Annotated in this window: 54 protein-coding genes and 2 tRNA genes (1 of these 56 only partly in view); 33 read left to right on the top strand and 23 right to left on the bottom strand. The window is 33.8% G+C overall.

Annotated elements, in window-relative coordinates; translation table 11 throughout:
- Nucleotides 1-120: 120 nt before the first annotated feature.
- The 5 genes from P6733_RS15170 to P6733_RS15150 all read right to left on the bottom strand — a co-directional run bounded on the left by P6733_RS15170 (nt 121) and on the right by P6733_RS15150 (nt 5,165).
- Entirely contained in the window at nt 121-846 is a 726-nt protein-coding gene (locus P6733_RS15170) for a pirin family protein (protein WP_306353778.1), read from the bottom strand.
- A gap of 179 nt (nt 847-1,025) precedes the next feature.
- Nucleotides 1,026-1,604: a Crp/Fnr family transcriptional regulator gene (locus P6733_RS15165; RefSeq protein WP_306353777.1), complete on the bottom strand. Its 579-nt coding sequence runs from the start codon at nt 1,602-1,604 to the stop codon at nt 1,026-1,028.
- A gap of 11 nt (nt 1,605-1,615) precedes the next feature.
- Nucleotides 1,616-2,779, bottom strand: a complete 1,164-nt coding sequence (purT, locus tag P6733_RS15160; RefSeq protein ID WP_306353776.1) for a formate-dependent phosphoribosylglycinamide formyltransferase — start codon at nt 2,777-2,779, stop codon at nt 1,616-1,618.
- 71 nt (nt 2,780-2,850) lie between these two features.
- On the bottom strand, nt 2,851-4,035 hold the full coding sequence (locus tag P6733_RS15155; RefSeq protein ID WP_306353775.1) for a pyridoxal phosphate-dependent aminotransferase: 1,185 nt from the start codon (nt 4,033-4,035) through the stop codon (nt 2,851-2,853).
- 35 nt (nt 4,036-4,070) lie between these two features.
- On the bottom strand, nt 4,071-5,165 hold the full coding sequence (locus P6733_RS15150) for a fatty acid desaturase family protein (protein ID WP_306353774.1): 1,095 nt from the start codon (nt 5,163-5,165) through the stop codon (nt 4,071-4,073).
- A 119-nt stretch (nt 5,166-5,284) separates the two neighbouring features.
- On the opposite strand from P6733_RS15150, the gene rsmG reads away from it, so the two are divergent.
- Nucleotides 5,285-5,914 (top strand): 16S rRNA (guanine(527)-N(7))-methyltransferase RsmG, encoded by a 630-nt coding sequence (rsmG, locus tag P6733_RS15145; protein WP_306353773.1) that lies wholly within the window; start codon nt 5,285-5,287, stop codon nt 5,912-5,914.
- Between the two features lie 53 nt (nt 5,915-5,967).
- Here the strand turns inward: rsmG and pruA are convergent, their stop codons facing one another.
- The 3 genes from pruA to P6733_RS15130 form a co-directional block, all read right to left on the bottom strand.
- The gene (gene pruA / locus P6733_RS15140) at nt 5,968-7,593 is read right to left on the bottom strand and encodes an L-glutamate gamma-semialdehyde dehydrogenase (protein ID WP_306353772.1); all 1,626 of its coding nucleotides are present in this window, start codon (nt 7,591-7,593) and stop codon (nt 5,968-5,970) included.
- A 213-nt stretch (nt 7,594-7,806) separates the two neighbouring features.
- Entirely contained in the window at nt 7,807-8,193 is a 387-nt protein-coding gene (gene apaG, locus P6733_RS15135; protein WP_306353771.1) for a Co2+/Mg2+ efflux protein ApaG, read from the bottom strand.
- A gap of 111 nt (nt 8,194-8,304) precedes the next feature.
- On the bottom strand, nt 8,305-9,507 hold the full coding sequence (locus tag P6733_RS15130; RefSeq protein ID WP_306353818.1) for a type IX secretion system plug protein: 1,203 nt from the start codon (nt 9,505-9,507) through the stop codon (nt 8,305-8,307).
- A 330-nt stretch (nt 9,508-9,837) separates the two neighbouring features.
- On the opposite strand from P6733_RS15130, the gene P6733_RS15125 reads away from it, so the two are divergent.
- On the top strand, nt 9,838-12,648 hold the full coding sequence (locus tag P6733_RS15125) for a M16 family metallopeptidase (RefSeq protein WP_306353770.1): 2,811 nt from the start codon (nt 9,838-9,840) through the stop codon (nt 12,646-12,648).
- Between the two features lie 57 nt (nt 12,649-12,705).
- Here P6733_RS15125 and P6733_RS15120 read toward each other — a convergent pair whose 3' ends face one another.
- A complete protein-coding gene (locus P6733_RS15120) occupies nt 12,706-13,473 on the bottom strand; it encodes a class I SAM-dependent methyltransferase (RefSeq protein WP_306353769.1) in 768 nt (255 codons plus the stop codon).
- Nucleotides 13,473-14,294 (bottom strand): type I methionyl aminopeptidase, encoded by an 822-nt coding sequence (gene map / locus P6733_RS15115; RefSeq protein WP_306353768.1) that lies wholly within the window; start codon nt 14,292-14,294, stop codon nt 13,473-13,475. Before map ends, P6733_RS15120 begins: the two co-directional genes overlap by 1 nt.
- A gap of 126 nt (nt 14,295-14,420) precedes the next feature.
- On the opposite strand from map, the gene P6733_RS15110 reads away from it, so the two are divergent.
- Nucleotides 14,421-15,695, top strand: coding sequence for an acetyl-CoA hydrolase/transferase family protein (locus P6733_RS15110; RefSeq protein WP_306353767.1), 1,275 nt, complete (start codon nt 14,421-14,423; stop codon nt 15,693-15,695).
- Nucleotides 15,696-15,752: 57 nt separating this feature from the next.
- Here P6733_RS15110 and gpmI read toward each other — a convergent pair whose 3' ends face one another.
- Complete coding sequence (gpmI, locus tag P6733_RS15105; RefSeq protein WP_306353766.1) at nt 15,753-17,270, bottom strand: 2,3-bisphosphoglycerate-independent phosphoglycerate mutase; 1,518 nt, start codon at nt 17,268-17,270, stop codon at nt 15,753-15,755.
- A gap of 304 nt (nt 17,271-17,574) precedes the next feature.
- On the opposite strand from gpmI, the gene P6733_RS15100 reads away from it, so the two are divergent.
- Nucleotides 17,575-18,285, top strand: a complete 711-nt coding sequence (locus tag P6733_RS15100; protein WP_306353765.1) for a murein L,D-transpeptidase catalytic domain family protein — start codon at nt 17,575-17,577, stop codon at nt 18,283-18,285.
- Here the strand turns inward: P6733_RS15100 and P6733_RS15095 are convergent.
- Together P6733_RS15095 and P6733_RS15090 are read right to left on the bottom strand one after the other, a co-directional pair.
- On the bottom strand, nt 18,282-19,874 hold the full coding sequence (locus P6733_RS15095; protein WP_306353764.1) for a L,D-transpeptidase family protein: 1,593 nt from the start codon (nt 19,872-19,874) through the stop codon (nt 18,282-18,284). The genes P6733_RS15100 and P6733_RS15095 overlap by 4 nt on opposite strands.
- 51 nt (nt 19,875-19,925) lie before the next feature.
- Complete coding sequence (locus P6733_RS15090) at nt 19,926-20,366, bottom strand: GNAT family N-acetyltransferase (RefSeq protein WP_306353763.1); 441 nt, start codon at nt 20,364-20,366, stop codon at nt 19,926-19,928.
- A 216-nt stretch (nt 20,367-20,582) separates the two neighbouring features.
- Here P6733_RS15090 and P6733_RS15085 point away from each other — a divergent pair.
- Both P6733_RS15085 and P6733_RS15080 read left to right on the top strand, forming a co-directional pair.
- Nucleotides 20,583-20,655, top strand: a tRNA-Gly gene (locus tag P6733_RS15085).
- A gap of 143 nt (nt 20,656-20,798) precedes the next feature.
- Nucleotides 20,799-20,871: transfer RNA gene (locus P6733_RS15080), tRNA-Gly, on the top strand.
- Between the two features lie 97 nt (nt 20,872-20,968).
- Here the strand turns inward: P6733_RS15080 and pepE are convergent.
- A complete protein-coding gene (gene pepE / locus P6733_RS15075; protein ID WP_306353762.1) occupies nt 20,969-21,682 on the bottom strand; it encodes a dipeptidase PepE in 714 nt (237 codons plus the stop codon).
- A gap of 259 nt (nt 21,683-21,941) precedes the next feature.
- On the opposite strand from pepE, the gene P6733_RS15070 reads away from it, so the two are divergent.
- From P6733_RS15070 to P6733_RS15045, 6 genes are all read left to right on the top strand, one after another.
- On the top strand, nt 21,942-22,721 hold the full coding sequence (locus tag P6733_RS15070; RefSeq protein ID WP_306353761.1) for a hypothetical protein: 780 nt from the start codon (nt 21,942-21,944) through the stop codon (nt 22,719-22,721).
- Entirely contained in the window at nt 22,708-23,427 is a 720-nt protein-coding gene (locus P6733_RS15065; RefSeq protein ID WP_306353760.1) for a peptidase associated/transthyretin-like domain-containing protein, read from the top strand. Before P6733_RS15070 ends, P6733_RS15065 begins: the two co-directional genes overlap by 14 nt.
- 30 nt (nt 23,428-23,457) lie before the next feature.
- Nucleotides 23,458-23,961, top strand: a complete 504-nt coding sequence (locus P6733_RS15060) for a DUF6702 family protein (RefSeq protein ID WP_306353759.1) — start codon at nt 23,458-23,460, stop codon at nt 23,959-23,961.
- Between the two features lie 56 nt (nt 23,962-24,017).
- Nucleotides 24,018-26,315 carry a M1 family metallopeptidase gene (locus P6733_RS15055; RefSeq protein WP_306353758.1) on the top strand — a complete coding sequence of 766 codons (2,298 nt, stop codon included), beginning with the start codon at nt 24,018-24,020 and terminating at the stop codon, nt 26,313-26,315.
- 132 nt (nt 26,316-26,447) lie between these two features.
- The gene (locus tag P6733_RS15050) at nt 26,448-26,720 is read left to right on the top strand and encodes a Sec-independent protein translocase subunit TatA/TatB (protein ID WP_306353757.1); all 273 of its coding nucleotides are present in this window, start codon (nt 26,448-26,450) and stop codon (nt 26,718-26,720) included.
- 1 nt (nt 26,721) lies between these two features.
- On the top strand, nt 26,722-27,297 hold the full coding sequence (locus P6733_RS15045; protein ID WP_306353756.1) for a phosphatase PAP2 family protein: 576 nt from the start codon (nt 26,722-26,724) through the stop codon (nt 27,295-27,297).
- On the opposite strand, the gene P6733_RS15040 is transcribed toward P6733_RS15045, so the two are convergent.
- Nucleotides 27,294-27,935, bottom strand: a complete 642-nt coding sequence (locus P6733_RS15040; protein WP_306353755.1) for an O-methyltransferase — start codon at nt 27,933-27,935, stop codon at nt 27,294-27,296. The genes P6733_RS15045 and P6733_RS15040 overlap by 4 nt on opposite strands.
- A gap of 139 nt (nt 27,936-28,074) precedes the next feature.
- Here P6733_RS15040 and rlmN point away from each other — a divergent pair, with 139 nt between their 5' ends.
- The 6 genes from rlmN (at nt 28,075) to dnaG (ending at nt 34,905) form a co-directional block, all read left to right on the top strand.
- Complete coding sequence (gene rlmN, locus P6733_RS15035; protein WP_306353754.1) at nt 28,075-29,127, top strand: dual-specificity RNA methyltransferase RlmN; 1,053 nt, start codon at nt 28,075-28,077, stop codon at nt 29,125-29,127.
- Nucleotides 29,128-29,239: 112 nt separating this feature from the next.
- On the top strand, nt 29,240-30,217 hold the full coding sequence (locus tag P6733_RS15030) for a polyprenyl synthetase family protein (protein WP_306353753.1): 978 nt from the start codon (nt 29,240-29,242) through the stop codon (nt 30,215-30,217).
- A gap of 157 nt (nt 30,218-30,374) precedes the next feature.
- Nucleotides 30,375-30,935, top strand: a complete 561-nt coding sequence (locus P6733_RS15025; RefSeq protein WP_306353752.1) for an RNA polymerase sigma factor — start codon at nt 30,375-30,377, stop codon at nt 30,933-30,935.
- Nucleotides 30,922-31,626 carry a hypothetical protein gene (locus P6733_RS15020; protein WP_306353751.1) on the top strand — a complete coding sequence of 235 codons (705 nt, stop codon included), beginning with the start codon at nt 30,922-30,924 and terminating at the stop codon, nt 31,624-31,626. Before P6733_RS15025 ends, P6733_RS15020 begins: the two co-directional genes overlap by 14 nt.
- 41 nt (nt 31,627-31,667) lie before the next feature.
- Entirely contained in the window at nt 31,668-32,732 is a 1,065-nt protein-coding gene (locus P6733_RS15015) for a porin family protein (protein ID WP_306353750.1), read from the top strand.
- Between the two features lie 193 nt (nt 32,733-32,925).
- A complete protein-coding gene (gene dnaG / locus P6733_RS15010) occupies nt 32,926-34,905 on the top strand; it encodes a DNA primase (RefSeq protein ID WP_306353817.1) in 1,980 nt (659 codons plus the stop codon).
- Here dnaG and P6733_RS15005 read toward each other — a convergent pair.
- Together P6733_RS15005 and nadE are read right to left on the bottom strand one after the other, a co-directional pair.
- Nucleotides 34,902-35,531, bottom strand: coding sequence for a response regulator transcription factor (locus P6733_RS15005; protein ID WP_306353749.1), 630 nt, complete (start codon nt 35,529-35,531; stop codon nt 34,902-34,904). The two genes, dnaG and P6733_RS15005, sit on opposite strands and share 4 nt — an antisense overlap.
- A gap of 96 nt (nt 35,532-35,627) precedes the next feature.
- Complete coding sequence (gene nadE, locus P6733_RS15000) at nt 35,628-36,434, bottom strand: NAD(+) synthase (protein ID WP_306353748.1); 807 nt, start codon at nt 36,432-36,434, stop codon at nt 35,628-35,630.
- A 127-nt stretch (nt 36,435-36,561) separates the two neighbouring features.
- Here nadE and gldB point away from each other — a divergent pair, with 127 nt between their 5' ends.
- From gldB to P6733_RS14985, 3 genes are all read left to right on the top strand, one after another.
- Nucleotides 36,562-37,518, top strand: coding sequence for a gliding motility lipoprotein GldB (gene gldB / locus P6733_RS14995; protein ID WP_306353747.1), 957 nt, complete (start codon nt 36,562-36,564; stop codon nt 37,516-37,518).
- A complete protein-coding gene (gene gldC, locus P6733_RS14990; protein WP_306353746.1) occupies nt 37,518-37,853 on the top strand; it encodes a gliding motility protein GldC in 336 nt (111 codons plus the stop codon). The genes gldB and gldC overlap by 1 nt, the downstream gene beginning before the upstream one ends.
- A 149-nt stretch (nt 37,854-38,002) precedes the next feature.
- Nucleotides 38,003-38,956, top strand: a complete 954-nt coding sequence (locus tag P6733_RS14985) for a bifunctional helix-turn-helix transcriptional regulator/GNAT family N-acetyltransferase (protein WP_306353745.1) — start codon at nt 38,003-38,005, stop codon at nt 38,954-38,956.
- 42 nt (nt 38,957-38,998) lie between these two features.
- On the opposite strand, the gene P6733_RS14980 is transcribed toward P6733_RS14985, so the two are convergent.
- The 6 genes from P6733_RS14980 to P6733_RS14955 form a co-directional block, all read right to left on the bottom strand.
- Nucleotides 38,999-40,159, bottom strand: coding sequence for an ABC transporter permease (locus P6733_RS14980; RefSeq protein WP_306353744.1), 1,161 nt, complete (start codon nt 40,157-40,159; stop codon nt 38,999-39,001).
- A gap of 2 nt (nt 40,160-40,161) precedes the next feature.
- Nucleotides 40,162-41,112 carry an HlyD family secretion protein gene (locus tag P6733_RS14975; protein WP_306353743.1) on the bottom strand — a complete coding sequence of 317 codons (951 nt, stop codon included), beginning with the start codon at nt 41,110-41,112 and terminating at the stop codon, nt 40,162-40,164.
- Between the two features lie 4 nt (nt 41,113-41,116).
- Nucleotides 41,117-42,508 (bottom strand): TolC family protein, encoded by a 1,392-nt coding sequence (locus P6733_RS14970; protein ID WP_306353742.1) that lies wholly within the window; start codon nt 42,506-42,508, stop codon nt 41,117-41,119.
- 20 nt (nt 42,509-42,528) lie between these two features.
- The gene (locus tag P6733_RS14965; RefSeq protein ID WP_306353741.1) at nt 42,529-42,966 is read right to left on the bottom strand and encodes a MarR family winged helix-turn-helix transcriptional regulator; all 438 of its coding nucleotides are present in this window, start codon (nt 42,964-42,966) and stop codon (nt 42,529-42,531) included.
- Between the two features lie 166 nt (nt 42,967-43,132).
- Nucleotides 43,133-43,759 carry a ribosome biogenesis GTP-binding protein YihA/YsxC gene (gene yihA, locus P6733_RS14960; RefSeq protein ID WP_306353740.1) on the bottom strand — a complete coding sequence of 209 codons (627 nt, stop codon included), beginning with the start codon at nt 43,757-43,759 and terminating at the stop codon, nt 43,133-43,135.
- A 54-nt stretch (nt 43,760-43,813) separates the two neighbouring features.
- Nucleotides 43,814-44,578: an alpha/beta fold hydrolase gene (locus tag P6733_RS14955; protein WP_306353816.1), complete on the bottom strand. Its 765-nt coding sequence runs from the start codon at nt 44,576-44,578 to the stop codon at nt 43,814-43,816.
- Nucleotides 44,579-45,018: 440 nt separating this feature from the next.
- On the opposite strand from P6733_RS14955, the gene mraZ reads away from it, so the two are divergent.
- The 12 genes in view from mraZ to ftsA are tightly spaced (at most 18 nt apart) and all read left to right on the top strand, a layout consistent with a single transcriptional unit that may run on beyond the window.
- On the top strand, nt 45,019-45,492 hold the full coding sequence (mraZ, locus tag P6733_RS14950) for a division/cell wall cluster transcriptional repressor MraZ (protein WP_306353739.1): 474 nt from the start codon (nt 45,019-45,021) through the stop codon (nt 45,490-45,492).
- Nucleotides 45,467-46,375 (top strand): 16S rRNA (cytosine(1402)-N(4))-methyltransferase RsmH, encoded by a 909-nt coding sequence (gene rsmH, locus P6733_RS14945; RefSeq protein WP_306353738.1) that lies wholly within the window; start codon nt 45,467-45,469, stop codon nt 46,373-46,375. The genes mraZ and rsmH overlap by 26 nt, the downstream gene beginning before the upstream one ends.
- A 4-nt stretch (nt 46,376-46,379) precedes the next feature.
- Nucleotides 46,380-46,721 (top strand): FtsL-like putative cell division protein, encoded by a 342-nt coding sequence (locus tag P6733_RS14940; protein WP_306353737.1) that lies wholly within the window; start codon nt 46,380-46,382, stop codon nt 46,719-46,721.
- On the top strand, nt 46,712-48,715 hold the full coding sequence (locus P6733_RS14935) for a penicillin-binding protein (RefSeq protein WP_306353736.1): 2,004 nt from the start codon (nt 46,712-46,714) through the stop codon (nt 48,713-48,715). Before P6733_RS14940 ends, P6733_RS14935 begins: the two co-directional genes overlap by 10 nt.
- Nucleotides 48,712-50,178 carry a UDP-N-acetylmuramoyl-L-alanyl-D-glutamate--2,6-diaminopimelate ligase gene (locus tag P6733_RS14930; protein WP_306353735.1) on the top strand — a complete coding sequence of 489 codons (1,467 nt, stop codon included), beginning with the start codon at nt 48,712-48,714 and terminating at the stop codon, nt 50,176-50,178. The genes P6733_RS14935 and P6733_RS14930 overlap by 4 nt, the downstream gene beginning before the upstream one ends.
- A 6-nt stretch (nt 50,179-50,184) precedes the next feature.
- Entirely contained in the window at nt 50,185-51,414 is a 1,230-nt protein-coding gene (mraY, locus tag P6733_RS14925) for a phospho-N-acetylmuramoyl-pentapeptide-transferase (protein WP_306353734.1), read from the top strand.
- A 1-nt stretch (nt 51,415) separates the two neighbouring features.
- Nucleotides 51,416-52,747: a UDP-N-acetylmuramoyl-L-alanine--D-glutamate ligase gene (gene murD / locus P6733_RS14920; protein ID WP_306353733.1), complete on the top strand. Its 1,332-nt coding sequence runs from the start codon at nt 51,416-51,418 to the stop codon at nt 52,745-52,747.
- A gap of 18 nt (nt 52,748-52,765) precedes the next feature.
- Entirely contained in the window at nt 52,766-54,049 is a 1,284-nt protein-coding gene (locus tag P6733_RS14915) for an FtsW/RodA/SpoVE family cell cycle protein (protein WP_306353732.1), read from the top strand.
- A complete protein-coding gene (gene murG, locus P6733_RS14910; RefSeq protein WP_306353731.1) occupies nt 54,039-55,133 on the top strand; it encodes an undecaprenyldiphospho-muramoylpentapeptide beta-N-acetylglucosaminyltransferase in 1,095 nt (364 codons plus the stop codon). The genes P6733_RS14915 and murG overlap by 11 nt, the downstream gene beginning before the upstream one ends.
- A gap of 2 nt (nt 55,134-55,135) precedes the next feature.
- Entirely contained in the window at nt 55,136-56,494 is a 1,359-nt protein-coding gene (gene murC / locus P6733_RS14905) for a UDP-N-acetylmuramate--L-alanine ligase (RefSeq protein WP_306353730.1), read from the top strand.
- A complete protein-coding gene (locus tag P6733_RS14900) occupies nt 56,472-57,197 on the top strand; it encodes a cell division protein FtsQ/DivIB (protein ID WP_306353729.1) in 726 nt (241 codons plus the stop codon). Before murC ends, P6733_RS14900 begins: the two co-directional genes overlap by 23 nt.
- Nucleotides 57,198-57,200: 3 nt before the next feature.
- Nucleotides 57,201-57,671 carry the start of a cell division protein FtsA gene (ftsA, locus tag P6733_RS14895; protein ID WP_306353728.1) on the top strand. Its footprint extends 900 nt past the window's final position, so the window shows 471 of its 1,371 coding nt (coding positions 1-471); its start codon is at nt 57,201-57,203; its stop codon lies off the right edge, out of view.

Here is a 57,671-nt window from a genome sequence, read left to right as displayed (position 1 = left end):
TTTTTTAGGAGAATCAACTTTTCATCGATTCAGATGAAAGTTAATTTTTTCTGGATATAAAAAAATGCCCAAGATAATCCTTGAGCATTTTGATGAAAAATAATTTTTAAAGCTAGCTTTTTAAGATTGCTGTAATAACATGGGTACTTCCATTAATAAAAATTCAGCATCCGATTGTGCCGTGATGTCCAAAGTTTCAAAATCCCAAATTCCAAAACCATCACGAGTATTCAATAGTTGGTCACCTACTTGGATGTCTCCTTTCAATACAAAAACATAAAGACCATTTCCTTTTTTATTAATTGTATAAGTCTCTTTGTGATTTGCAGTGAATGAACTTAAATGAAACCAAGCATCTTGATGAATCCATACACCACTTCCTTCTGGATTTGGAGATACAATTTGTTGTAATTTATTATGACGATCCTCACTGTTTAATGTAATTTGATCATATCGAGGAGTTACATTTCGTTTATTAGGGATTACCCATATTTGAAGAAATTTTACTTCTTCGTCTTTGTTTTTATTGTATTCACTATGCTTTACGCCAGTACCAGCACTCATGATTTGAATATCTCCTTTTCTGATAACAGTGGTGTTTCCCATACTGTCTTGGTGTTCTAAATCTCCTTCCAATGGAATACTAATGATTTCCATATTTTCATGAGGATGTGTGCCAAATCCCATACCTTGTGATACTGTATCATCGTTTAATACACGTAACACACCAAAATTCATTCGTTCAGGATTATGATAATTAGCGAAACTAAAAGTGTGAAAACTTTTTAACCAACCATGATTTGCTAGGCCACGGGTATCTGCTTTGTGTAAAACTGAATTTTCCATAATTTGATTTTTTATTATTATACTGTAATAATCGGTTACTAACTTAATTATGATACAAATTTACAACTCTTAAGAAAGAAGAACACTTGACCTAGATTAAGAAATGAATAGCTCTTAAAATGAAAATACCGGATTGAATTTTTTACAATTACAATCAGGTAGTATGGGATAGAAATAAATTATTTGTTTTTAAGCATTTTGGTTCGCATTCGACTAAAAAACTCTGGTGTGACACCAATGTAGGATGCAATTTGTTTTTGAGGAAGATTGAGAATAAGTTCGGGGTATTTTGTACAGAATTTATCATATCGTGCTTCCGCTGTAAGACTAAGATTGTCCATGATTCTTTGCTGATTACTCACTAAAGCATTCTCTGTAATGATTCGAAAGAAACGTTCAAATTGAGGAATATCAATGTATAGTTGTTCCTGTTTGATCTTGGAAAGCAACAATACATCTGCGTCATCATTTACTTCAATAGTTAAGGTGCCTGGTTGCTGAGATAGTAAACTATACATGTCGGCAATCCACCAATTATTACAAGCAAAACTCATTACATGTTCAGAACAATTGGTGTCTATGGTATAACTGCGTAATATTCCTTTAGAAACAAAATAGGAGTATTCACAAATGTCCCCACTATGGAGTACTATCGTTTTTGCTTTATAGTTTTTTTGCTCTAATAAAGAAAGAAAATGTTTTTCTTCTGTGGAGCTTAATTGAATATATCGCGCTATATTTTGTAATATCAATTCCAAACGATTCGGTATTATGCTTTCACTTCTACTAATGCAGCAGCAACTTTTGCTTTTTCTATTAATGTTTCAATAGGAGTTTCTAAAGTGTCATTAACTAATGCAACCCCCATTCTGCGATACGGTCTTGAAGTTGGTTTTCCAAAGATTCTGAAATCAGTTTTTGGTAAAGCAGCAATTTTTTCTAGACCCATATAGCTAGGAGAAATACTGTCAAATTGTGCAGCAATAACAGCGCTAGCGCCAGTTTTTTCTAATGTTATTTCATGAATAGGCAAGCTTAATATTGCTCTCAAATGCAATTCAAATTCATTGAAATTTTGAGTATTGGCCAATGTGACCATACCTGTATCATGTGGGCGAGGGGATAATTCGGAAAAATAAACACCTTCGTCTGTAAGGAAAAATTCTACTCCAAAAAGCCCTGCACCACCTAAAGCTTCAGTAACTTTTTCTGCCATGTCCTGTGCTTCAAATAATGGAGCATCAGATATTTTTGCAGGTTGCCAACTTTCTTGGTAATCACCTCTTTCTTGACGATGACCAATCGGGGCACAAAATAGCGTAGGATTATTGTTTTGAGTAACGGTTAATAACGTGATTTCTGAATTGAACTTTACAAAAGCTTCAACAATAACTTCAACAACATCACCGCGAGAGCCTTCAACAGCATACTGCCAAGCTTTCTCAATATCCGATTCTGTTTTAATTGTTGATTGACCTTTACCCGAAGAAGACATTAATGGTTTAACAACACAAGGTATACCTACTTCCAATACACCTTTACGAAGTTCTTCGGACGATGTTGCATATCGATAATTTGCCGTACGAAGTCCAAGGTCTTTTGCTGCAAGATCACGAATGGCTTTTCTGTTCATGGTGAAATTTGCTGCCTTTGCAGAAGGAACAACCGTGAATCCCTGTTTTTCATAATCATAAAAACGTTCTGTACGAATAGCTTCTATTTCAGGTACAATAAAGTCAGGTTGATGTTTGGCTACAATTGCATCCAACGCATCTCCGTCGAGCATATTGATGACTTCAAATCCATTTGCAACTTGCATAGCTGGGGCATTTTCATAATTATCAACTGCAATTACAGTTTGCCCGATGCGTTGTGCAGCAATCACAAATTCTTTACCTAATTCTCCTGATCCTAAAAGTAATATTTTTGACATGATAGAGTAATATAATAAGGGTCTATAGTTTTTTTAGCAATAAAAAAGCCCCATAAAAATGGGGCAGGATATTATGATACAGCTTCTTTAATACGTCTGAGCGCTTCAGTTAATAAAGTCTCACTTGTTGCATACGAAAAGCGAATACAGTTAGGGTTTCCAAAAGCATCCCCTGTTACTGTAGCAACATTAGCTTCAGAAAGTAGATACATAGAAAAATCATCTGCATTATTAATTTTGGTTCCTTTTAATGTTTTTCCAAAGAAAGAAGAAACATCTGGGAATACATAGAAAGCTCCTTCGGGAACATTAATCTTCATTCCAGGAATATCTTTGATTAGGCCTACAACTAAATCCCTTCTTTTGTGGAATTCAGTAACCATGAATTTAATTTTGTCTGGAGAAGCATCTAAGGCTGCAATAGTAGCACGTTGCGCAATACTATTTGCTCCACTCGTAATTTGGCCTTGCATTTTAGTACAAGCTTTTGCAATAAATTCTGGAGCACCGATATAACCAATTCTCCATCCTGTCATTGCGAATGCCTTTGATACGCCATTTACCGTGATTGTACGCTCATACATTCCAGGAATAGTTGCAATACTGCAAAAGTTCCCTGTGAAATTGATGTGCTCGTAGATTTCATCTGAAACGATAAATATGTTTGGGTATTTTTCCAATACTTTAGCAATCGCTGTTAACTCAGTAACATTATATACAGAACCACTTGGATTACAAGGAGAGCTGAACATAATCATTTTTGTTTTTGGTGTAATAGCTGCTTCTAGTTGTTCTGGAGTGATTTTGAAATCACTTTCGATAGAAGTAGGAACTTCTACTGGAACACCTTCAGACATTTTAATGATCTCAGCGTAACTTACCCAAAACGGTGCAGGTAATATACATTCGTCTCCTGGATTGATTAATACTTGCGCTACATTGAACAAAGATTGTTTTGCTCCTGTAGATACTACAATTTGTGATGGAGTATAATCAAGATTATTGTCTCTTTTGAATTTTCGGCATACTGCTTCTTTCAAATCAACATAACCATCAACGGGTGTGTATGTGCTGTAATTGTCGTGAATCGCTTGGATTGCAGCTTCTTTAATAAAGTCAGGAGTGTTAAAATCAGGTTCACCTAAACTTAAACTGATGATGTCTTTTCCTTGTAATTTTAATTCTCTAGCTTTTGCGGCCATTGCCAAAGTTTGAGAAGTAGATAATTTATTAATTCTATCTGAAAGCTGATTCATTTTATAGGTCTTATTGTGATTAGTTGTTTGTGTTGTTAGATTGTCATTGCAGGTTTCATTCCTAATTCTTTCAAATGCTTGAAATGTGCAATAATTGCTTCTCTCGTTGTCTTGAATTCGTGGTATGGTAAATCATGCTCTTGAGCAGTCTGCTTTACAATTTTTGAAATTTTACCATAGTGAACATGGCTAATGTTTGGGAAAATATGGTGTTCAATTTGATGATTTAAACCACCTGTAAACCAATTAATAATCCAATTTTTACGAGCAAAATTTGCAGTAGTGTACAATTGATGAATTGCCCATGTATTTTCCATTTCTCCTAATTCATTTGGAGAAGGATTATCTGTCTCATCAACAACGTGAGCCAATTGGAATACAATACTTAGGATTAAACCAGCAGTATAATGCATTACAGAAAAACCAATTAATACTTTCCACCAAGTAATTCCTAGAACGATAGGAACGACGATCCAAATGGAGATGTATATGATTTTAGTGATAACCAATACAGTCCAAAGACGTACTGGATTTGGGAATTCTCCATAAGATAATTTTCGTTTTACATAGCTTCTCATCTGTTTGAAATCGGTTGTAATCGCCCAGTTGAAAGTTAATAAACCATATAAGAAAAGAGAGTAATAATGTTGAAATCTATGGAAGCTATGCCATTCTGCATTTTTAGTAAAACGGATAATTCGACCTGCTTCTAAATCTTCGTCATGACCCGGGATATTCGTATAAGTGTGGTGTAGAACATTGTGTTGTACTTGCCAGTTGTATACATTTCCAGCTAATATATAAATGCTGGATCCCATGATTTTGTTTAGCCAAGGCTTAGAAGAATAAGAACCGTGATTACCATCATGCATTACATTCATACCGACACCTGCCATACCAATACCAATAACTATAGTTAATAGTAATTGAATCCATGCGGACATGTCTAAAGTTAAGAGTAAAAAGTAAGGGGTAAGGAAAATTGAAAACATAATAATCGTTTTCAAATGTAATTTCCAGTTTCCTGTTTTTTTTATGTTATTATCCTTAAAGTAGTCATTTACACGCTTGTTCAGTGTTTTAAAAAACTTTAAAGAATCATGTCTTGAAAAAGTTGGAGCGTTACTCATATTATAATCATTCTAAATAAATAATAGTTTCAAAGGTAATTATTATAATGTTTTTTGTATGTAAAAAACAGTTAAAAATTTCAGCATGAAAATCATTACTTTTGTGAAAAATTTTTAGAATGGAAGAAATTATCAAATATTTCCCTGATTTAACTGATGTTCAGAAAGAGCAGTTTCAAATGTTGGAAAGTTTATACCAAGATTGGAATTCGAAAATAAATGTAATTTCTCGTAAAGATATTGACGAATTATATACGAAACATGTTTTGCATTCTCTTGGGATTGCTAAAATACAGGGTTTTAAGGCGGGAACAAAAATTTTAGATGTTGGTACAGGAGGAGGCTTTCCGGGAATTCCATTAGCGATTCTATTTCCTGAAACACATTTTTATTTAATTGATGTTATTGCAAAGAAAATAAAAGTTGTTCAGGCAGTGGCTGATGCTTTAGGATTGAAAAATGTAAAAGCAGAACAAATTCGCGCAGAATTAGTAAAAGGTGAATTTGATTTTGTGGTGAGTAGAGCAGTAACTAATATGCCAGATTTTGTGCTTTGGATAAAGAACAAAATTAAAAAACAACAAAAGCACGAATTGAAAAATGGAATCCTTTATTTAAAAGGGGGAGATTTGACAGAAGAACTTCAGGATTTTCCAAAGGCCACACAATATGAATTGGCTTCAATTTTTGAAAATGAATTTTTTGAAACAAAAAAAGTAGTTCATTTACCGATAAAATTTAAAGTATAAAAAAAGCCCATTTCAATTGAAATGGGCTTTTTTTATTTATATATCAAATTAGATTATCCTAAAAATGGATATCTGTAATTTGTAGGAGTTACGAATGTCTCTTTGATTGTTCTAGGAGAAACCCAACGCAATAAGTTCAAGATAGAACCAGCTTTGTCATTTGTTCCAGATCCTCTAGCACCACCAAATGGTTGTTGACCTACAACAGCTCCAGTTGGTTTGTCATTGATATAGAAGTTACCAGCACTATTTACTAATATTTTAGTAGCTTGTTCGATAGCATAACGATCTTGACTGAAAACAGCACCCGTTAACGCGTACTCTGAAGTTTCATCTACTAAGTGTAGTGTTTCTTCCCATTTAGCATCTTCATAAACATAAATAGTCAATACAGGACCGAATAACTCAGTACTCATTGTTTCATATTTTGGGTTGGTTGTTACAATAACTGTAGGCTCAATAAAGTATCCTTTTGTTTTGTCGTAATTACCACCTACAATGATTTCAGCATCAGAATCTTTTTTCGCCTGATCGATGAATTTTGCTAATTTATCAAATGAACTCTCACTAATAACAGCAGATACGAAGTTTGATGTATCTTCTGGAGAACCCATTTTCATGCTTTTCAAATCTCCAACCAATTGTTCTTTAATAGCTGGCCAGATAGAACTTGGTAAATAAGCTCTAGATGCCGCAGAACATTTTTGTCCTTGATATTCAAAAGCACCTCTTGATAATGCTGTAGCAACTTGTGCTGGGTGTGAAGAAGGGTGAGCAATCACGAAATCTTTTCCACCAGTTTCTCCAACGATTCTTGGGTATGTTTTGTATTTATGAATGTTACTTCCAATTTTTGCCCAGATATCATTGAAAACACCTGTTGATCCTGTAAAATGGATTCCAGCAAAATGTGGGTTTTCTAAAAGAGTATCACTAATCATGCTTGAATTTCCGTAAACCACGTTGATTACACCGTCTGGTAATCCCGCTTCTTTGAAAACTTCAACGATTACAGCAGCAGAATAAATCTGAGTAGCACTAGGTTTCCATACTACTACATTCCCCATTAATGCTGGAGAAGCAGGAAGGTTACCAGCAATAGCTGTAAAGTTAAAAGGAGTAATTGCATAAACAAAACCTTCTAGAGGTCTGTGTTCCATGCGATTCCATATTCCTTCAGAAGAAATTGGTTGTTCATGATAAATTTGAGTCATGAATTGTACGTTGAAACGTAAAAAGTCAATGAATTCGCAAGCAGAATCAATTTCTGCTTGGTGAACAGTTTTTGCTTGAGCAATCATTGTTGCAGCATTGATTTTTGCACGGTATGGTCCCGCTAATAATTCTGCAGCTTTTAAGAAAATTGAAGCTCTGTGTTCCCAAGATAAATTAGCCCATTTTTTACGTGCTTCCAAAGCCGTTTCGATCGCTTGTTCAATATGGATTTTATCTGCCTGATGATATTTACCAACAACGTGTTGGTGATCAAAAGGAGGGTTTATATTTTTTGTATTACCGGTTCTAATTTCTTTACCTCCAATGTATAATGGAATATCCACTGTTGAATTGTACATTTTTTTGAAAGTAGCAAGTACTTCTTCTCTTTCTGGTGAACCAGGAGCGTATGATTTTACAGTTTCATTGATCGCTTTAGGTACATTAAAAATTCCTTTTGGCATGGCAACTAAGATTTTTATGAATAATTAATTATTTGCAACACAAAGATACGAAATGATATTTTTAAAATATCAAAATACTAGAAATTGGGAATTATTAACAATATCTTATTCTGAAGCTTTTAGGAGATTCAATTTATTCTTCCAAAAAGGAGTAAAATAGAATGATTATCCTCGATGAAATTTAAAGAGTAAGAAGGAAATGTAATTTTTAAATTAGTTTAAAGCAAAAGGTGTGCTTAAACGAAATGTAGGAATGATAACGCGAAACATTTTGGTAGAGGTGAAATTCACCATGCTAAAATATCCTCTCATCGCACCAAACGGAGAAGAAAGTAAACAACCAGAACTATAGGTGTGCTTTTCTCCTGGTTTTAAAACAGGTTTTTTTCCTATTACACCTTCGCCATCTACAATTTCAATGTCATTAAGGGAATCGTAAATTTCCCAGTGGCGTGAAGTTAATTGGACAGAATCTTTACTTTGATTTTCAATAGTAACCTCATAACTAAAGGCAAAATGAATTTTGTAGTTCTTGAAGTATGTACCTTCAAAACTAGTCAAAACTGAAATTTTTATACCTCTTGTAATCTGAGAAACCATAGGGTTGTAAATATTTTCTGAAAGATTCTTTAAAAATGTTGTGTAAAGATAAAAAAAATATTAGATCTCTAGAAAAGCAAGGGATTAAGTTTAGTTAAATTATCTTTAAAATTAATTCGTAATGTTCTGTGAACTTGCTACTCCTTTACCAATTACACGATCATATCGTTCTCCATTTTCACGGTAATATACAACAACGAAATATTCGTTTTCAGTTTGATAATAATTACCATCAATAGCATTTTCATCGTCTACTTTTTTACCGTCAGAAATTACATATTTGAAATTCGTGAAACCTTGTTTAATCATAATTGCTTTTTCATAAAGCCCTTTTTCTTGATTATACTTCATTTTGTTTTCATCAGTCAATAAATAATTATTGAACATTCCAGAAACATAAATATCTTTTTTACCAAAGTATTCAGGAGCACTTAAACTAAAATATACCCAAGCATAATCAGCTTCGACTTCGTTATTTGCAGCATTCATATTACGCAATACAAAGTTACCGTTAATATCAGGGTAGTACGTATAGATTTTGTTAGCACGTGCTTCGTTAGTGTATAAGTGACTGTTGTAAATGTCTTTTGCATCTACATATAAAACAGTATTATTCACCGTTCGAATTTCTTTATTATCAAAATTTAAAAATTCATTTCCACCCCAAAATTGAGTTTCAGTATTGTATTTATAAATCAAATCATTCCCAATGGTGTATTGTGGTTTGATATTGTAAATGGCATTGTTCCATTGACCATTTTGCATCAATAATACTTTTACATTTTGCAAAGGACTTTGGAATAATAAATTAGGTGATTTTATAGCAAAATCTAAATTCTGTTTCTGTTCGATAGTACTTAAGTCACGAGATCTTTTCATCTGCAAAGGCACGCTTACTAAATCATCATACAAGACAAATTTTCTTGAAAAAACAATGTTTTGATCTTCATTAAGGATATTGATGATATAGTTTCCAGTCACTCTTAGATTCGTCTGAACGTTTGGAATCGATAATCGATAGTGTGAATAAATTTGTAAGGTATTGAATGAATTCTCATAATCACGGATTCTTTGATTATCAAAGCCCTCTAAGTATTCGCTCTTCGCTAATTGTGAAGGCGTCCAGTCGTAATTACAATGTGTGATAGTATAATAATAGTTGGACTCATCACCAAACAAATCGTCAAATTGAAGTTGAAAAGTATCTCCTTTTCGGAATATAGGAATCATGTTTTGTTGGTTTTGAACAAAACTGACTGTTTTTATGTTATAGGGAGGCGCTACTTCATTTTGTACCTGTGCAAAACTGATCATTACATTCGTAAGAAGTAACCAACAAAGAAAATAATTAAACTTTTTCAAAACCATCTTTCGAGCGTCTAAATTATACGTATAAAATGTAAATATAGTAATTCTCACCGATTGCATGGGTTTAAAAACTTGAATTAGAAGAAGTTTTCTCCGAAAAGGACCAAAGAATGGTATTTTTATAATAATCGAGTATTAATGTGTAATTGTTTAATATTGTGTGAGATAAAGTTAATATATTCATGTGATTTAGTTAAAATTAGTATAATTGAATTTCTTGAATAGCATTATGTAACTAGTTTTACCTGCAACTATAACTAAATAACATATAATTTTATGAAGCAATTGAACGTATTGTTATTCCTCCTGATGACCGTTCCAGGATTTATTTTTGCGCAGGAATTTAAATCGGATTCGCCAATTCCATTTGATGCAACCGTTAAAAAAGGAAAATTAAAAAATGGATTAACATATTACATTAAGAAAAACTCAAAACCAGAAAATAAGGTTGATTTAAGATTAGTAGTGAATGCAGGTTCTATTTTGGAAGACGATGATCAACGCGGATTAGCGCATTTTATGGAACATATGTGTTTTAATGGAACCAAACGTTTTCCTAAAAATCAATTAGTAGATTATCTTCAAAGTATTGGAGTGAAATTTGGACAGCATTTAAATGCCTATACCAGTTTTGATGAAACAGCATATTTCCTACCAATACCATCTGACGACCCGGAAAAGTTAGAGAAAGGATTTCAGATTATAGAAGATTGGGCTTTTAATACCGTTTTGACACCAGAGGAAATTGATAAAGAAAGAGGAGTAGTCTTAGAAGAATATCGTTTAGGATTAGGTGCTGATAAAAGAATGTTAGGAAAGTATATTTCTAAAATGTTATATAAATCGCATTATGCAGATCGTTTGCCAATTGGTAAAAAAGAGATTTTAGAAAAGTTCAAGCATGAAGCATTAATTCGATTCTATAAAGATTGGTATAGACCTAATCTGATGAGTGTAATTGTGGTTGGTGATATAGATCCAGTAGCGATGGAGAAGAAAATTATAGAACATTTTTCAGGCTATAAAAATCCAAAAAATGAACGACCAAGAAAGACTTACGATGTGCCGAATCACAAAGAAACTTTTGTAGCTGTAGAATCAGATAAAGAAGCTTCTTTTACGAGAGTAAATCTTGTTTATAAAGATTACGATGCTCCAAAAACCACTGTGACTGTAAATGATTATAGAAATGATCTTTTAAAAGGATTATTCTCAAGCATGTTGAATAATAGATTAGATGAATTAGTAAATACTGCTAATCCGCCATTTAACTATGCTTATGCATACTATGGAAGTACATGGGCAAGAACCAAAGATGCTTATCAAGCATCTGCAATGACACAAGAAGATAAATCTTTACAAGGATTGAAAGTTGTTGTTGAAGAAAATGAGAGGGTACGTAAATTTGGATTTACTCAAAATGAATTAGAGCGAGCAAAAGCAGAGTATTTAGCTAGTTATGAAAAAACATACAATGATCGTGATAAAACAAATTCTGTCAATTTTGTGGGAGAGTACCAAGGTAATTTCTTGAAAAATGAACCTGTTCCTGGTATTGCTTGGGAATATGAAACGATAAAAAACTTATTTCCTACAATAAAGGTGGAGGAAGTGAATAAATTGATTACTAATTACATCAAGGAGGATAATCGAGTTGTGGTTATTACTGGACCAGAAAAAGAAGGACTGAAAAAAGTAACTGAAAAAGAAGTTTTGGAAGTTTTGAAAGTGAATTCAGCGGCATTAACAGCGTACCAAGATTCAGAAATGGTACAAAGTTTATTGCGTAAAGAAGTGAAGCCAGGTAAAGTTATAAAGAAGGAAACAAATGATAAAATCGGTACAACGACATTGACACTTTCAAATGGTGCGAAGGTTGTTTACAAAAAAACAGATTTTAAGAATGATGAAGTTTTGATGGATGCTGTAAGCTTTGGCGGAACAAACTTGTATTCTAATGAAGAAATGAACAAGACACAATGGGCAAACAATGGTTTGACAGAGGCAGGTGTTTCAGGACTAAAAATAAACGATATCAATAAATTCATGACGGGTAAAATAGCAAAAGCTTCTCCTTATATATCTGCAATTACAGAAGGAGTCCGTGGTAGTTCAACACCAAAAGATTTAGAATATTTGTTTCAAATGACCCATGCTTATTTTACAGATTTAAATCAAGATGATGAGGCATTTGCAGGTTATAAACAAAAACAGACCGCTGTGTTTAAAAATCTATTGTCAACACCAAGTTATTACTTTCAAGATCAATTCTACAGATATATCTATGCTGAGAATCCAAGGTTCACAGGGATCTTTCCAGACGAAAAAGCATTGGAAGTTGCGGATTATGATTTAGCCTATAAGAAGTATAAAGAACGTTTTGCTAATGCAGGAGATTTTGTTTTCTATTTTGTAGGGAATATTGACGATGCAGCCATGGAGAAATATTCAGAACAATATCTTGCTTCGTTACCCTCAACTATGGAAAGAGAGAAGATGATAGATTTGGGATACCGTTATATCAAAGGAGATCATAAAAAAGTAGTCAATAAAGGAACAGACCCTAAAAGTTCTGTGACAATTATGTATCAGGGAGATTGTAAATATGATCCAAAAGAAGATATGGCTATGCAAGCTTTAGGGGAAGTGCTGTCTATTAAGTTAGTAGAGGAATTAAGAGAAAATGAAAGTGGAGTTTATGGTGTTGGAGCGAGAGGATCTTTGAATAAAGTACCTTATGGATCGTACAGTTTTTCGATTAGTTTTCCATGCGGACCAGAAAATGCAGAAAAATTAACTGCTTCGGCATTGCGCGAATTGCAAAAAATAGTGGACAATGGGCCAGATCAAAAAGATGTAGTGAAATATAAAGAAGGGGAAATTTTAGATTATAAGAAGGATTTGAAAGAAAACAGATTCTGGTTAGGATCATTAAAGTCGGCCTATGTTGATGGAACAGATGTAAACGATGTTGTAGGGTATGAGCAGAAAGTAAATGCTGTAACGGCAAAAGAAATTCAAGCTGTTGCTAAAAAGTATTTAACAAAGGATAAAATTATCGGAATGCTGATGCCAGAAATGAACTAAGAGCTAAGAGTATTGACATACAATGAAAAACCCCTGTGAGTAATTCTTACAGGGGTTTTATTTTTTATAACAAATAGGAATGATTTCTCCTTTTGCCAAACAATAACGTTCGACTAATTCAGGTCCTATTTTGGTAGTATAATCTTCTTCTACAACGGTGAATCCAATGGATCTAAGTTTGTTAAAATAATCACGACCATACACGCGAACATGATCATATTGACCAAATATTTCAGCGCGTTTTTTGGGATCAGTAATACTATTATCTTCAAAAGTTGTAGCGCGATTCAAATCCTGTGGAATCTGGAAAATTCCCATACCTCCAGGTTTCAGAATGCGGTATAATTCTTCCATTGCTTTAGTATCATCCGGAATATGCTCCAAGACATGATTACAAAGAATAAGGTCAAAACTATTGTCTTGAAATGGTAGATTACAAATATCTGCTTTTACATCCGCCAAAGGAGAATATAAATCAGTTGTAGTATACTCTAAGTTTTTTTGTTTTCTGAAACGCTTGTAAAAAGCCTGCTCAGGTGCAAAATGTAAAATCTTTTTGGGTTGGGTGAAAAAATTAGTTTCATTTTTCAGATACAACCACAATAAGCGGTGTCTTTCTAGTGAAAGAGTGCTTGGGGATAAGACATTATTACGTTGAGTACCATAACCATAAGGAAGGAAATTTTTAAAACTTTTTCCGTCAATAGGATCCGTATAAGTATCACCCTTTAAAAATAAGGCCAATACAGGTCTGGCAACATAACTCAATCGAATTAATAGAGGCCTTGGTATAGTATTCAGAATAAATTTAAACGCCTTTTTCATTAAGAAATAACCAAAGGTTTTTGTCTGAATTCATCTTCCTCATTCGATACAATACCTAAAGCTTTATAGATATAAGCAAATGTGGATAACAATTCTGGTTTACCATCTACAATAGCTACATCATGTTCAAAGTGAGCACTAGGTTTACCATCTGCAGTTACAATTGTCCAACCATCTTTTAATTGTTTGATGTTTTTAGACTTCATGTTAATCATAGGCTCGATTGCAACAACCATTCCTTCTACAAAAAGTTTACCTCTACCACGTTTACCGTAGTTAGGCATTTCAGGATCCTCGTGCATTTTTTTACCTAAACCATGACCTACAAGCTCTCTTACAACACCATAACCATGTGCTTCAGTATAACGCTGAATAGCATTTCCTACATCTTCTACGCGATTACCTAAACGTAATTCACGGATACCAACGTAAAGTGATTCTTTGGTAATTTGTAATAATTTTTTAGTTTCTGGTTTCACATCACCTACTTCAAAAGTATAGGCATGATCACCATAATATTCATTTTTGATTGTACCACAATCTATAGAAACGATATCACCTTCTTCAATAGGTCTATTCGTTGGTAAACCATGAACAATTTGCTCATTTACACTGGTTAATAATGTAGAAGGGCAACCATATAATCCTAAGAATCCAGGTACAGCACCATGATCTCTAATGTAAGTTTCTGCTAATTTATCAAGTTGAAGAGTCGTTACACCAGGTTTAATCTCTGTAGCGAGCATTCCTAATGTTTTGGACACGATTAATGCACTTTCACGCATTAATTCAATTTCTTCACGAGTTTTAATAATAATCATAACACTAATTTTAAAGGTGCAAAAGTACAACATTTCGTTGATTAATTTTTTATTTGAAATTAATACATGAGGTTTATCATTTTTTCGTAATTTAAAGGGATGTATTTTTGAATAAAATTATCAGGTATGAGTCAATATATTTCGGCAGCAGATGCTGTCAAAGTTGTAAAATCGAATGATAGGGTATATGTACAGGCAGCAGCAGCAACGCCTACAGTATTAACGAAAGCCTTGGCAGAAAGAGCATCTGAATTAAGAAACGTAGAAGTTTGCCATTTGCATACCGAAGGAGAAGCGCCTTATGCTGATCCAGCTTTGCATGAAAGCTTCCATGTAAACTCCTTTTTTATTGGTAAAAATGTAAGACATACATTAAAAGAAGGAAATGGCTCTTACACCCCAGTTTTTCTCAGTGAATTACCTTTATTATTTCGCAAAAAAGTAGTGCCACTAGATGTTGTTTTTGTACAAGTTTCCCCTCCAGACAGACATGGATATTGTTCATTAGGTGTTTCGGTTGAAGCTTCCTTGGCAGCGATTGAAAATTCGAAAGTAGTAATAGCACAAGTAAATCCTCGAATGCCTCGAACATTTGGTGATGGATTATTGCATGTTTCCGAAATAGATTATTTAGTTGAGGTTGATGTTCCAATGGCATGTCACGAAATGGCTTCTATTTCGGAACAAGAAGCAACAATTGGGCGATATGTAGCCTCATTAATTGAAGATGAGAGCACCTTACAAATGGGAATTGGATCCATACCCAATGCAGTTCTGACACAATTAACCAATCATAAAAACTTAGGATTGCATACCGAAATGTTTTCCGATGGTGTGATCGATTTGATTGAAAAAGACATCATTAATTGCAATTATAAAGGAGTAAACAGAGGAAGAGCATTAGCTACTTTTCTGATAGGATCCCAGAGATTATATGATTTTGTAGATGATAACCCATTTATTGAAATGCGAGAGTCATCCTATGTGAACGATACATCAGTAATTCGACGTAATCCTAAAATGATTGCGATAAACTCGGCAATCGAGGTTGATATTACGGGGCAAGTTTGTGCAGATTCCATTGGTGGGAAAATGTATTCAGGTGTAGGTGGACAAATGGATTTCATAAGAGGAGCATCCCTAAGCAATGGAGGAAAAGCAATTATTGCATTGCCTTCTGTAACGAAAAGAGGAGAGAGTAGGATTGTGCCTTATTTGAAACAAGGAGCAGGAGTTGTTACAACACGTTCACATGTACAGTATATTGTAACCGAATATGGGATTGCGAATATGTATGCAAAGACTTTGAAAGAACGGGCAAAAGAAATGATTAAAATTGCGCATCCAGATCATCAGGAGCAAATAGAAAAGGCTTACTTTGATATGATCAGTAAGCTATAAATAAAAAAGAGGTACTTCATTTGAAATACCTCTTTTTTTATTGAATTCAGAAACCAATTATAGTAAAGAATGACGCGTCATTACTGCAGGTTTTTCAATTCCCATTAATTTTAAAATAGTAGGAGCGATGTCACCTAATACGCCATCGTGAATTGTTTTTAGCTCTTTGTCTACAAGGATAATTGGAACAGGGTTCGTGGTGTGAGCCGTATTTGGACTACCATCAGGATTAATCATTGTTTCACAGTTTCCGTGATCAGCAATCACTATAGTTGTGTAATCATTAGCTAAAGCCGTTTCAATAACTTCTTTCACACAAATATCAACCGCTTCACAAGCTTTAATAGCAGCAGACATAACACCTGTATGTCCCACCATATCGCCATTGGCAAAATTTAAACAAACGAAATCTACATCCCTCTTGTTTAACTCGGGAATCAATGCATCTTTTAAGTCATAAGCACTCATTTCTGGTTTTAAGTCATAAGTTGCTACTTTTGGGGAAGGACATAAAAGTCTACTTTCACCCTCAAAAGGAATTTCTCTACCACCAGAAAAGAAAAAGGTAACATGAGGATATTTTTCTGTTTCCGCGATACGAATCTGTTTCTTGTGATTTTTCTCTAAAACTTCACCCAATGTTTCAGTGATGTTGTCCTTGTCATAAACGACATGAATACCCTTGAAAGAGTCATCATAATTAGTCAACGTGACAAAGTATAAATTCATTTTATGCATATTCTCTTCATGGCAATCCACCTGAGTTAATACCTCTGTTAATTGACGTCCACGATCAGTTCTGAAATTGAAAAAGATTACAACATCATCTTCTTTTATTGTAGCGATAGGTTTATCATTTGCATCGACCATCACGATAGGATTAATAAACTCATCGGTAATGGATTTATCATAATCCTCCTGAATACTTTGCTTTGCATTTTTAGAATGCGTTCCTATTCCATTAACGATAAGGTCGTAAGCAAGCTTGATTCGTTCCCAACGGCGGTCACGATCCATTGCATAATAACGACCAATGATTGACGCTAATTTTACAGTCGTGTTTTTGATATAATGGTCCAAATCTGTGATAAAAGATTTACCTGATTTTGGATCAACATCTCGGCCATCTGTAAAAGCATGAATGAATACATTGTCTAGACCATATTCTTGTGTGGCATCTACTAAGCCTTTTAAATGATCAATGTGAGAATGAACACCTCCATTTGATACTAATCCTAAGAAGTGTACATTTTTATGATTTTCTTTTGCGTATTTGAAAGCATCCAAAAGCGTTTTCTCTTGGTTTAATGTCTTGTTCTGTACAGCTAAATTTATTTTTGCTAAATCTTGGTAAATAATTCGACCCGCTCCTAAATTCATGTGGCCCACTTCGCTATTTCCCATTTGACCCTCAGGTAAACCTACATTTAATCCATCGGTACGCAATGATGCATTAGGGTATTTTGTGTACAAACTATCAATAAAAGGAGTGTTGGCATTGTCAATTGCAGAAACTTTTGGATTTGGAGATTTTCCCCAACCATCAAGAATCATTAAGATTACTTTTTTATGCATTGTATGGAAGTTTTATAGTATTTATTCAGTAACAAAGGATGGAATGACTGGGAGTATCCCTAGTATTTGATTTTTTAAATCCGATGTGTCTAGCAAAAATAATCATAAAAAAAATAATTTTTATAGTAAATGTGACAATATTATATAAAGTGTTACGTTTTTGTAAAACAAAGACTAGCAGGGAGTTAAATGTTAAAATGCTGTTTTGTTAAAAAACAACTAATTGTTATGGCTAAGTTTTGTTTATAACAATATTTTTATATTTTTGGCAACCTGATTACTAATTGCAACACAAACATTTACAATGATTTATAAGATTATGCCGGTGGTGATGTTTTTTTTCATGTCGTTTTCCTCGAATGTGACAAAAACAAATAGAGAGAGTGCTAAAATAGTCTCAACAACAAAAACAAACAGTTTCACATTAAAAGTTGAAACAATATATAATAATTTACAAGCCAATAGTTTTGCCTTACCAAAATTAGAAAGCTTTTCAAAAGCCCTTCAAGGTTTCTATATATTAAAAGATAAAGGACTAATTCAAAAAGATATTTTGACTTTAGTAGATTTTAGTTTATCGGCTAATAAGAAAAGACTGTGGGTTATTGATTTAACAACAAATACAATATTATATCAATCGCTTGTTGCTCACGGAAAAAATACGGGAGACGAGTTTGCGAATGCTTTTTCAAACAGTCCTAATTCATTCAAAAGTAGTTTAGGATTCTATTCTACAGGAGATACTTATTTAGGAAAACATGGATTGTCTTTACAATTAGATGGTCTTGAAAAAGGAATCAATGATAAAGCAAGAGAAAGAGCTATTGTAATGCATGGTGCTGACTATGCGAATGAAAATTTCATCAGACACAATGGTAGACTAGGAAGAAGCCTAGGTTGTCCAGCAATTCCAATGGAATTAAGAGATGAAATCATTGAAGCAATAAAAGGAAAATCATGTCTTTTTATTTATCACCCATCAAAAAGCTACGAATCAAAAACTAAATTGATTTAATTTCTCAATTTTTGATATAAGCCTGCATCAAATTTATAGATGTCATCACGGAACTGTAATTCATTACCGTCCATCCATGCTGTCCAATATAATTGGTGAATGTAGATATTGTCTTTAATATTTACGTTTTTGGTTTTCTTAGTTGCCAAAGTTTCGTTGATTTTATCTTTGGTCCAGTTTTTAGAATCATCTAATAAATATTCTGATAAATCCATCGGATTTTCCACTCGAATACATCCAGAGCTTAACGCACGGAAAGAATTATTGAAAAGAGATCTATTGTTTGTGTCATGTAGATATACCAAATAAGGATTAGGGAAAATAATTTTCATACGACCTAATGAATTGTAATCTCCAGGACTTTGTACATATCGGTAAGCTTTAGCATCCTGTGATTTCCAGTTTCTTTCGTCAACGACATTATTGTTTTTGTCATAAACCGTTATGTTTTTAGAATCAAGGTAACCGAAGTTTCTAGAAGTCGCTGGGATAACATCTTCTTTCAAGATAGTAGGAGGAACTGTCCAAGTAGGATTATATACAATATAATTTAGCTTTGACGATAAGATAGGCGTTCTTCTTTTTTCTTTTCCTACAATAACACGATGCGTTTTTACGGTGTCATTATCTTTTACTACAGACAACATATAATCGGGAATATTGATAATTAAATAACTTTTCCCCATGTTTTTTGGATACCATTTCCAACGTTCTAAATTGGCGATAATCTGCTCTTTTCTTTTAGCTTTCGATATGTTTAGAGCTGCAACAGTACCTGCGCCAATTACACCATCGGCCTGTAAACCATGTCTTTTTTGGAATTTCTTAACCGCTTTTTGTGTATCCTCATCATAAACTGTAGTCAAGCTGTCTTTTGCTTTTAAATCCTTCCAATACATTAATTTTTTCTTGATATTGATAACTGATTGATTCGTATCATTCAATACAATCTTTTTTTCTTTGAGTTGAATTGTTGGAGGGCTATCTTTTGGGTATTGATCAATAGCTGCAAGTGCATCTTTTAGTTTTAAATAAACAATATGATGTGGCTTGTTATCCTCAATCATCTTTTCAATTTCATTCTCTTTTAGTGCGGTTACTAATGGTTTGTTGATATTGACTTTATTGGTTTTTAAATCCCAATCATTATATAGTTTTTTGGAATTGAGCTTACCATTAGCCAATTCGTTGATGAATTTATAGTAACTTGTCGTTAATAAGATGTCATATTGAATAATATCATCGTCGGATAAGGATTTGATTTTATTCTCATAAGATTGAATTTTTGTTAAGGGATAATCATTAGGATTCATTCCTTCTTTCCCTGAATTTTTAATTTCTTTGATTAAAGCATCTCGATTTTCTTTTTCATTCCAAACGGTTTCATTCTTTTCTAATTTATAAAAAGCAATGATGGAATCATTTTTAGTTTCGGATAAATGAACACTATCAAGCGAAACTTTTTTCAAAGTAGTGCTATTAGTAGGTGTTATGGCTTCAATTACTTTTTCAACTTTTTTGACTGCACTATTTTCTTTTTTACAACCAACAAAAAGGGTTGCTATGAATAGGATGTAAAATAATTTCATAAATAACAGTTTTATAGTAATGATATAGGTTTAGATACGATAAACTTATGGTTATAGTTTTTTATACATTACATAATGTATGCCAATATCTTCAATATTAAAAGGACTACCGATAACTTCATAGCCTAATTTTTTATAAAACCCTACGGCAACTTCCCTAGCATTGAACCAAATCAAGGCCTCAGGGATGTTTTTTGTTTCTTGCTCAATATGCTGAAGTAAAGCTTCGCCAAGCCCTTTTTTTTGATGAGAATCTAAAATAGCCATCCCACGCAATTGAAACTGGTTATTCTGATCGAGGTATTTCGTGTTATTTTTAAATAAAGAAGCAACACCTACAAGTACATTATCTATAAAAATACCGTAATGTTTAGTAGTGGTTAATGTATCGCCATCAAAACGACAACTTTCAATAGGTTTATTGTTTCTTAATACAAGATGACGGACAACGAATGTTTCCGCAGCAGATATTTCTTTAATAATTGGACTCATGATAGGGGCTTATTTTTTAAAGTTACATATTTTTTCCTTTAGTTGAAAAAAAACTCGTGTTAAAAAAATCCTTAACCGTTTATAAACCTTTAATTGTAAATAAGTTAACCTTTCGTTGCAGGTGGTTGAGGAAATAAGGAGTAAAAAAAATATTTTTTTTTCAAAAAAAGCTTGGATATAAATAAGCATATTCTTTATATTTGCACCACAGTAAATGCGAGAGTAGCTCAGTTGGTAGAGCTCCAGCCTTCCAAGCTGGTTGTCGCGAGTTCGAGCCTCGTCTCTCGCTCAGAGAAGAAAATCCGAAATGAAAATTTCGGATTTTTCGTTTTTATAGAGGAAGGTATTAATGTAAAAATTGACCCTGATTCTTTTAGAAAATAAAATTTGCATCATATTGGTTTTATTTTTTATATTTGCACCACATTAAATGCGAGAGTAGCTCAGTTGGTAGAGCTCCAGCCTTCCAAGCTGGTTGTCGCGAGTTCGAGCCTCGTCTCTCGCTCAGAGAAGAAAAATCCGAAACGAAAGTTTCGGATTTTTTTGTTTTAAGAAGTTTGTATAAAAAAACCTTATCAGAGTATGATAAGGTTTTGAATAGTTTAAAGTTGACCTAGAAAACTTAGGTCACTTCCTGTTTCTAATTCTTCAGGAGTTTCATGCACTCTGAAAAGACGAGCAGATAAGTTTCCTTTTAGTGTTATTGTGTTTCCTTTTACATCAAGCCAACTACCTTCGCGTAGTCCTAGGACAGGAACAGTGTTGAATTGGTGAAATTCTTTAATTCGGGTTTCTCTAGTTTCTCCCATGTGTTTTGAACTTGGATCTGGATCTAAGTAATGTGGGTTTAGATTAAATGGAATATATCCTAATGTTTTGAAACTAGGCGGGTAAATAATTGGCATATCATTAGTCGTTTGCATCGTAAGACCACAAATGTTGCTGCCAGCACTCGTTCCAAGGTATGGTGTTCCCTCTTTTACCGCTTCTTCTAATGCATCCATTAGTTTGAATTTATAAAGTTGAGTGACCAGTAAGAAAGTATTTCCTCCGCCGGTGAAGATTCCCTCTGCGTTGAGTATGGCTTCTTCTGGGTTTTCATATTCATGCAATCCTGTTACATTAATATGTATTGCCGCGAAAGCCGATTTTACTTTATGAGTATATTCATCATGAGAAATACCACCAGGACGGGCAAAGGGTATAAAGAGTAGGTTTTTTACATGTTTAAAATGATCGGCTAATGTTGGTAAAAGATACTCAAGATAAGCACCATCATGTAGTGTTGAGGTACTAGCAATAATAAGATTTTTCATTTTATTCCATTTAGATAGAACAAAGTTATAAAGTTTGAACGGGAATAAACTTTAAATTGATTTAAACTTTTGGAGAAAGGGTATTAACATAAATTTACCAAGTCATTAATACTATATTTAGAACAAGTACTGATACTTTTACAAAGACATCCAAAAAATAATTATTTGTTAGTATATGAATAGTTTTTTAGGATTAAATGTATCAAAATAGCAGAATAGTTTAATAAAATAAATTGTTTAGCACTTTTAATTTTTATTTATGCAAAGAACTTTAACAGCTTCCTTATTGATTTTTTTATGTTATTTTACATCCTGGTCTCAGGAGCCTTTACGTAAAAACCTTAAAGGTAAAATAACAAGTGATTATTCAAATCTAGAGGGGATTTATGTTATTAATCTAAGCACGGAAAAAAGTATCGTTACTGAAAAAGGAGGTTATTTTTCAATCTCAGCAAAAGCGAATGATACCTTAATGTTTTCAGGTGTACAGTTTAAAGGGAGGAATATTGTATTAAAAAAAGAAGACTTCAATGAAGATTTGCTTTTAGTACGATTAGAAGCACAAATTACTTTTTTGGATGAAGTGTATGTAAGAAAGTATAATAATATTAATGCCGTTTCACTAGGGATTGTTCCTAAGGGACAAAAATCATATACAAAAGCAGAAAGAAATTTGAAATCTGGTACAGAATCTGGAACAAAGCTGGGATTTGATGCAGCAACATTACAGCCTATGATAGGATTATCGTTAGATCCATTGTTTAATATGTTCTCTGGACGATCAAAAATTCTTAAAAAAGAATACGAAGTAGAGAAAAAAGAAGGAACGCTCAAGTTTATTGAAGATTTATATGAAGATGAATTTTATGTCAATGATTTGAAAATACCGCAAGATCATATTCGAGGATTTCAATATTATCTTATAGAAAATGAACGTTTAGTACGCGCCGTTAAAACAAAAAATAAAACAATGATTAAATTTGTTATTGGAGAACTGGCAGTAGAATATAATTCAAAAAGGTGGGATGAAAAGAAGTAGTATTATTGTTTTTTTTATTTTTTTAAGTCATTTTGTTTTTGGTCAAGGTGCAAAATATCAAGTCTTAAACGGTAAGATTATCACAGATAATAGTACTAAACAAGGTATTATTGTAATGAACACAACGAATAATGCTGGAACACAATCCGATCAGGATGGATATTTCAAAATTGAAGCCAAGCCAGGTGATGTTCTGATGTTTTCAGCGGTACAACTCATCGGAAGAAGCGTTCAGCTATCACAATACGATTTTGAGAAAGAATATTTCTTTATCAAATTGGAAGAAATGGTGAATCAGTTGGATGAAGTTGAGATTGTAGACAACCGTCGGATTAATGCCAAAGCATTAGGGATCATTCCTCAAAATCAAAAAGAATACACCGCAGCAGAACGTAAAGTCTATACAGCAACCAACGGAACGGATGCCCTTATAAACGCTATTTCGGGCCGAACAAAAATCATGAAAAAACAAGTGGTTATTGAAGGTAAGGAACGGTCTTTGGAAATACTAGACCTTTTGTATGAAGATAATTTTTACATCAATCAATTGAAAATCCCAGCCGAGTATATTAAGGGATTCCAATACTTTGCAGTAGAAGATGTAGAATTGGCAAGAGCTTTAAAAACGAAGAATAAATCATTAGTTACCTTTTTATTAAGTGGGTTGTCGTTGAAATTTAACGCCATTCGACTTTATGGGAAATAATACTATCTATCTTTTTTCTATTTTTGGGAAATGAGAAAATCATTACTTTTTATTCTAGCCAGTTTATTTCTTGTTGTATTCACTTCAATGGGGATTCATAAATTTTATGTTTCAGTATACCAAGTGAATTATAATCAAGAAAAAAAAGCATTACAAATTACCTCCCGAATTTTTATTGATGACCTAGACAATGCTTTAGAAAAAAAATATGGTAAAAAACTGTATTTGGGAACGTCAAAAGAACTTCCAGAAGCCGAAACACTGGTGAAAAAATATTTGCTAGAGAAATTCTCAATCAAAGTAAATGGAAAAACAAAAGCCATTAATTATTTAGGAAAAGAAATAGAAGAAGATGTTTTGATATGCTATTACAATGTTCAAGAAGTAGGTAAAATAAGCACTTTAGATGTATATAATACATTATTGATCGACTATATTTCAGAACAACAGAATATTATTCATACCAATATATCCGGAGTAAAGAAGAGTTTATTACTGACAGAAAATAACATTAACGGCACATTAAATTTCTGATTTCTATAATAATTTCATAAAAAAGTATTAATTTCATCGCTCATTAAACGATTCAGATGAAAAAAAGTACTTCATTTTTTACCGCAATTTCATTTTTAGCAGTCTCAACCTTGTGTGCACAAGAAGCTAAAAAAGAGCCTGGACATACGGAAAATAATAAGTTTAGGCAGATGTATCAAGAATTTGCTACACCCAATATGTTTAGAACTGCTTCTGGGGCACCAGGACCAGCTTATTATCAGCAACAAGCCGATTATAAAATGAACATTGAATTGGATGATAAAAATGCTAAAATATCAGGAGAAGAAGTAATTACCTATTACAATAATTCCAAAGATAATTTAGAGTACCTATGGGTACAGCTCGATCAAAATCAGATAGGGCCTACATCAAAATCACCATTGGTTGACAAACAAAAGATTGATCCTGCAATCCGACCAAATGACTTCACAAAAGAATATTTAAAGCCAACTTTAGAACGTGGATTCAATATAGAATTTGTAAAAGATTCGAAAGGAAAAGCATTGAAGTATACCATCAATCAAACGATGATGCGCATTGATTTGCCAAAACCATTAATGGGAGGGGAGAAAATGTCTTTTTCAATAAAATGGTGGTATAATATCAATAACCATGTACTTGAAGGAGGGCGTTCAGGCTATGAACATTTTGATAAAGACGGTAATAATCTATATGTTATTGCGCAGTTTTATCCTAGAATGGCCGTGTATAATGATGTACAGGGATGGCAAAATATGCAATTTTGGGGAAGTGGAGAATTTGCTTTACCATTTGGTAATTTTGATGTAAATATTACAGTTCCTGCCGATCATATTATGGAGGCAACAGGTTTCTTAATGAATCGAAAAGAAGTCTTTACCAGAGAACAAATACGACGCTATGAATTAGCTGAAAAAACATACGATAAGCCCATTAAAATTGTAACTCAAATGGATGCTGAGATTGCTGAGAAAACAGTTTCAGATAAAAAGAAAACATGGAAATTTAGCGCTCAGAACGTAAGAGATTTTGCTTTTGCAACTTCAAGAAAATTCATTTACGATGCAATGGCAGTCAAACTGAACGACAAATCGGTAATGGCAATTTCATTATATCCAAAAGAAGGAAATCCGTTATGGGAGGAATATTCCACGCGAGTAGTGGCGAGTACCTTAAAATCATATTCCAGCCGAACATTTGATTATCCATACCACAAAGCAATATCCGTAAATTCAGACAGACAGGGGATGGAATACCCTATGATTTGTTTCAATTTTGGACGCCCAGACGAAAAAGGATTTGTTAGCGAACGATTGAAGAATGGATTAATCAGTGTTGTAATCCATGAAGTAGGACATAACTGGTTTCCTATGATTGTGAACAGTGATGAACGCCAATGGACTTGGATGGATGAAGGTTTAAATACATTTATGCAATATCTAGCAGAGCAAGATTATATGCCGAATTATCCTTCAGCTCGTGGTCCGGCAGCGAAGATTGTACCGTATATGAATGGCGATCAAAATTTCTTAGAACCTATTATGTCAAATTCCGAGAATATCGCGCAATTTGGTAGTAATGCCTATGCAAAACCAGCAACAGGATTAAACATACTACGCCAAACCATTATGGGGCCTGAGCTTTTCGATTATGCCTTTAAAACCTATGCAAATAGATGGAAGTTTAAACACCCTACACCAGAGGACTTTTTTAGAACAATGGAAGATGCCTCTGCGGTCGATTTAGATTGGTTTTGGAGAGGATGGTTTTATACAACAGATTATAATGACATAGGAATAAAAGAGGTAAAACGCTATGTTGTAGCAAATGAACCAAATAAAGAAACTAAAGTACTTATCACTAAAAAAGAAAAAGCTAAAAAAGGAAAAGTAACTAAAGTTGAAGAAGTTAAAAAAGAAGAAGCGCCAAAACAACCTATGGTTTATATGATTGCAGAAGATGCCAAATCTGGAGGCAAACAAGATAAATCATTCAAGTTAAAAGATATAAAAACGCTGAGCGAGTATGTACAGAAGAAATTAAGTGCAGAAGAAATTGCAAAATTAAAAGAACCAAAATACTTCTATGAGGTAACCTTCAATAAGCCAGGAGGATTGGTAATGCCAATTCTTGTAGAAGTAACCTACGATGATAATTCCACAGAGAATTTTGTTTTTCCAGCGCAAATCTGGAGAAAAAATGACCTTGAGGTGACGAGAGTATTTGCGGTAGAAAAAACAATTAAAAAGATTGTAATCGATCCAAAATTAGAAACAGCAGATGTTGATTTAAGTAATAATACTTGGCCAAAAGGAGAAGTGAAATCGAAGTTTGATAAGTTCGAAAGGAAGTAATAAAATACTGTAATGAGTCATCTTTCGTAGGTCTTACCTATAATTTAACTTATTTTTTAAAGCTTAAATGGATTCTAAGAAAAACATTTTGGCTACCTTTGTTTTGGAAAAAAATATAAAAGTTTTTTGTTTATGGGAGGTTCAGAGATAATTTTTATTTTGTTTGTTGTCGTGATGCTATTTGGAGCTGATAAAGTTCCGGAGATCGCACGTATGCTAGGAAAGGGAATGAGACAGTTGAAAGATGCTACAAATGAAATTAAAAGTGAAATTCAGAAGAGTGCAGAGCAAAACGGAATTGATACTACAATAGGAAAAGATATTACAAGTGATATCACAGGTGAGATTAATAAAATGAAAGAAGATTTAGAGGACGCAACAGGTCCAATAAAACGTCAAATGTAATATGATTGAAAAATTAGTAGCTTTAGATCAAAAAGTCTTTGTTTACCTTAATGGATTAGGTTCTGAACAATATGATGCCCTTTGGAGTTTTATTACCAAACAAATCAATTGGATTCCTGTATTTCTTCTAATCTTTTATATAATTTTCAAAAAATTAGGATGGAGACATACCCTAATGGTGGTATTAGTTGTATCCGTATTAATTGCACTGACAGATCAAACTACAAACCTAATTAAATATAGCGTACAGCGTTTACGTCCTTGTAATGAGCCTGCTATAAAAGACTATATCCGAATCGTAATTTCCAGACAATCATTCAGTTTTGTATCCGGTCATGCCTCAAATTCGATGGCTGCGGCAATATTACTATATTTGATTATGAAGCCCTATGTGCGCTATATGGGATTGATATTCCTATGGCCATTAATATTCGCTTATAGCCGAATATACTTAGGATTACATTATCCATTAGATATTCTTTGTGGCTTTGCATTAGGAACATTAACGGCATTCATAGTATATCAATTATATAAATACCTAAGAAAGAAATACTTTCCTGAAAGTTTATTCAATTAAAGTATTCTACTTACCGTTAATCCATCACGAATAGGCAACAAAACCGTTTCTACTCTAGGATCCTCTTTCAATAGTAAATTGTATTCTTTAAGTACCTTAGTACTAAGGTCATTAGGTTTTAATTCATCCAATACTTTACCGCTCCACAATACATTATCAGAAAGGATGATTCCGCCTTTATTCATGATAGGAACAATCTGATTGAAGTAAGTAACATAATTATCTTTATCAGCATCAATAAATATCAAGTCAAATTTGGTGTCAAGAGTTGGGATAATTTCTGTTGCATTTCCTAAATGCTGAACAATCTGATCTTTCCAAGGTGATAAATCAAAATACTTCTTTTGAAAATCAGCAAGCTCTTCATTAATATCGATGGTATGAAGTACACCCTCTTTTTGCATACCTTCTGCCAAACATAAAGTGGCATAACCGGTATAGGTGCCTATTTCTAAAATATTCTTTGGATTAATGATTTTGGATAACATGCTAAGAACACGACCCTGAAAATGACCACTCAACATACGAGGTTGCATTATTTTTTGATGCGTTTCTTTATTGAGATCTTCTAATAATTTAGGTTCATTTTCAGAATGGAAAGCCACATAGTCTTCTAATTCCTGTGAGATAAAATGCATAATATTTTTTTACAAATTTATTGAAAATTTGAAAGAATCAAATGATTTCAAAGGGATTTAAAAATACACAAAACATAAGAATTTCCGAATTTTTGCCCCAGATTACCAACTTCTCAATACTAATATCTAAATTTGCACCATGCAAACGACAAAAAAAGACATAAGAGCATTAAGCAAAGATCAATTGCGGGATTTTTTTATAGCGAATGGAGATCAAGCTTTTCGTGGTAATCAAGTATATGAGTGGCTTTGGAGTAAAAGTGCCCATAGCTTTGAGGACATGACTAATGTGGCTAAGAAAACACGTCAGATGCTAGAGGAAAACTTTGTGATTAATCATATTAAAGTGGACCAAATGCAACGCAGTAGCGATGGTACAGTAAAAAATGCTGTACGATTACACGATGGTTTGGTGGTAGAATCTGTTTTGATTCCAACCAATACCCGTACTACGGCCTGTGTTTCCAGTCAAGTAGGATGCAGCTTAGATTGTAATTTTTGTGCAACAGCACGTTTAAAAAGAATGCGAAATCTGAATCCAGATGAAATCTATGATCAGGTAGTAGCCATCGATAATGAAAGCCGTTTGTATTACAATCATCCGCTATCAAATATTGTATTCATGGGAATGGGAGAGCCATTGATGAATTACAACAATGTATTGAAAGCAATTGAAATGATTATTTCTCCAGAAGGATTAGGAATGTCACCAAAACGAATTACAGTTTCTACTTCCGGTGTGCCAAAAATGATTAAAAAATTAGCCGATGATGAAGTGAAATTCAAATTGGCAGTATCATTACATTCAGCCATTGATGAAGTACGTGCTAAGATTATGCCTTTCAGTGAAAACTTCCCATTAGCTGATTTAAGAGCGTCTTTGGAGTATTGGTATGCAAAAACAAAAAGTAAGATTACTTACGAATATGTAGTTTGGAATGGAATCAACGATACCAAAGAAGCCATTGATGCCTTAGTAAAATTCTGTAAATACGTACCCTGTAAAGTCAATTTGATTGAATACAATCCGATCGACGATGGCGAATTTCAACAAGCCTCGCCTGAAGCAATAGATGCTTATATCAGAGCATTAGATGCAAATGGTATTGTGGCAAAAGTACGCCGTAGTCGAGGAAAAGATATTGATGCAGCCTGCGGACAGTTAGCAAATAAGAATGAATCAGTAGAATAATGAGCTATTGAAATAAATAGAATTCTATTATTTCTTGTGCTATAGTTTGTCCAAATTTAGCGACAAAATTATTTCTGTATTTTAGTAGCAAAATGCTATCTTTGAATCCGTAATGAAAATAGTAGAACAAATAAAGCAACCCATATTTCAGGAGATGGAACTTTTTGAAAAGAAGTTTCATGAATCCATGTCTTCTAAAATTGTTTTATTAAATCGAATTACCTACTATATAGTCAACCGAAAGGGAAAACAAATGCGTCCGATGTTTGTTTTTTTGACAGCCAAAATGATTTCCGAAGGCGCTGTGAACGAACGTACGTATAGAGGAGCATCTGTTATAGAATTAATTCATACCGCTACCTTGGTACACGATGATGTTGTTGATGATAGTAATCGACGACGCGGATTCTTTTCCATCAATGCCCTTTGGAAAAATAAAATTGCCGTTTTAGTAGGTGACTATCTATTGTCAAAAGGATTATTGTTATCGATCGATAATGGTGATTTCGACCTCCTTAAAATTATTTCTGTTGCCGTTCGTGAAATGAGCGAAGGCGAATTACTTCAAATAGAAAAAGCAAGACGTCTTGATATTACAGAAGATGTTTACTACGAAATTATCCGTCAAAAAACAGCGACACTTATTGCAGCCTGTTGTGCATTAGGCGCTCGATCTGTAGTTTCTGATGAAACGCAAGTAGAGAATATGCGAAAATTTGGAGAGCTAATCGGGATGGCCTTCCAGATTAAAGACGATTTGTTTGATTATACTGATGATGCCATAGGAAAACCTACCGGTATTGATATTAAAGAACAAAAAATGACACTCCCTCTTATTTATGCATTGAATAACTGTACCGATAAAGAAAAGAGATGGGTCATTAACTCTGTCAAAAACCATAACAAAGACAAAAACAGAGTCAAAGAAGTTATTGCATTTGTAAAAAATAAAAATGGATTACAATACGCAGAACAAAAAATGATGCAATTTCAACACGATGCATTACAACTATTGGAAACCTATCCAACATCACCCTATAAAGATGCTCTAATCTTGATGGTCAATTACGTAATAGAGCGAAAAAAATAAAAAATATTTTATTTATTATGTATTTGATACATAGTGTTTTATTTTTATAGCAATAAAAATTTCAAAAAAAAATACAACCCCATACAACCATTTCGATTCCATTCTCGTCTATGTCAATAGAAGTCAATTAGTAAATTGAATAACGAATCATTAAACTTTGAAAGTAATAGTATTACATCAAGAACAAACCGAATTGATCACACTGGCAATCGAGAACAATCGACAAGCACAGCAAAAGATCTATAGTTTGTACGCACCGAAGATGTTGAGTGTTTGCCGGCAATATATAAAAGACCTACACCATGCGGAAGATTTAATGCTTACAGCTTTTATGAAAGTATTTGTGAATCTAAAAACTTTTCAAAACAAAGGTAGTTTTGAAGGATGGATTAGAAGAATCATGGTAAACGAATGTATTTCATACATAAGAGTACACAAAAAGATGGTCTTTCTGGAAGAAGAAATCGCAGAAGAACAAAGCCTAAATACAACTGAAAGTCTATTTAATGTAGAAGACATTCAGTTTTTAATCGATGGATTACCAGAAGGCTGTAAGATGGTTTTTAACTTATACGCAATAGAAGGATTCAAACACAAAGAAATTGCAGACCTATTAAAAATTAATGAAGGGACTTCGAAATCACAACTATCCCATGCACGTAAAATGTTGCAGGAGCAAATTAATAAGTTAAAAAACTTTCAAAATGGAACCGAATAAAGTAGAAAACCAATTTAGGGAAGAGCTCAGTAAACGAGAGATTGAACCTTCGTCTCAAGCATGGGATCGATTGGACTCGATGTTGACGGTTGCTGAGAATAAGAAAAGTAAACCCAACAGAAATTGGATGTTTATAGCGGCAAGTATAATTGCCTTAATCACTTTGACAACGGTATTTTATTTTCAAAACACAGTCAAGGAAAAACAAGATGAAATTATTGTAGAAAAGGAAATAGAAAAAATTACGCCACAAAAACAAATTGAAGAACAAGGATTAGAACTGAATAATAATAATAATCCCAGTAATAATCTATTGAAGTCCGAAACAGCTATAGCCAAAGTAGAAAAGATTCAAGGTAAGAATAAGAATCAAAATCAGGTTGAAAAAGTGAAACACCATTCTGTGCAAAGTCCAATTGAAGAAATCAAAATTCCTGACAATGCAGTGGCGTTAGAAACACCAAAAGAAGAGATTAAAAAATCGAAATATGTTAGTGTTGATGACCTTTTAGCTTCGGTACAAAAGCCAATAGTAAAACAACCTCAAAATGGAGTAAAAATTAGTCCAGATCAAATGTTAAGTACAGTAGAAAAAGAACTCAATCAAACCTTTCGTGAAAGAGTAATTAATACCGTAGAGAAAAATTACAATTCCGTAAAAACAGCATTATCCAGTAGAAATCAAGAATAATTCAGATTAAATAACACCCCTAACATTTTAAAATTTTAACCATGAGAAATTATATAATTTACTTAACGGTATCGTTGTGCCTATTTTTAACGAAAGCTGTAGCGCAGAATAGCTTTGAAGATCGAGCCAAAACGATTGCCGAAAAGATTGAAGAGATTACAAAACAAGAAAAGAAAGCATTAAAAGAAGAGGTAGAAGCAATCAATGTAGAGTTGGATAATAAGACGATTACTTTTCAGGAATCCGAAAACAAGAAGGTAGAAGCTGCTCAAAAAAGAGCTACAAACATAGAAACCAGAGTAGCAATAGAAGAAGAAGGATTGAGAGAGTTAATCAAAGATAAAATTGATGGAAAAATTGATTCAACACAATCAAAATTCAGAATATCATTCATTACAATTGGTCGAGATGGTAAAAGAGCACCAAGAAGATTTGTAGACAGAGGGTTAAAAAGAACCACCTCACAACTTGTCTTTGCATTAGGAGTAAACAATCTAGTAACAGATGGTTCCATAGAAGATTCTGATTACAGATATTTAGGGTCCCATTTCTATGAATTAGGAATTACATACAATACCCGACTATTAAAAGATAATAATTTGCTACATGCCAAATACGGTCTGTCCATAATGTATAATAATTTACGCCCTACAGATCATCGTTTCTTTGCGACAAATGGCAACCAAACTGATTTAGTAAGTAATGCTCCAAACCAAGTAGCAAATAATGGAAACATCAAAGACTCTCGTTTTAGAAATGTCTATTTAGTAGTACCCGTACACCTTGAATTTGATTTTACAAAGAAAAAAGTAACCGATGATAAAACGTATTTCAGATCACAAGAAAGTTTTAAAATAGGTATTGGGGGATATGCAGGAGTAAATTTAAAATCAAAACAAGTTTTGAAGTACGATGATAATGGAAGCACAATCAGACAAAGAACCAAAGCCGATTTTAATACCAGTGATTTTATATATGGATTAAGTGCTTATGTAGGATATGGATCCACCAGTTTATACGTTAAGTATGACTTAAATCCATTATTTAAAAATAATACAGTAGATCAAAACAATGTATCCCTAGGCTTGCGATTTGATTTGAACTAATAGAAACACTTAAATTATTTTTTTTATGATTAGTTATGACCAAAGTGTTCCAGGAGTGGAACACTTTTTTATTTTAAATGTATTGAGAACGAGCTCGTAAAATCAGAATAAGACAAAGGCTTAAAATTACTTTTCAGACCACGTCTTTTTTGTTTGGAATTGCGTAATTTTACAAGCTACAAATTTGAAGACATTGATTACCAAAAGCACGATAGATACTGTATTTGAAACGGCCCGCGTAGAGGAAGTAATTGGCGATTTTGTTCAATTAAAACGCGCTGGAAGTAACTTTAAGGGATTAAGTCCATTCTCGGACGAACGCTCTCCGTCGTTTATGGTGTCGCCAGTAAAACAAATTTGGAAAGACTTTAGTTCTGGAAAAGGAGGTAACGCAGTAGCCTTTTTAATGGAACATGAACATTTCACCTATCCAGAGGCGATTCGTTATTTAGCCAAAAAGTACAATATTGAAATTGAAGAGACAGAACAGTCCAATGAAGAAAAAGCACAAACGAATGAACGAGAAAGTATGTATCTCGTTTCCGAATATGCTCAGAAATATTTCAATAATGTCTTACTAAATACAGAAGAAGGAAAAGCAATTGGATATTCGTACTTCAAAGAACGAGGATTCAGTAGTGAAACCATCTATAAATTTGGGCTAGGATACTCGCCAGAAACCTGGGGTGCTTTTACAAAAGACGCACTAGGGAAAGGATATAAGCTAGAATATTTAGATAAAACAGGACTAACAATCGTTAAAGAGGACAAGCAATTTGACCGATTTAAAGGACGTGTTATGTTTCCTATTCACAGTATGTCAGGACGCGTTCTAGGATTTGGAGGAAGAATACTCACCAATGATAAGAAAGCAGCAAAATACCTGAATTCCCCAGAAAGTGATATTTACCATAAGAGTAAAGTATTGTATGGAATTTACCATGCAAAACAATCCATAGCAAAATTAGATAACTGTTATTTAGTAGAAGGATATACTGATGTGATTCAATTTCATCAAGCAGGAATTGAAAACGTGGTCGCTTCATCAGGTACAGCACTGACACCCGATCAAATACGGTTGGTAAATCGACTTACGAAAAATATTACCGTGCTATTTGATGGAGATGCAGCCGGATTAAGAGCGTCCATTCGTGGAATCGATTTAATTCTGGAAGAAGGGATGAATGTGAAAGTATGTACATTCCCAGACGGAGAAGATCCAGACAGTTTTGCTAAAAATAATTCTCACGATGCTTTAGTAGCCTACTTAGAAGCCAACTCAAAAGATTTTATACAATTCAAAGCATCCCTATTAATGGATGAAGCGAAGAATGATCCAGTGAAAAAAGCAGGATTAATTCGAGATATGGTGACCAGTATTTCTAAGATACCAGACCGTATCCAACGCGAAATATACTTGCAAGAATGCGCTCGAATCATGGATATCTCGGAGCAAGTATTATTCAATACACTAGCCCAGCTGATTCAGAAAGATATTGTAGACTCTGGTAAAAAAACAAAGCAAGATCAAAAAGCTTTTGAAGTCATAAAAGATGAAGAGCAGCAACCACAAAGACCTAAAATAAATATTCTATACCAACTGGAAAGAAAGATTATTGAGATCTTATTGCTTTATGGAACATTCGAAGAAGAATTTGAAGATGTTCTGATGAAAATGAATGACGAAGGAGAACCGATAGAATATACAGAAACTAAAAACTATCGTGTATATCAACGCATCTATTTAAGTCTTCAGGAAGATGAAGTAGAACTGGCAAACAATCTGTTTAGAGACATCTATAACGATATGGTAAATTACTACCACCAGAACGAAACTTTCAACATGGAGCAGTATATGATGCAGCTCAATCCAGACTTAGCGCAGGAAGTGACAGATATTCTAATGGAAGATGAAAAACTATCCTTGCATAACTGGGAAGGACAGCAGATTATTGTAAAACAAAAAGACCAAACAATTGGTCAATACGTATCTGAGACCATACTTACATTAAGATGGTATCTAGTAGATAGAATCATTGAAGAGTTAAAAAGTAGTATAACTCCAGATCCAGCAGCGGATAATTCCGAAATTTTGATGATGGCACAAGACTATCAAAAATTGATTAACTCCTTTTCAAAAAAATTAGGACGAGTAATGTCGCGTTATCATTAAACGATTTCAAGCGTTTTAGCCTTGTTTACTAAATCAACCAAATTGGTGACATGTAATTTCGTTAATAAACGCAATTTATAAGTACTGACCGTTTTTTCGTTAAGATCTAAAATTTTTGCAATCTCCTTATTCTTCTTACCATCACTTAAATAGCGAAGTACTTCAATTTCACGAGTAGAAAGTTTTCTATATAAACGGTTGTTTTTGTTACGTTTTCCAATTAGTGCTAGATTCTTCTTCACAGTATCACTAAAGATAATTTCACCTTCAGATACTTTTACAATCGCATTATACAGGGTATCCAGTTTTTCAGTTTTATGAATAAATGCAGAAACTCCGGCTTTTAATGCATTAGGTGCATAAATTTGTTCAGATTGATTCGTGTAAATTGCAATCTTAGTGTTTGGATGCTCCTTTAGAAGAGACTTAACAAGATTAATACTAGTTAGTCCTTCCAAGTCAAGATCAAGTACAAGAACATCTACAATTCTCTTCTTTAAGATCTCTACCAGAATATCATAACTACTTGCAAAACTTACAATGTTAATATCTGAATTTTCTTTAAAATAAGATTTCACACCATATTCTACTACAGGATGATTATCAGCTAAACAAACTTTGATCATAGTGATTCGTTTTAATTAATTTGTTTTCCAAAATTTAATTTCGTATTGTAAAGTTAATCAATAAAATGTAAAAGACTGTTAATCAATGAAAGGAATTTACTTCATTTCATTTGGGATTAAACAGACCGGTATAGGGTTCATTTTGTGTTGATTAATGGTATTTAACCTTTTGTAGATAGAAAAAACTTCTCTTTCTCTACCAGTGAAATTTTCCTCCGTACTCCCTGCCTCATAGGCTAACATAGCCCATTCTAGCTCATCATAACTAGCCCCTAATTGATCTTCATCCGAACGATCATCACCAAACAAACCATCGGTAGGAGCAGCTTGACGAATGCTTGTAGGAACACCTAAATATTCGGCTAATGCATAAACATCAGATTTCATTAAGTCCGCAATTGGGCTCAAATCGACACCACCATCACCATATTTGGTGTAAAAACCTACGCCAAAATCCTCTACTTTATTCCCCGTTCCAGCAACCAAAAGACTATGAATTCCGGCAAAATAATATAAAGTAGTCATACGCAAGCGAGCACGAGTATTAGCCAAAGATAAATTTAGTTTCGCTTCATCAGTAGAATGAGGGACCTCATTTTTAAAAGTATCAAAAACAGCCGTCAAGTCAGCAACAACCGTTGTAACATGACTATACTTTTCTTGTAATAAACGAATATGCTCCTTCCCACGACTCACTTGGCTCTCCGCCTGATGAATAGGCATTTCTACACAAAGTGTAGGTAAACCAGTCTGTGCACAAAGAATTGAAGTCACAGCCGAATCAATTCCACCAGAAATACCAATTACAAAACCTTTGACTTTTGCATTCACTGCATAATCCTTAAGCCAGTTGACAATATGAAGATTTACTTTTTCCGTTTGAATCGTACTTTTTTTAGGCATAGTATTTTTGATAATTTAAAAAACAGCAATGTATATTTGCAAAATAAATAGATTACGATAAAATTATAAAAACAATCTGAATTTAGGAATATTTCCTATTAATGTTTACAAAATAAAAAAATCCTGTATGAAGAATTATCTTGTATTGTTTGCTTTCATTTTGCTACTCGCTTCATGTGATAAAAAAGCAGAAGTTGAAAATGAAATTGAAGCTATTCCTGTGACGGTTCAAATTGAGCGATTTGACAAAATATTTTTTGAGTCCAATGAAGCAGATTTACCGAAGATTAAACAACAATTCCCATACTTTTTTCCAGCAGGAAATGAAGATACGATATGGTTTAATAAAATGAAAGACCCATTAATTAGAGAATTATATCAGGAAGTACAAAAGAAATTCTCAAATATTGAACCGTTAAAAGGAGAATTGAAATCACTATTTCAACACGTTCAGTATTATTTTCCAGAAGAAAAAACACCTAAAGTAGTAACACTAATTTCTGAAGTAGACTATCAGAGTAAAGCCTTTTATACCGATAGTATCGTATTAATTTCGTTAGATATGTACTTAGGGAAAGACCATAAGTTCTATGAATTTCCAGATTATCAAAAGCTAACCTTTGAACCATCTCAAATCACATCCGATTTAGTGGCAGACTTCTCTAGAGGAAAAATTGCCACACCAAAAGATCGTAGTCTGCTTTCGCAAATGATTTATGTAGGACGTTCCTTATACCTAAAAGATGTATTGCTGCCGAAAGTTTCAGATGCGGATAAAATAGGCTATACACCAGAGCAAATAATTTGGTGTGATGCAAACCAAGAAGAAATGTGGCGCTATATAATAGATGAGAAAATCTTGTATGATGCAGATCCAAAATTGGCAATGCGATTCATCAATCCCGCGCCATTTTCAAGATTCTATTTGGATATCGACAACCAGTCTCCAGGTCGTGTAGGAACATGGATTGGATGGCAAATTGTCCGTTCTTATATGAAAAATAATAATGTATCTTTGCAAGAATTATTGCAGTTAGATGCAAAAGAAATATTTGAAAAGTCAAAATACAAACCGAAGAAGTAATGTCAAAAAAGATAACATCTGAAATAAAATTCCTAGTAGAATTAGATGAAAACCGCGTTCCAGAAAAATTATTCTGGACTGCTCAAGATGGTGGAGTAACTAAAGATGAGGCAAAAGCAATGATGCTTTCAATTTGGGATAGCGCAGCTCAGGAATCATTAAGAATTGATTTATGGACGAAAGATATGCCCGTTGATGAAATGAAAGTTTTCTTTCACCAAACGTTAGTAGCAATGTCCGATACTTTTGAACGCGCAACTGGAGATGAGAAAATGTCTGCAACAATGAAAGATTTCTGTGAGTATTTTGCAGAAAAATTAGAATTGAAAAAATAAGATTCAACTCTTTTATACTACAATAGTAAGCCTAACAAAATAAAATTTGTTAGGCTTTTTTTTGCCATTAAATAATTAACTAAAAATTATTTAAAGAAATAAATAATAGTATTTATATTTGAGTAACTAATTACGTAACTATATTTAAAATGGAATTTTTTAATCAAACTGGAAAAATGGCATTGGGGAGTAGATTAAGACTACTAACGGATAAAATAACGGAAGACGGATTACACATATATGGTTTGTATGGGATCGATATGCAACCGAAATGGTTCCCTGTTTTTTATGTCCTTTCAAAAGGGGAAGCCAAATCAATTATGGCAATCGCAAAGGAAATAGGACATTCTCATCCATCGGTGAGTAAAATTGTGCGCGAAATGGTGAAAGCAAATTATATTATAGAAAGTAAAGATGCATCCGACGGTCGTAGGAATGTAGTAGAACTTTCTCCGAAAGGATTGCAAATAGCACTGACAATTGAAGACCTCTATTTAGATCTGAGTAATGCTGTAGATGAAGTATCATCACAAGCGACAAATGATTTATGGAAAGCCATTGAAGAATGGGAATTTTTATTAGAACAAAAGAAGCTATTGCGTAGAGTACAAGAACAGAAAAAAGTGAGAGAAAGCAATAAAGTTCAAATAGTAGAGTATATCCCAGACTATAAAACTGTTTTCAGAGAATTAAATGTAGAATGGATTTCAGCCTACTTTAAAATGGAACAATCAGATTATAATGCATTGGATAATCCAGAAGGATATATTTTAAATAAAGGAGGACATATTCTAGTTGCTCTATACGAAGGTGAGCCATTAGGGGTTTGCGCCTTAATAAAAATGGAAGATGATGAATACGATTATGAATTAGCAAAAATGGCGGTTTCACCTAAAGCGCAAGGGAAAAATATTGGATTCCTGCTAGGAGAAGCAATTGTACAAAAAGCGAAATCACTAGGTGCATCAAAAATTTATTTGGAGAGTAATACCATATTGAAACCTGCTATAAACTTATACCATAAGTTAGGCTTTCAAAAAATAGCTGGACGAGTTACACCTTATGAACGTTGTAATATCCAAATGGAATTAATGATAGAGTAAAAAAAATCCCTTTCAAGATAAACTTGAAAGGGATTTTTTTATTTATTTAATTGTTCGGAGTGTCTTTTTAATTTTAAAATGCAAAGCAATATAAGCAGTAAAGCCACAAACCAGACCAATGATTATCATAGCCCATATAGAATCACTTACCTGAGAAAGGGAACCTCCTTCTACTACCAATACGCGGAATATTTTTAAGAAGTGTGTGAGTGGAATGCAATCAGCAATTGTTTGAATCCAACCCGGCATCTGGCTCAAAGGCCAAGTAAATCCACTGATGATAAAACTAGGCGTGGCAATTACCATGAGCACCTCTGTGGCTTTAAGTTGATTGGGAATCAAAATACTTACTACAATACCAATGCAACTAACGGCTAGAACAAATATGCCAGCGACTAAGGTTAGATCCCACATATGAGTATTGAGCGGAACTCTAAACCACCATGCAAAAAGGGCATACAGAAGCCAGATACCGAAACTCATAATCATATAAGGAATAATCTTGACCGCAATAAGTTTAAAGGTGGATGGTGCTTTTTGAACCAAATCTTTAAAGGTATTGTTTTCATATTCTGAAGCAAACGATAAGGCTAGCGCTAACAAAAGAACCTGTTGTAAAATTGTAGCCAGAACACCAGGCCATAAGAAATACATATAGTTGGTACTACGATTGTATTTCTTGATAAAGCTCATACGAAAAGGCTCATACTGTGTGGCAGCAATACTTTCTGGGACACCTTGCTTTTTTAAAGTTTCGATTTCAATTCCTGCCCGTAATGTACCTAAACAAAGCTGTATGGCACTTGAGGCATAATTAGCCGTTAAGATATTAGAAGTATTGACAAAAATGGTTACTTCAGGGTACTTTTTGAGCAGAATATCCGCTTCAAAATTTTTAGGAATCATAACGACACAAGCAGCCCCATCTTCAATAGTAGCATCTGTTACCTTTAAGGGATCATACTTGATTTGTGAAACATTGATGACCTCATTGTCATCAAACATCTGGATGGCTTTGTTACTCATATTAGAATGATCCTCATCGACCACGATAATAGAAAGATCCGTTACTTTTCCTTTTTCATAAACGTAACCTAAAAGAATACCATACATAATGGGAGCTCCAATGAATAGCAATCGTAAAATCTTATTGCTCCAAAAGAACGAAAATTCCCTTTTCATTAAAAAGATAAAATTTTTCATACTTACAGCGATAAAGTTACGGTTGTCTTAGTGTACACATCTGCGACCTTTTTAAGATCAGTTGGATTGATTTTTACTTCATACAAAGCTTCTTGGTATTCGTAATCAGGATAAGCAGTAGCAATATTAGCATAGGCGCTTAATTGCTTAATAGAGCTTACAGTGCCTTCTATAGTTACATCCTTATATAAGACTTTCACGGTTACTTTTTGATCCGTTTTTATTTTGTTTAATTTACTCTCAGGGAAGGTGAAACGAAAATAAGTAGAGTCCAGTAAATAACCGTTAAATAAGGTATAGCCTGGCAAAGCAAGTTCCCCAATTTTTAAAGTAATGTTTTCAATAGTCATATCCTGAGGAGCAATAATATAACGTTCCTTATCAGCAGTTTCAGCTTCTTGTAACGCACCCAAAGCTCTATTTTGTTGCCCTAGAGCCATTGTTTGTTGTTCTGGACGAGCACCTCTTTTTGCTTCGCTTAATTCAGCTTGTACAGCGGTATATTGAGATTTGGCTCCTTGATACTTGGCAAAAGTCTCATCATATGTCTGTTGTGAAATTAAAGAATCCTTAAGCATGTTGCGCAATCTGTTTACCGATTTTTCTGCAAATAGAAATTGTTCTCTTAAAGCATCATGCTTAGCTTGTAACTGGATCAATTGTTCATTAGTTGCTCCTTTTACAGCCATGTTATATTGGGCTTTCGCTGAGGTTACTGCGCCCTTTGCCTGCAATACTTTTGCATCGACTTCTGGAATATCAAGAATAGCAAGTGTATCTCCTTTTTTGACAAAAGAACCTTCTTTTACTTTAATTTGATGAATTCTTCCAGGAACTTTACTGACTACACTAATCATGTCACGTTCAGTTTTTCCCTGAATAATAGTATCGTTTGGAGTTTTACAACCAATCATTGTTAGTAAAACGAAAAGGAAGAGTATATTGTTTTTCATGATATTAATTTTTTATAGCGTAGTTAGCAAGTTGTCCAGTAGTTTGAATGGTTTCGATAGCAGCCTGTCTTTGTTCAATAAGATTACTGATGTAGTTTAGAGCAGCTTTGTAATTATCATTTTCTGCTTCCAATCTTTCAGAGATATTAATCAATCCCTCTTTATACTGTTTTACAGCCAAAGTCAAATTGTTCTCGGTAACTTTTTTCTGTTGCTGCCCTACTTCAATTTTTTGATTCAAAGTATAATAATCAACTTTGTTTTTCTCAAGCAGTAATTCTAATTTTTCTCGAGCATCGCTCAGTTGATTGGCATTGGACTCAATATTTATTTTGGCTTCAGTTGTTTTATGTTCTCTTTCAAACCCACTGAAAATTTCCCATTTCAGTCCTACACCCAATATCCAATTTGGTGCTATAGTAGCCTCGTTTAAAGATAATCGGGTTGGCGAATTTATAATAGGAAGCTGCGGTGTTGTAATCGTAGAATTAAAAAGACTAGTATACGTATATCCACCAAATGCTGCTACTTTTGGGAGATAGGAACCTTTCTCCTTCTTTAATAAGTATTCATATGCCTTACCAAAAGCTTCTAATGCTTTTAATTCCGATTTTTGTTCAGTAGTGAGTGTCTCGGGATTGAGTATAGTATAAGGTTCTAATGGAGCTTGAACTTGTGTGGTTTGTTCTTTGGTATATCCCGTTAGATAAGTGATTTTTTTATAAACCAATTGTCTTTTTCCGTGGAGTTCAATTTTTTTTGATTGTAATTCTAAGGAAGCTAATTTTATTTTATCCCGATCATAAGGAACAGCAAGCCCTTGTTCAATAGCTTTGTTAATTCGAAGGGATTCTACGTCAAGTCTTTTTTCGCTATCGAGAATTAATTTTTCTACCTGATCGAGTAATGACAATTGATCAAAAGTAGTAATGACCTCTTTGATGATATCATCTTTATTGGCTTCCATTAAATAATTCGAACCAATTATTTTTTGTTCTAAAGCTTTAGCAGCGTTTGGAATTTGTAGACCACTAAAAAGAACAGATTTTGCAAGAATACTAGCGTTGAACAGATTTCCATTACTTTCAAAAGTCCGTTTTCCATCAAACAACTGAAGATTCAGGAACGGAATAGTAGTGGTGGGGACATCTACTGTTATTTCATTATCGAAATAAACATATGAAGCACTCGCTTCAATCCGGGGAATGTAGGTGTTCCAAACCCCTTTCTTTTGTAAATTGATTTTGTCAATGTCCAATTTTTTATTCTTCAGGGTGTAGCTCTTCTCGATAGCTTTTTGGATAGCATCATGCAAAGAGGGGGTTATTTCTACTTGAGCAAAAGATTCTGTACCAAGAGAAATAATTAAAATCAAAGATAAAAGTTGTTTTCTCATGTCATTGTCAATGTTGGGGATTAATGTAGGTTTTCAAATATTCGTTCTAATGTATCTTTCATGATTAATACATTTTCAGGCTCTATATTTTGTAAGGCTTGGTCTATTGTTTTACAGACTGTTTCTTTTACTTCTGCTTCCATCTTTTTACTTTTAGTAGTCAGATAGATAAGATTAGTTCTGCGATCGGTATAATCTGGAATTCGAACAATTAGTTGTTCTTTTTCCATGTTGTCTAGTAAACGTGTAATACTGGGTTTGTCACGATAAGTCTCATCAGCAAGATATTGTTGTGAACAACCATCTTTTTTCCATAATACAGCAAGTATAGACCATTGTTCTTTGGTTAACTTAAAATGATTCTGATTTAAGTTATGCTGCAACTTACGATTCATTGCAGTCGTTGTCCTGTTGATTAGTAAATGATAAAGATCCTGATCCGTTAGATAAGTTTGCATGGTAATAGTTGTTTAAACAACTCAAATATAACGATTTTTTTCTTATTGTAAGAATCTGTTTACTAATAAACTATAAGAAATGAGGTGGAAAGTAATGTAAAAGAGAAAAGTCATTACTATATAGGTAGTAATGACTTCTTATTCATTTAAAAAGGATGTTTTTGATTTAGATTTGAAACCCGCCTCCGTTTTTAAAAACTTCGGCATTCACTTCTTCGATATAATCCAATACAATTTCTTTTCCAGTTCCTTCTGTAGATGAAGTTACAAAATATTGAGGCATCTCTGCCCAATTGTTAGCATACATCTGTTTTTTATAAGCAGCAATATGAGAATCAATTTTCACCTTACTGATTTTATCTGCTTTGGTGAAGATGATACAAAATGGAATTTCGCTTTCGCCTAAGTAATTTAAAAATTCAAGATCGATTTTCTGAGCCTCATGACGGATGTCGATCAAAACAAAAGCACAAACTAATTGTTCTCTTTTTTCAAAATAGTCCGTAATGAATTGTTGGAATATAGATTTAGTTTTCTTAGAAACCTTTGCGTAACCATACCCAGGTAAATCGACAAGAAACCAGTTATTGTTGATTTTGAAGTGATTGATTAATTGCGTTTTTCCAGGTCTTCCAGAAGTTTTCGCTAAATTCTTGTGATTAGTAAGCATGTTAATCAATGAGGACTTCCCTACATTGGATCGGCCAATAAAAGCATATTCTGGTAAGAAGTCTTTTGGACATTTACTTACTTCAGAGTTACTAATTATAAATTCAGCAGTATTAATTTTCATAGCATTGATCGTTAGAAAAGCAATACAATCATTTTAAAAATGAACGTATTGTTTTTAAAGATTTCTCATTTGCAACCATTCTAGGAGCAAAGCGTTAAATTCGTCTGGATGTTCCATCATGGCCGCATGACCACATTTGTCAATCCAGTATAAGTCAGAGTTCGGTAATAATTCATTGAATTCTACAGCAACCTCTGGTGGTGTTACTTTATCATTTTTACCCCAAATGATACAAGTAGGTGTATGCATTTTAGGTAAATCTTTTGCCATATTGTGACGAATAGCACTTTTGGCAATAGTTAAGGTTTTAATTAATTTAATTCGATCGTTAACAGTGTTGAATACATCGTCAACGATTTCTTTAGTCGCTACAGCAGGATCATAAAATACATCTTCAGCTTTCTTTTTGATGTATTCGTAATCACCTCTTTTAGGATAACTTTCACCCATAGCACTCTCGTATAATCCAGAACTACCAGTAATTACTAAACCAGCCACTTTTTCAGGATACATTTTTGCATGATAAAGTGCAATATGTCCTCCTAAAGAATTACCTAATAAAATAACTTTCTCGTATCCTTTAAAATTAACGAAATCCTTTACGTACTTAGAAAAACTCTTAACGTTTGTTTTTAATATGTTCTGTGTATAAAGTGGTAATTCGGGGATGACCACTTTGTACCCTTTTTCAGGAAAAAAATCTGCTACACCATCAAAATTGCTCAATCCGCCCATCAATCCGTGTAAGATGATAATTGGTGTGCCTTCTCCAGCTTCAAAATATTGATATTTACCCTCTTTTTTCAAGTAATGCGCCATGTATGAATATACAGTTTCAAATTCCCACAAATATATGATTTTATAGATTAAAATGGGGGGTTGCTTTTTTTTTTTAAGAAAATCAATATTAATTAATTGTAAATCAACTCAGGTTGAATTTTCTGCCAAAAATATTTTGTCATAATGGTTTTATAAACAACTCATTATGAATTTGCTTTCAGTTTGGCTTTTAAAGTCAGCATTTGCTTTATATTTTAAATATGTTAGAAAAAAAGTTAATTTCTGTATATATTTTGAAGAATCCTTTAACGAATTAAAGTAATCCTAAATATTCATTAATGATTTATAAAGTATTGATGAGCTTGTGATTAAGTTTTTTTTATGGCAGTGGTAAAACTTATCAACAAAGTGGGGTTTTGTGGTAAATTGTGGTAAAATATTCTTTATATTTGCTGTAAATCAATCAAAAACGTAACTGCTTGAATGCCATTGTAGGAACATATGAATGTAAGGTCGATTCTAAAGGAAGGTTAATGCTACCTGCTCCTTTGAAGAAGCAATTGACGGCATCATTGGAAGATGGTTTCGTTCTAAAGCGTTCTGTGTTTCAACCTTGTTTGGAGTTGTATCCAATGGCAGAGTGGAATTTGATGATGCAGAAAATCAATAAGTTGAATCGTTTTGTGAAGAAAAACAATGATTTCATCCGAAGATTTACGGCAGGAGTAAAAGTGGTAGAGATTGATGCGACAGGAAGATTACTAGTTCCAAAAGATTTGGTGGTTTTTGCAAGTATCTCGAAAGACTTAGTTCTGTCTTCAGCGGTGAATATTGTGGAGATTTGGGATAAAGATTTATATGAAAAATCAATTGACGATGCGGTGGTTGATTTTGCTGATTTAGCGGAAGATGTAATGGGAAATTTAAATGATGACGACAATGGAATATCATAATCCAGTTTTGCTGAAAGAATCAGTAGACGGTTTAAATATTAAACCGGATGGAGTGTATGTAGATGTGACTTTCGGTGGTGGTGGACATTCAAAAGAAATTTTAAGCCGATTGGGTCCTGATGGGAAATTGTTTGCTTTTGATCAGGATGAAGATGCATTAGCAAATGCATTACCAGATGATCGATTTGTATTGATTAATGAGAATTTCAGATATATAAAACGCTTCTTGAGATTCAATGGAGTGAAACAAGTAGATGGTATTTTGGGTGATTTAGGTGTTTCATCTCATCAATTTGATGTAGCAGAAAGAGGGTTTTCAACTCGTTTCGACGCTGGATTGGATATGAGAATGAGTCAAAAAAACAGCTTAAATGCATTTACGGTGGTAAATGAATACGATGAAGCAGACTTGAAAAGAGTTTTTTATGATTATGGAGAACTAAAAAATGCACCAGCAATTGCAAGTGTGATTGTAGCGGCAAGAAGTGGAAATCCAATTAAGAATACAGAACAGTTAAAACTTGTCTTAAGTCGATTTTTACCAGCACATAAAAGCCACAAGATATTAGCACAGATTTATCAAGCAATCCGTATTGAAGTAAATCAAGAAATGGATGTTTTGAAAGAGTTTTTAGAGCAGTCATTAGAAGTGTTATATCCAGGAGGAAGATTAAGTGTGATATCCTATCATTCATTAGAAGATCGATTAGTGAAGCGCTATATAAAGAATGGAATGTTTGAAGGAGAGCCAGAGCGTGATTTCTATGGTAATTTCTCCGTGCCATTTAAAACGATAGGAAAACTAATTGTTCCAGATAATAATGAGATTAAGATAAATAATAGAGCACGAAGTGCAAAATTGAGAATAGCGGAAAAGATATAAGGAGATGAAAGATGGTATTTATGGCATATTAAAAGCAAAATTTCTAATCGATGATGATGCGTTCAAAAACTGGCGTTTCATTGTTTTTTTGATTTCACTAGCTATTATTATGATTGCAAATACACACCGCTTTGAACAAAAGATATTTAGAATAAGTGAATTGACTAACGAGACAAAAGAATTAAGATCTGAATTTGTAGATAATCGCTCTGCATTAATGAAACTTAAAATGGAGTCTACGATATCTACTCAAATGGAAGAAAAAGGAATTTTTCCTTCTTCAGTTCCACCAACGAAAATTAAGGTGAAAAAAGAGAAAACTCGTTTGGAAAAATTATGGCAGTAGAGGATAAAAATATTAACTACAGAGTCTATCTGGTTGCTTTCGCTATTATAATTATGGCGATAGGAATCATTGTGAAACTTACTAATATACAGTGGGTGGAAGGTGATTACTATAGAAAGCTAGCCAAAGATCGTACCGTTAGAAATTTTGTAATTCCAGCAAACAAAGGAAATGTGTATTCGGCAGACGGAAGTTTGTTGGCTACATCTATACCTAATTATAAGATACGATTTGATGCAGTTGCACCTAAGAAAGAAGATTTTGATAAAAATGTAAAAGCATTATCGGATTCATTGTCGGTAATGTTTGGAAAATCAAGTGGATTTTATCAATCAGAATTAGGAAAAGCCCGCGCTCATAAAAATAGATACTATTTAGTTGCTCGTGATTTGAGTTATACCGAATACATCCGAATCAAAAGCTTTCCATTATTCAATTTAGGAGCTTATAAAGGAGGGATTATTACAGAGCAAAAAACGATTCGTGAACATCCTATTGGGAAGATTGCAGAAAGAACAATTGGGTATGACCGTAAAAATGATGATGGAACATTTGCTGCACCTGTAGGTATTGAAGGCGCATTTCGTGATTACCTAAATGGTAAAGACGGAAAAGTACTTAAACAAAAAATTGCTAAAAGTCAATGGAAACCGATTAATGATAATAATGAGATTGAGCCACAAGATGGTTATGATATTATTTCTACGATCGATGTTTACATTCAGGATATTGCACACCATGCCTTATTGAAACAATTAGAAATCCATGAAGCAGAACACGGATGTGTAGTGGTAATGGAAACCAAGACAGGTGAGGTGAAAGCGATTTCAAATTTAGGAAGAGCTTCAGATGGATCCTATTATGAGACGATAAACTATGCAATAGCAGAATCGCATGAGCCAGGTTCTACTTTCAAATTAATGGGATTAGTTGCCTTATTAGAAGATCGATTAGTAGATACTAGTAAAGTGTACGATACACATGGAGGAGAAGTAGCCTACTATAATAGGAGAGTTAGAGATTCTAAAAGAGGAGGATACGGAAAAGTAAGCTTGGCAAGAGGATTTGAATTATCATCCAATACTGTGATTGCTCAAGCAATAAACGATAGCTATAAGAATAATCCAAAACTATTGATTGATCATTTGAATAGTTACGGTTTAAATAAAAAATTAGGATTACCATTTATTGGAGAAGGAAAACCTTTTATTCCACAACCGGGTAAAAAAGGATGGTCGGGAATTACATTGCCATGGTTAGCACATGGATACGGAGTTTCAATCACACCATTACAAACACTTACTTTTTATAATGCAATTGCAAATGATGGAGTAATGGTAAAACCATTATTCGTGAAAGAAATAAAAGAATGGAACAAAACCATTAAAAAATTTGATACAGAAATTATCAACCCAAAAGTATGTTCACAAGAAACAGTTTTGCAAGTGCAAAAAATTTTAGAGAACGTAGTGAAAAAAGGAACCGGTAAGAAACTGTATTCAAAAGACTTTTCAATGGCTGGGAAAACAGGAACAGCACAAGTAAACTATGGTAAAGGAAAAACGAAAGAACACGGGATGTATTACGCATCATCTTTTGTGGGTTATTTTCCAGCAGATCAACCAAAGTATTCTTGTATTGTAATTGTGCATAATCCAAAAAATGGATATTACGGAGCCGATGTATCAGGGCCAGTTTTTAAAAGAATTGCTCAAAAAATATTTACAGATTCTCCATCGACCAATGAGATTGAGAAATTGAATAAAAAAATTCCAATTCAGGAAAAAAACTTTGAAGACTATTATGTCCAAGCGCAGCAAAAAGGGAATTTAATTCCAAATGTACAAGGAATGTCCGGTATGGATGCTGTAGCGTTATTAGGAAATTTAGGAATAAAAGTAAAAGTAAACGGAGTAGGGAAAGTAAAAAGACAATCCTTGAATCCAGGAGAACCATTAGATAAAAACAAAACCATAATATTAGAATTATCGTGATTATTCTAAAAGACATATTATATAAAGTTGCTATCGAAGCCGTAAAAGGAACGACCGATATAACAATTAATAACATTGAGTTTGATTCAAGAAAAGTGGAATCAAATGACGTTTTTGTAGCCATAAGAGGAACAATATCCGATGGTCACGATTATATAGAAAAAGCAATCAGTTTAGGAGCGAAAGCAATTATTTGTGAAACGTTTCCAGAACAAATTGTAGAAGGAGTAACCTATGTGCAAGTATTAGATGCCAATAGTGCTCTTGCTTTTATTGCGGCAAATTTCTACGGAAATCCATCGCACAATTTAAAATTGGTGGGTATCACTGGGACAAATGGTAAAACAACCGTTGCCTCATTATTATATCAATTATTTAAAAAAGCAGGCTATAAAGTAGGATTATTATCTACGGTAAAAATACTGGTAGACGAAACAGAATACAAAGCGACACATACAACACCAGATTCATTGACGATAAATAAATATTTAAAAGCAATGAATGATGAAGGAGTAGAATATTGTTTTATGGAAGTGAGTTCACATGGAATTCATCAAAAGAGAACAGAAGCATTATTGTTTGCAGGGGGAGTATTTACAAATCTTTCACACGATCATTTAGATTATCACCCAACGTTTGCAGAGTACAGAGAAGTGAAAAAATCGTTCTTTGACAATTTGCCAAAAACAGCTTTTGCATTATCTAATATAGATGATAAAAATGGTACGGTAATGTTGCAAAATACAAAAGCACAAAAACTAACGTATGCCTTAAAAACATACGCAGACTATAAAGCCAATATATTGGAGAACCAATTAAGTGGACTGCTTTTAAAAATCAACGACCAAGAGTTGTGGGTACGATTAATTGGGGTGTTCAATGCTTATAATTTGTTAGCTATATACGGTGTATCAGTACAATTAGGATTAGATAAATTGGAAGTTTTAAGACTTTTAAGTGAGTTGGAAAGTGTATCAGGAAGATTCCAGTTTATAATCTCAAAAGAGTTGAAAATTACGGCAATTGTAGATTATGCACATACACCAGACGCGTTAGAAAATGTATTAAAAACCATCAATGACATTCGTACAAAAAACGAACAATTGATTACCGTTGTGGGTTGTGGTGGAGACCGTGATAAAACAAAACGTCCGATTATGGCAAACATAGCATCGACGTTAAGTGATAAAGTGATATTGACATCAGATAATCCAAGAACAGAAGATCCAGAAACGATAATTCGTGAAATGGAACAAGGAGTAGAGCCTCAGAATTATAAGAAAACGGTTTCTATCACCGATAGAAAACAAGCCATAAAAACAGCTTGCCAATTAGCACAGGGTAATGATATTATTCTAATTGCAGGCAAGGGACATGAGACCTATCAAGAGATTCATGGTGTACGTCATGATTTTGATGATATGAAAATAGTAAAAGAAATTTTAGACCAATTAGATAAATAGAGACCTATGCTATATTATTTATTCGAATACTTCGACAAAACATTAGATATACCAGGGACTGGTGTTTTCCAGTACATTACATTCAGGTCGGGATTGGCTATTATACTTTCTTTACTGATCTCTACTGTATTTGGAAAAAGAATTATCAATTTTCTGAGAAGACAACAAATTGGAGAAACTGTTCGTGAGTTAGGTCTGGAAGGACAAAAAGAAAAAGCTGGAACACCTACTATGGGAGGATTGATCATCATCATCTCTACGTTGGTACCCGTTATATTATTAGCCAAACTGCATAATATTTATATTATGCTATTGATTGTTACCACCCTTTGGATGGGGACAATTGGTTTTATTGATGACTATATCAAAATTTTCAAAAAAGACAAAGAAGGATTAAAAGGAGTATTTAAAGTAATAGGACAAGTAGGTTTAGGTCTGATTGTAGGCTTTGTACTGTATTTCCATCCTGGAGTAACAGTAAGACAAGATACCTCTAAGGTAGATATTTTCAAAGCACCAACAGAGAACACAATCTCTTCGGCAGTATTAGAAGAGAAGTCAACAGCAACAACAATTCCGTTCTTTAAAAATAATGAATTTGACTATGCCGAATTATTAGCATGGACTGGAGATAACTATAGAGACTATGCATGGTTAATTTTCATACCAATTGTAATATTCATTATTACAGCAGTATCAAATGGAGCCAATCTTACAGACGGTATCGATGGACTGGCAGCAGGAACATCAGCCATATCCGTAATAGCACTCGGGATATTTACATTCGTATCAGGGAATATTATATTCTCGAATTACCTCAATATAATGTACATCCCCAATTCGGGAGAAATGACCGTATTCATTTCGGCATTTGTGGGAGCGCTCATTGGATTTCTATGGTATAACACTTATCCAGCGACAGTCTTCATGGGAGATACAGGAAGTTTGACTATTGGAGGTGTAATTGCAGTATTAGCCATTGCGGTACGAAAAGAAATGTTGATACCAGTATTATGTGGAATTTTCTTAGCAGAAAATTTATCAGTGGTATTACAAGTAAGCTATTTTAAATATACAAAAAAGAGATACGGAGAAGGGCGAAGAATATTTTTGATGTCACCATTACATCATCACTATCAGAAGAAAGGATATCATGAGAGTAAAATCGTAACACGTTTTTGGATTGTAGGAATACTGTTAGCTATTTTTTCAATCGTGACCTTAAAACTTCGATAGTATGAGATTAGTAATATTAGGCGGAGGTGAAAGCGGTGTAGGTACCGCAATTCTAGGGAAGAAATTAGGATACGAAGTATTTGTATCCGATTTCGGAAAAATAAAGAATCACTATAAAGAAGTTCTTGCTATTAATGATATTGTTTGGGAAGAAGAAACACATACTGAAAGGCTGATTTTAAATGCCGATGTAGTGATGAAAAGCCCAGGGATTCCAGAGAAATCTCCAATAGTAAAAAAACTATTTGAAGCAAAAATACCCGTACTATCGGAAATTGAATTTGCATACAAATTTACAAAAGCGATAACGGTAGGAATAACAGGAAGCAATGGGAAAACAACAACAACACTGTTAACCCATCATTTGCTGAAAACAGGAGGATTAAATGTTGGATTAGCTGGAAATGTAGGAAAGAGTTTTGCATGGCAAGTAGCCGATAATGTTTATGATTCCTATGTTTTAGAATTAAGTAGTTTCCAGTTGGATGGGATTGTGGAATATAAACCCCATATCGCTGTAATTACGAATTTAAGTCCAGACCATTTAGATCGATATAATTATGATTACAGTCAGTATATCGATTCGAAGTTCAGGATTACGATGAATCAAACAGAAGAAGATTATCTGATTTATGATGCAGACGATATTGCGATAGTGCACTGGCTTGAGAATCACACTGTGAAAGCACAATTAATCCCTTTTTCATTGACAAAGACATTAGAAAAAGGAGCTTATATAAAAGAAAATAATATTATAACCAACATCAATAACGAAGAATTTGTTATGCCAATAGACCACCTAGCTTTAGAAGGAAAACACAACGTGAAAAACGCAATGGCTGCAACAACAGTTGCCCAATTAATGCGTATCAGAAAGTCAACGATTAGAGAAAGTCTTTCCGATTTTCAAGCAGTCGAGCACCGATTAGAAAAAGTGTTGAAAATTCAAAATGTACAATACATTAACGATTCCAAAGCTACCAATGTCAATGCTACATTCTATGCATTAGACAGTATGAATACACCTACAGTATGGATTGTAGGAGGTGTTGATAAAGGAAATGACTATACAGAATTAATGGCTTTGGTTAGAGAAAAAGTAAAAGCAATCGTTTGTTTAGGAGTAGATAATAAAAAAATTATCGATGCTTTTGCAAATGTTGTAGATGTAATGGTAGAAGCAAATACGATGGTAGATGCAGTGAAAATTGCACAAAGATTATCAGAAAAAGGAGATACAGTTTTGTTATCCCCATGTTGCGCAAGTTTTGATTTGTTTGAAAGCTATGAAGATAGAGGAAGACAATTCAAACAAGCAGTACAAAATTTATAATAGTAATACGAAGTGAAAATGAAAGAAATGTTAAACAATCTTAAGGGAGACAGAGTAATATGGTCGTTCGTGGCTTTATTAGCTTTGATATCTTTTATGCCTGTTTACAGCGCTAGTAGTAACCTTGCATACAGTGGAAACGGTACAGGGAATACAATTAGTTTCCTGTTGAGACATTTCTCACATGTGGCTATTGGTTTCTTTATTATCTATATGATACATAAAATCCCGTACCACTATTTTAAAGCCATTTCAATCATTGCCATGCCTGTAGTTGCAATTCTATTGCTCTACACAATTGTGCAAGGAAAAACAATTGGAGGAGCAAATGCCAGTCGATGGATTCAGGTGCCCTTTACAGGAATAACATTTCAAACGTCCACAGTAGCATTTATTGTTTTACTTGTATATGTGGCGCGGTATTTGTCTAAGATTAACGAGAAAGAAATCACGTTTAAATCTTCTGTAATTGAACTTTGGATTCCCGTTTTTATTATCATAATGCTTATTCTTCCTGCCAACTTTTCTACGGCAGCGTTGATTTTTGCTATGGTTGTAATGCTAGTATTTGTGGGGAAATATCCATTGAAATATTTAGGAATAGTCATTGGAGCAGGAATATTAAGTTTGGCATTTTTTGTACTCGTTGCAAAAGCATTTCCAAACGCATTCCCTAATCGTGTAGATACGTGGATTAGTCGTGTAGAAAACTTTACAAGCAATAAACCAGGAGAAGACGATTACCAGATTGAAAAAGCAAAAATTGCAATTGCTTCTGGAGGAATATACGGATTAGGACCAGGGAAAAGTGTACAGAAAAATTTCTTACCACAATCCTCATCCGATTTTATTTTTGCAATCATTGTAGAAGAATATGGATTGATAGGAGGAGTAGGAATATTGATTTTATATATGATGCTCTTCATCCGATTTTTAGTAGCAGCACATAAATCACCAACACTGTTTGGGAAACTATTAGTCATAGGACTAGGATTTCCAATTGTGTTTCAGGCACTAATCAATATGGCCGTTGCTGTCGAGTTATTACCCGTTACGGGACAAACATTACCACTGATTAGTAGTGGGGGAAGTTCGATTTGGATGACCTGCGTTGGCTTGGGGATTATCCTAAGTGTAACCCGTAAAGAAGAAGAGATTGCAGCAGAAATCGCAGAACAAAAATTAAAAGCAGAACAGTACAATATAGAAGATTTGTCGGATCGTTCACAAGAAGAAATTGAAGAGGAAGAAGAGAACCCGATGAATGCAGTAAAAGGAAAAGTTATAGCACATGAAGGATAATTTAAAATTCATATTAAGCGGAGGCGGAACAGGAGGACACATATATCCTGCAATTGCAATTGCCAATGAATTAAAATTGCGATTTCCGAAATCGGAAATCCTCTTCGTGGGAGCGAAAGATAAAATGGAAATGCAAAAAGTACCACAAGCTGGATATCCAATTAAAGGATTATGGATTGCGGGATTGCAAAGAAGACTAACATTAGACAACTCATTATTCCCAGTGAAATTAATGGATAGTTTATGGAAGTCGACAAAAATTGTGAGAGAGTTCAAACCCGACGTGGTTATTGGAACAGGAGGATTTGCCAGTGGACCGTTATTAAAAGTAGCCTCCAGTTTTGGAATTCCAACAGTGATACAAGAACAAAATTCATATCCGGGAATAACAAATAAATTATTGAGCAAAAAGGCCAATAAAATTTGTGTAGCCTACGATAATTTAGAGCGCTTTTTTCCAAAGAACAAAATGGTTCTTACAGGAAATCCAGTTCGACAAGATTTGTTGGATATAGATACCAAAAGAAAAGAAGCTATTGAATATTTCAAACTAGATCCTACTAAGAAAACATTATTAGTGCTAGGAGGAAGTTTGGGAGCGAGAAGAATAAACCAGCTAATTGCAAAAGAGCTGTTTAATTTCACCGCAAAAGAAGTACAGGTTATTTGGCAATGTGGGAAGTTTTATTTTGAAGAATATAAAACATACGGAGAGAAGCCAGATGTTCAGGTAGTGTCGTTTATTGATCGAATGGATTTAGTATATGCTGCAGCAGATATCGTTATATCAAGAGCAGGAGCATCATCAGTTTCGGAATTAAGTATTGTAGGGAAACCAGTCATATTTATTCCTTCACCAAATGTAGCAGAAGATCATCAAACAAAAAATGCTCAGGCTATTGTGAATGAACAAGCAGCATTAATGATTAGAGAAGTAGAGTTGGATACACAATTCAATACCCTTTTTTCAAATCTGCTAGCAAGTCAAGAAATGCAGAAGTCGATGAGTGAGAATTTAAGAAAATTAGCAAAGGTAAATGCAACAAGTGATATTGTTGATGAGATCGTAAAATTGATAAAATAAGAATGAATTTAAATCAGATACATAACGTCTATTTCATTGGTATCGGAGGCATCGGAATGAGCGCCCTAGCCCGCTATTTTAAAAATATGGGGAAACAGGTTGCGGGATACGATAAAACGCCAACAACCCTTACTAGAGAATTGACGGAATCAGGAATAACAATACATTACGAGGATAACATAGATTTGATTCCTGCTGATTTTTATATTGAAAATACATTAGTAATTATTACACCTGCTGTTCCAAAAGCCCATGCAGAATGGAACTACTTTATTGAAAGAGATTTTGAAATAAAAAAGAGAGCAGAAGTTTTAGGAATAATTACAAAAGATACGTTCTGCTTTGCAGTAGCAGGAACCCACGGAAAAACAACAACCTCTAGTATTCTAGGGCATATATTGTATGAAAGTGGTGTGGATGTAACTGCCTTTATGGGAGGAATTGTAGAAAATTACAATTCGAACCTCATTGGAGATGGAAAAACAGTAACTGTGGTGGAAGCCGATGAGTTTGATCGTTCATTCTTACACTTACATCCCAATATTGCTTGTATCACTTCTATGGATGCAGATCACTTGGATATCTATGGCGATCGCGCTACAATAGAAGCATCATTTGTAGAATTTGCAGATAAGATTGAGGATAAGAAAAATTTGTTTATTACAAATCACTTGCCACTAGAAGGAGTTACTGTAGCGGTAAGCGAAGAAGCATCGTTTAAAGCTGTGAATGTTCGAATTGAAAATTCAGCCTATGTTTTTGATATTGTGACCCCATCAGAAACAATAGAAAATGTACGATTCAATTTGCCAGGAAAACACAATCTGACGAATGCAATGTTGGCTTTTGCAATGGCAAAAACATACGGAGTGGCCAATGAATCAATCATCAATGCTTTATGGTCTTTTAGAGGAGTGAAAAGAAGATTTTCATACCAAATAAAAACAGAAGATTTAGTTTATATTGATGATTATGCACACCATCCAACGGAAATAAATGCAGTGCATCAAGCCGTTTCAGAATTGTATCCAAATGAAAAAGTGTTGGCGATTTTTCAACCACACTTATTCAGTAGAACAAGAGATTTTATTGATGATTTTGCAAAAAGCTTATCAGCATTTGGATCCGTATTGTTATTGGATATTTACCCAGCGAGAGAATTACCTATTGAAGGAGTAACCTCACAATGGTTGTTAGATAAAATTGAGAATAAGAATAAAAAATTAGTCACAAAAGACGATTTGGTTGCCAATATTCTTTCCAGTGGAGCAAAAGTAATTGTGACAATTGGAGCAGGAGATATAGGCGAATTAGTGAAACCCATAAAAGAAGCTTTAGATGAAAAGATTCAATTGGATTAACGTAAAATTGATAGTGATGTTTGCACTAGTGATTTTCTTATATTCATTTACTTCTCGAAGAAATGAACAAAGAAAAGTACTTCCGCCAGTGGTGGAATTTCTAGATGGAGACAACCTTTTTGTGACGCGTGAAGCGGTTAATAAATTGTTAATACAAAATTCTGATAGCCCGTTAAGTATTGCTAAAGATAAATTAGATTTGAATAAATTAGAGCATACTCTCGAAAGTCAGGATATGATTCAGCATGCGGAAGTCTTCATCGGTATAGATGGAGCGCTAAAAGCCGTAGTGAAACAAAAGACCCCAGTAGCAAGGGTTTTTGAAGGAGGAGACTCTTTTTATGTTGATTATGAGGGAGGTAGAATGCCGCTTTCGGAATATTATACAGCAAGAGTTCCGCTAGTTTCTGGTGAAATTAATGAGAAGAATAATGTAGGGTTGAACAAGTTATTTAAGTTTATTTATGAAGATGAATTTTTACAAAAAAACATCATTGGCATACAAGTTTTGCCGAATGGTGGCGTAAAAATGATGAATAGAAATTATAATTACGAAATTGATTTTGGGAAAACGGTTAATATCGAACGAAAATTCGACAACTATAAGGCCTTTTTTCAGAAAGCCGTTCAGGACAGTTCGATTAATAATTACAAGAAAGTGAATTTGAAGTTTACGCAACAAGTAGTGTGTACCAAAAATTAGATTATGGAAAAAGAAAGCATTGCAGTAGGACTAGACATTGGAACAACAAAAATTGTTGCGATGATAGGCAAGAAAAATGAGTACGGAAAGTTAGAAATCTTAGGCATAGGTAAATCTAAAAGTTTAGGTGTGGCTAGAGGTGTAGTAAATAATATTACTCAGACAATTCAGTCCATACAACAAGCTATACAAGAAGCAGAAAATAACTCAGGATATAAAATCAAAGATGTTGTTGTCGGTATTGCTGGTCAACACATCAGAAGTATTCAACACAGTGATTACATCAGTAGAAGTAATCCAGAAGAGGTAATAGGTGATAATGATATTGATTTATTAATCAATCAAGTTCACAAATTAGCCATGTTGCCAGGAGAAGAAATTATTCATGTTTTACCACAGGAATTTAAAATTGACGGACAGTCAGAAATCAACGAACCTATCGGGATGTATGGTGGACGATTAGAGTCAAATTTT

Source organism: Flavobacterium aerium (genome assembly GCF_030766725.1).
GTDB classification, from domain to species: domain Bacteria; phylum Bacteroidota; class Bacteroidia; order Flavobacteriales; family Flavobacteriaceae; genus Flavobacterium; species Flavobacterium aerium.
Note: the sequence above shows the minus strand (reverse complement) of the source record. Positions and strands in the feature narration are given on the sequence as shown.

Excerpts from the sequence above, each read along its gene's own strand:
- P6733_RS15170 (WP_306353778.1), bottom strand. The coding sequence starts at position 846 with ATGGAAAATTCAGTTTTACACAAAGCAGATACCCGTGGCCTAGCAAAT.
- purT (WP_306353776.1), bottom strand. The coding sequence starts at position 2,779 with ATGTCAAAAATATTACTTTTAGGATCAGGAGAATTAGGTAAAGAATTT.
- P6733_RS15155 (WP_306353775.1), bottom strand. The coding sequence starts at position 4,035 with ATGAATCAGCTTTCAGATAGAATTAATAAATTATCTACTTCTCAAACT.
- P6733_RS15150 (WP_306353774.1), bottom strand. The coding sequence starts at position 5,165 with ATGAGTAACGCTCCAACTTTTTCAAGACATGATTCTTTAAAGTTTTTT.
- rsmG (WP_306353773.1), top strand. The coding sequence starts at position 5,285 with ATGGAAGAAATTATCAAATATTTCCCTGATTTAACTGATGTTCAGAAA.
- pruA (WP_306353772.1), bottom strand. The coding sequence starts at position 7,593 with ATGCCAAAAGGAATTTTTAATGTACCTAAAGCGATCAATGAAACTGTA.
- apaG (WP_306353771.1), bottom strand. The coding sequence starts at position 8,193 with ATGGTTTCTCAGATTACAAGAGGTATAAAAATTTCAGTTTTGACTAGT.
- P6733_RS15130 (WP_306353818.1), bottom strand. The coding sequence starts at position 9,507 with ATGATCAGTTTTGCACAGGTACAAAATGAAGTAGCGCCTCCCTATAAC.
- P6733_RS15125 (WP_306353770.1), top strand. The coding sequence starts at position 9,838 with ATGAAGCAATTGAACGTATTGTTATTCCTCCTGATGACCGTTCCAGGA.
- P6733_RS15120 (WP_306353769.1), bottom strand. The coding sequence starts at position 13,473 with ATGAAAAAGGCGTTTAAATTTATTCTGAATACTATACCAAGGCCTCTA.
- map (WP_306353768.1), bottom strand. The coding sequence starts at position 14,294 with ATGATTATTATTAAAACTCGTGAAGAAATTGAATTAATGCGTGAAAGT.
- P6733_RS15110 (WP_306353767.1), top strand. The coding sequence starts at position 14,421 with ATGAGTCAATATATTTCGGCAGCAGATGCTGTCAAAGTTGTAAAATCG.
- gpmI (WP_306353766.1), bottom strand. The coding sequence starts at position 17,270 with ATGCATAAAAAAGTAATCTTAATGATTCTTGATGGTTGGGGAAAATCT.
- P6733_RS15100 (WP_306353765.1), top strand. The coding sequence starts at position 17,575 with ATGATTTATAAGATTATGCCGGTGGTGATGTTTTTTTTCATGTCGTTT.
- P6733_RS15095 (WP_306353764.1), bottom strand. The coding sequence starts at position 19,874 with ATGAAATTATTTTACATCCTATTCATAGCAACCCTTTTTGTTGGTTGT.
- P6733_RS15090 (WP_306353763.1), bottom strand. The coding sequence starts at position 20,366 with ATGAGTCCAATTATTAAAGAAATATCTGCTGCGGAAACATTCGTTGTC.
- pepE (WP_306353762.1), bottom strand. The coding sequence starts at position 21,682 with ATGAAAAATCTTATTATTGCTAGTACCTCAACACTACATGATGGTGCT.
- P6733_RS15070 (WP_306353761.1), top strand. The coding sequence starts at position 21,942 with ATGCAAAGAACTTTAACAGCTTCCTTATTGATTTTTTTATGTTATTTT.
- P6733_RS15065 (WP_306353760.1), top strand. The coding sequence starts at position 22,708 with ATGAAAAGAAGTAGTATTATTGTTTTTTTTATTTTTTTAAGTCATTTT.
- P6733_RS15060 (WP_306353759.1), top strand. The coding sequence starts at position 23,458 with ATGAGAAAATCATTACTTTTTATTCTAGCCAGTTTATTTCTTGTTGTA.
- P6733_RS15055 (WP_306353758.1), top strand. The coding sequence starts at position 24,018 with ATGAAAAAAAGTACTTCATTTTTTACCGCAATTTCATTTTTAGCAGTC.
- P6733_RS15050 (WP_306353757.1), top strand. The coding sequence starts at position 26,448 with ATGGGAGGTTCAGAGATAATTTTTATTTTGTTTGTTGTCGTGATGCTA.
- P6733_RS15045 (WP_306353756.1), top strand. The coding sequence starts at position 26,722 with ATGATTGAAAAATTAGTAGCTTTAGATCAAAAAGTCTTTGTTTACCTT.
- P6733_RS15040 (WP_306353755.1), bottom strand. The coding sequence starts at position 27,935 with ATGCATTTTATCTCACAGGAATTAGAAGACTATGTGGCTTTCCATTCT.
- rlmN (WP_306353754.1), top strand. The coding sequence starts at position 28,075 with ATGCAAACGACAAAAAAAGACATAAGAGCATTAAGCAAAGATCAATTG.
- P6733_RS15030 (WP_306353753.1), top strand. The coding sequence starts at position 29,240 with ATGAAAATAGTAGAACAAATAAAGCAACCCATATTTCAGGAGATGGAA.
- P6733_RS15020 (WP_306353751.1), top strand. The coding sequence starts at position 30,922 with ATGGAACCGAATAAAGTAGAAAACCAATTTAGGGAAGAGCTCAGTAAA.
- P6733_RS15015 (WP_306353750.1), top strand. The coding sequence starts at position 31,668 with ATGAGAAATTATATAATTTACTTAACGGTATCGTTGTGCCTATTTTTA.
- P6733_RS15005 (WP_306353749.1), bottom strand. The coding sequence starts at position 35,531 with ATGATCAAAGTTTGTTTAGCTGATAATCATCCTGTAGTAGAATATGGT.
- nadE (WP_306353748.1), bottom strand. The coding sequence starts at position 36,434 with ATGCCTAAAAAAAGTACGATTCAAACGGAAAAAGTAAATCTTCATATT.
- gldB (WP_306353747.1), top strand. The coding sequence starts at position 36,562 with ATGAAGAATTATCTTGTATTGTTTGCTTTCATTTTGCTACTCGCTTCA.
- gldC (WP_306353746.1), top strand. The coding sequence starts at position 37,518 with ATGTCAAAAAAGATAACATCTGAAATAAAATTCCTAGTAGAATTAGAT.
- P6733_RS14985 (WP_306353745.1), top strand. The coding sequence starts at position 38,003 with ATGGAATTTTTTAATCAAACTGGAAAAATGGCATTGGGGAGTAGATTA.
- P6733_RS14980 (WP_306353744.1), bottom strand. The coding sequence starts at position 40,159 with ATGAAAAATTTTATCTTTTTAATGAAAAGGGAATTTTCGTTCTTTTGG.
- P6733_RS14975 (WP_306353743.1), bottom strand. The coding sequence starts at position 41,112 with ATGAAAAACAATATACTCTTCCTTTTCGTTTTACTAACAATGATTGGT.
- P6733_RS14970 (WP_306353742.1), bottom strand. The coding sequence starts at position 42,508 with ATGAGAAAACAACTTTTATCTTTGATTTTAATTATTTCTCTTGGTACA.
- P6733_RS14965 (WP_306353741.1), bottom strand. The coding sequence starts at position 42,966 with ATGCAAACTTATCTAACGGATCAGGATCTTTATCATTTACTAATCAAC.
- yihA (WP_306353740.1), bottom strand. The coding sequence starts at position 43,759 with ATGAAAATTAATACTGCTGAATTTATAATTAGTAACTCTGAAGTAAGT.
- P6733_RS14955 (WP_306353816.1), bottom strand. The coding sequence starts at position 44,578 with ATGGCGCATTACTTGAAAAAAGAGGGTAAATATCAATATTTTGAAGCT.
- rsmH (WP_306353738.1), top strand. The coding sequence starts at position 45,467 with ATGATGACGACAATGGAATATCATAATCCAGTTTTGCTGAAAGAATCA.
- P6733_RS14940 (WP_306353737.1), top strand. The coding sequence starts at position 46,380 with ATGAAAGATGGTATTTATGGCATATTAAAAGCAAAATTTCTAATCGAT.
- P6733_RS14935 (WP_306353736.1), top strand. The coding sequence starts at position 46,712 with ATGGCAGTAGAGGATAAAAATATTAACTACAGAGTCTATCTGGTTGCT.
- mraY (WP_306353734.1), top strand. The coding sequence starts at position 50,185 with ATGCTATATTATTTATTCGAATACTTCGACAAAACATTAGATATACCA.
- murD (WP_306353733.1), top strand. The coding sequence starts at position 51,416 with ATGAGATTAGTAATATTAGGCGGAGGTGAAAGCGGTGTAGGTACCGCA.
- P6733_RS14915 (WP_306353732.1), top strand. The coding sequence starts at position 52,766 with ATGAAAGAAATGTTAAACAATCTTAAGGGAGACAGAGTAATATGGTCG.
- murG (WP_306353731.1), top strand. The coding sequence starts at position 54,039 with ATGAAGGATAATTTAAAATTCATATTAAGCGGAGGCGGAACAGGAGGA.
- murC (WP_306353730.1), top strand. The coding sequence starts at position 55,136 with ATGAATTTAAATCAGATACATAACGTCTATTTCATTGGTATCGGAGGC.
- P6733_RS14900 (WP_306353729.1), top strand. The coding sequence starts at position 56,472 with ATGAAAAGATTCAATTGGATTAACGTAAAATTGATAGTGATGTTTGCA.